The 57,671-nt window shown below is 73.3% G+C and carries 38 protein-coding genes, 2 rRNA genes and 1 pseudogene (2 of these 41 only partly in view); 18 read left to right on the top strand and 23 right to left on the bottom strand.

From position 1 onward, the window contains the following. A protein-coding gene (locus tag QBL21_RS09570) for a trypsin-like serine peptidase (protein WP_407561620.1) crosses the window boundary here: on the bottom strand, positions 1-125 show its beginning. 1,057 nt of this gene lie to the left of the window's left edge; the window shows 125 of its 1,182 coding nt (coding positions 1-125); its start codon is at positions 123-125; the stop codon falls past the left edge of the window. 378 nt (positions 126-503) lie between these two features. Here QBL21_RS09570 and QBL21_RS09565 point away from each other — a divergent pair, with 378 nt between their 5' ends. The 12 genes from QBL21_RS09565 (at position 504) to dapF (ending at position 18,287) form a co-directional block, all read left to right on the top strand. After that, the gene (locus QBL21_RS09565; RefSeq protein ID WP_407561619.1) at positions 504-2,456 is read left to right on the top strand and encodes an IucA/IucC family protein; all 1,953 of its coding nucleotides are present in this window, start codon (positions 504-506) and stop codon (positions 2,454-2,456) included. An 80-nt stretch (positions 2,457-2,536) separates the two neighbouring features. Beyond that, positions 2,537-3,274: a GNAT family N-acetyltransferase gene (locus QBL21_RS09560; RefSeq protein WP_407561618.1), complete on the top strand. Its 738-nt coding sequence runs from the start codon at positions 2,537-2,539 to the stop codon at positions 3,272-3,274. Between the two features lie 21 nt (positions 3,275-3,295). Further along, positions 3,296-5,143, top strand: coding sequence for an IucA/IucC family protein (locus tag QBL21_RS09555; RefSeq protein ID WP_407561617.1), 1,848 nt, complete (start codon positions 3,296-3,298; stop codon positions 5,141-5,143). Positions 5,144-5,183: 40 nt separating this feature from the next. Then, a complete protein-coding gene (locus QBL21_RS09550) occupies positions 5,184-7,247 on the top strand; it encodes an ATP-dependent DNA helicase (RefSeq protein ID WP_407561616.1) in 2,064 nt (687 codons plus the stop codon). 97 nt (positions 7,248-7,344) lie between these two features. Continuing rightward, positions 7,345-9,594 (top strand): RelA/SpoT family protein, encoded by a 2,250-nt coding sequence (locus QBL21_RS09545; protein ID WP_407561615.1) that lies wholly within the window; start codon positions 7,345-7,347, stop codon positions 9,592-9,594. A gap of 57 nt (positions 9,595-9,651) precedes the next feature. Further along, positions 9,652-11,136 (top strand): M1 family metallopeptidase, encoded by a 1,485-nt coding sequence (locus QBL21_RS09540; RefSeq protein ID WP_407561614.1) that lies wholly within the window; start codon positions 9,652-9,654, stop codon positions 11,134-11,136. A 198-nt stretch (positions 11,137-11,334) separates the two neighbouring features. Next, positions 11,335-12,831 carry a GTPase HflX gene (hflX, locus tag QBL21_RS09535; RefSeq protein ID WP_407561613.1) on the top strand — a complete coding sequence of 499 codons (1,497 nt, stop codon included), beginning with the start codon at positions 11,335-11,337 and terminating at the stop codon, positions 12,829-12,831. A gap of 86 nt (positions 12,832-12,917) precedes the next feature. Next, positions 12,918-14,429: a tRNA (N6-isopentenyl adenosine(37)-C2)-methylthiotransferase MiaB gene (gene miaB, locus QBL21_RS09530; RefSeq protein WP_407561612.1), complete on the top strand. Its 1,512-nt coding sequence runs from the start codon at positions 12,918-12,920 to the stop codon at positions 14,427-14,429. A 207-nt stretch (positions 14,430-14,636) separates the two neighbouring features. Further along, complete coding sequence (locus QBL21_RS09525; protein ID WP_407561610.1) at positions 14,637-15,359, top strand: hypothetical protein; 723 nt, start codon at positions 14,637-14,639, stop codon at positions 15,357-15,359. A 482-nt stretch (positions 15,360-15,841) separates the two neighbouring features. Continuing rightward, positions 15,842-16,780 (top strand): tRNA (adenosine(37)-N6)-dimethylallyltransferase MiaA, encoded by a 939-nt coding sequence (miaA, locus tag QBL21_RS09520; protein ID WP_407561609.1) that lies wholly within the window; start codon positions 15,842-15,844, stop codon positions 16,778-16,780. A 113-nt stretch (positions 16,781-16,893) separates the two neighbouring features. Then, on the top strand, positions 16,894-17,352 hold the full coding sequence (locus QBL21_RS09515) for a hypothetical protein (protein ID WP_407566361.1): 459 nt from the start codon (positions 16,894-16,896) through the stop codon (positions 17,350-17,352). 68 nt (positions 17,353-17,420) lie between these two features. Further along, positions 17,421-18,287 carry a diaminopimelate epimerase gene (gene dapF / locus QBL21_RS09510; protein WP_407561608.1) on the top strand — a complete coding sequence of 289 codons (867 nt, stop codon included), beginning with the start codon at positions 17,421-17,423 and terminating at the stop codon, positions 18,285-18,287. A 133-nt stretch (positions 18,288-18,420) separates the two neighbouring features. Here dapF and QBL21_RS09505 read toward each other — a convergent pair whose 3' ends face one another. From QBL21_RS09505 to QBL21_RS09485, 5 genes are all read right to left on the bottom strand, one after another. Then, the gene (locus QBL21_RS09505) at positions 18,421-20,007 is read right to left on the bottom strand and encodes an FAD-dependent monooxygenase (protein WP_407561607.1); all 1,587 of its coding nucleotides are present in this window, start codon (positions 20,005-20,007) and stop codon (positions 18,421-18,423) included. Between the two features lie 130 nt (positions 20,008-20,137). Continuing rightward, positions 20,138-21,124, bottom strand: coding sequence for an amino acid ABC transporter permease (locus tag QBL21_RS09500; protein ID WP_407561606.1), 987 nt, complete (start codon positions 21,122-21,124; stop codon positions 20,138-20,140). Next, positions 21,121-21,792 carry an amino acid ABC transporter permease gene (locus QBL21_RS09495; RefSeq protein ID WP_407561604.1) on the bottom strand — a complete coding sequence of 224 codons (672 nt, stop codon included), beginning with the start codon at positions 21,790-21,792 and terminating at the stop codon, positions 21,121-21,123. Before QBL21_RS09495 ends, QBL21_RS09500 begins: the two co-directional genes overlap by 4 nt. A gap of 122 nt (positions 21,793-21,914) precedes the next feature. Further along, on the bottom strand, positions 21,915-22,757 hold the full coding sequence (locus tag QBL21_RS09490) for a glutamate ABC transporter substrate-binding protein (protein ID WP_407561602.1): 843 nt from the start codon (positions 22,755-22,757) through the stop codon (positions 21,915-21,917). A 36-nt stretch (positions 22,758-22,793) separates the two neighbouring features. Beyond that, on the bottom strand, positions 22,794-23,573 hold the full coding sequence (locus tag QBL21_RS09485) for an amino acid ABC transporter ATP-binding protein (protein ID WP_407561601.1): 780 nt from the start codon (positions 23,571-23,573) through the stop codon (positions 22,794-22,796). A gap of 259 nt (positions 23,574-23,832) precedes the next feature. On the opposite strand from QBL21_RS09485, the gene QBL21_RS09480 reads away from it, so the two are divergent. After that, on the top strand, positions 23,833-24,585 hold the full coding sequence (locus tag QBL21_RS09480) for a response regulator transcription factor (RefSeq protein ID WP_407561600.1): 753 nt from the start codon (positions 23,833-23,835) through the stop codon (positions 24,583-24,585). A gap of 12 nt (positions 24,586-24,597) precedes the next feature. Further along, positions 24,598-26,022, top strand: a complete 1,425-nt coding sequence (locus QBL21_RS09475; protein ID WP_407561599.1) for a sensor histidine kinase — start codon at positions 24,598-24,600, stop codon at positions 26,020-26,022. Here the strand turns inward: QBL21_RS09475 and QBL21_RS09470 are convergent. Together QBL21_RS09470 and QBL21_RS09465 are read right to left on the bottom strand one after the other, a co-directional pair. Further along, complete coding sequence (locus QBL21_RS09470; RefSeq protein WP_407561598.1) at positions 26,019-27,341, bottom strand: AI-2E family transporter; 1,323 nt, start codon at positions 27,339-27,341, stop codon at positions 26,019-26,021. The genes QBL21_RS09475 and QBL21_RS09470 overlap by 4 nt on opposite strands. A 36-nt stretch (positions 27,342-27,377) precedes the next feature. Continuing rightward, on the bottom strand, positions 27,378-27,572 hold the full coding sequence (locus QBL21_RS09465; RefSeq protein ID WP_407561597.1) for a DUF3046 domain-containing protein: 195 nt from the start codon (positions 27,570-27,572) through the stop codon (positions 27,378-27,380). A 91-nt stretch (positions 27,573-27,663) separates the two neighbouring features. Here QBL21_RS09465 and QBL21_RS09460 point away from each other — a divergent pair, with 91 nt between their 5' ends. After that, a complete protein-coding gene (locus QBL21_RS09460) occupies positions 27,664-28,569 on the top strand; it encodes a hypothetical protein (protein ID WP_407561596.1) in 906 nt (301 codons plus the stop codon). A 167-nt stretch (positions 28,570-28,736) separates the two neighbouring features. On the opposite strand, the gene QBL21_RS09455 is transcribed toward QBL21_RS09460, so the two are convergent. From QBL21_RS09455 to QBL21_RS09445, 3 genes are all read right to left on the bottom strand, one after another. Continuing rightward, positions 28,737-29,045 (bottom strand): AzlD domain-containing protein, encoded by a 309-nt coding sequence (locus QBL21_RS09455; protein WP_407561594.1) that lies wholly within the window; start codon positions 29,043-29,045, stop codon positions 28,737-28,739. Further along, a complete protein-coding gene (locus tag QBL21_RS09450) occupies positions 29,042-29,881 on the bottom strand; it encodes an AzlC family ABC transporter permease (protein ID WP_407561592.1) in 840 nt (279 codons plus the stop codon). Before QBL21_RS09450 ends, QBL21_RS09455 begins: the two co-directional genes overlap by 4 nt. An 84-nt stretch (positions 29,882-29,965) precedes the next feature. Then, positions 29,966-30,817, bottom strand: coding sequence for an AraC family transcriptional regulator (locus QBL21_RS09445; RefSeq protein ID WP_407561590.1), 852 nt, complete (start codon positions 30,815-30,817; stop codon positions 29,966-29,968). A gap of 47 nt (positions 30,818-30,864) precedes the next feature. Between QBL21_RS09445 and QBL21_RS09440 the strand changes: the two genes are divergently transcribed. Continuing rightward, positions 30,865-35,655 carry an ATP-dependent helicase gene (locus QBL21_RS09440; RefSeq protein ID WP_407561589.1) on the top strand — a complete coding sequence of 1,597 codons (4,791 nt, stop codon included), beginning with the start codon at positions 30,865-30,867 and terminating at the stop codon, positions 35,653-35,655. A 215-nt stretch (positions 35,656-35,870) separates the two neighbouring features. On the opposite strand, the gene QBL21_RS09435 is transcribed toward QBL21_RS09440, so the two are convergent. Next, positions 35,871-36,524, bottom strand: a complete 654-nt coding sequence (locus tag QBL21_RS09435) for a response regulator (protein WP_407561587.1) — start codon at positions 36,522-36,524, stop codon at positions 35,871-35,873. Between the two features lie 50 nt (positions 36,525-36,574). Beyond that, the gene (locus QBL21_RS09430; protein WP_407561586.1) at positions 36,575-38,188 is read right to left on the bottom strand and encodes a histidine kinase; all 1,614 of its coding nucleotides are present in this window, start codon (positions 38,186-38,188) and stop codon (positions 36,575-36,577) included. A gap of 147 nt (positions 38,189-38,335) precedes the next feature. Between QBL21_RS09430 and QBL21_RS09425 the strand changes: the two genes are divergently transcribed. Continuing rightward, positions 38,336-39,124 (top strand): Fpg/Nei family DNA glycosylase, encoded by a 789-nt coding sequence (locus QBL21_RS09425; RefSeq protein WP_407561585.1) that lies wholly within the window; start codon positions 38,336-38,338, stop codon positions 39,122-39,124. 108 nt (positions 39,125-39,232) lie between these two features. Here the strand turns inward: QBL21_RS09425 and QBL21_RS09420 are convergent, their stop codons facing one another. From QBL21_RS09420 to QBL21_RS09385, 8 genes and pseudogenes are all read right to left on the bottom strand, one after another. Further along, entirely contained in the window at positions 39,233-39,601 is a 369-nt protein-coding gene (locus tag QBL21_RS09420) for a helix-turn-helix domain-containing protein (protein ID WP_018838068.1), read from the bottom strand. Positions 39,602-39,691: 90 nt separating this feature from the next. Further along, positions 39,692-40,258 (bottom strand): CinA family protein, encoded by a 567-nt coding sequence (locus QBL21_RS09415; RefSeq protein WP_407561583.1) that lies wholly within the window; start codon positions 40,256-40,258, stop codon positions 39,692-39,694. Further along, positions 40,255-40,848: pseudogene (gene pgsA / locus QBL21_RS09410) on the bottom strand (CDP-diacylglycerol--glycerol-3-phosphate 3-phosphatidyltransferase); the annotation flags it as partial. The gene QBL21_RS09415 and the pseudogene pgsA, both read right to left, overlap by 4 nt. Positions 40,849-40,853: 5 nt before the next feature. Then, positions 40,854-42,443, bottom strand: a complete 1,590-nt coding sequence (gene rimO, locus QBL21_RS09405; protein ID WP_407561581.1) for a 30S ribosomal protein S12 methylthiotransferase RimO — start codon at positions 42,441-42,443, stop codon at positions 40,854-40,856. Positions 42,444-42,588: 145 nt separating this feature from the next. Continuing rightward, the gene (locus QBL21_RS09400) at positions 42,589-43,401 is read right to left on the bottom strand and encodes a helix-turn-helix domain-containing protein (RefSeq protein WP_407561579.1); all 813 of its coding nucleotides are present in this window, start codon (positions 43,399-43,401) and stop codon (positions 42,589-42,591) included. A 184-nt stretch (positions 43,402-43,585) separates the two neighbouring features. After that, positions 43,586-46,330 carry a DNA translocase FtsK gene (locus QBL21_RS09395; RefSeq protein ID WP_407561577.1) on the bottom strand — a complete coding sequence of 915 codons (2,745 nt, stop codon included), beginning with the start codon at positions 46,328-46,330 and terminating at the stop codon, positions 43,586-43,588. Between the two features lie 92 nt (positions 46,331-46,422). After that, positions 46,423-47,085 carry a two-component system response regulator gene (locus tag QBL21_RS09390; RefSeq protein ID WP_407561576.1) on the bottom strand — a complete coding sequence of 221 codons (663 nt, stop codon included), beginning with the start codon at positions 47,083-47,085 and terminating at the stop codon, positions 46,423-46,425. Positions 47,086-47,328: 243 nt separating this feature from the next. Next, positions 47,329-52,716 carry a HAMP domain-containing protein gene (locus tag QBL21_RS09385; RefSeq protein WP_407561575.1) on the bottom strand — a complete coding sequence of 1,796 codons (5,388 nt, stop codon included), beginning with the start codon at positions 52,714-52,716 and terminating at the stop codon, positions 47,329-47,331. A 346-nt stretch (positions 52,717-53,062) separates the two neighbouring features. Between QBL21_RS09385 and QBL21_RS09380 the strand changes: the two genes are divergently transcribed. Further along, a complete protein-coding gene (locus tag QBL21_RS09380; RefSeq protein WP_407561573.1) occupies positions 53,063-55,705 on the top strand; it encodes a SpoIIE family protein phosphatase in 2,643 nt (880 codons plus the stop codon). Between the two features lie 75 nt (positions 55,706-55,780). Here the strand turns inward: QBL21_RS09380 and rrf are convergent. Continuing rightward, positions 55,781-55,897 (bottom strand): 5S ribosomal RNA (gene rrf / locus QBL21_RS09375). Between the two features lie 108 nt (positions 55,898-56,005). Continuing rightward, a 23S ribosomal RNA gene (locus tag QBL21_RS09370) occupies positions 56,006-57,671 on the bottom strand (it continues 1,465 nt past the right edge of the window).

Genomic DNA, 57,671 nt, shown 5'->3' with positions numbered 1-57,671 from the left:
TTGTCGTCGGCGCCCGTGTCGCCCTCGCCGTCCTCGCAGGCGCCGGCGGTCAGTGCCAGCGTGACCGCGAGGGCCGCCGCGGCCAGCGCCTTCCTCGGTATACGACGTTTCCCGTTGGCGGGCATGGATCGACTCCCCCAGTTTCTCGACGCAGATGCCCCGGCGGGACACGAGCCCCCACTATGCCGGTGCCGTTGTGGACGGCCGCACCGGGCCCCGTGGTTCCACCGCCCCCAAGGATCTTGCCGGCGGCCGTGTTCCGGCGGCCGGTGCGTCGTTGGTAGTGCGGGGGATGCAGACCCGTATCCGGTGCGAGGGGGTGGGGCTGTGCCCGCGGTTCGCGAAGCGGCCCCGCACGCGCGCGCCTGCCGGCCGTGCCGCGCGCCCGGCGCGCCCCCGTCGCCCGATCCGCCGCCGCCCGATCCGCCGTCCCCCGCTCCCGGCCCCTCCGTGCGGCCCGGGGGCCCTCGCCCCGTACGCGACCCATCCCGAGGTGCACGTCTGTGAACGCGAAGTCCGCCGGCGACGAACTCCCTGCCGGCAGCGGCCGGCCGCCGGTGCGCCGGCGGCTGGCCCGGCTCATCGAGCCCGCCGTGCCCCGCCAGTACCGGCGGGGCGCCGAGGGCGGCGGCGGGCAGTCGGATCCGGACCCGCTGGAGCACCCGGACGCCAGGGCCGCCGCCGACGCGGCCGCCGCCGAGAACCTGCTGCGCTGCTGGGTGCGCGAACAGGGCGTGGCGGAGCCGGAGAACGCCACGCTGCGGCTGCTGCTGCCGGCCAGCGGGGCGTGCCTGCGCGTCCCGGTGCGGTACTGGTCGCCCGCCGGCTGGCACCGCTTCGGGCGGCCCGTGCTGCACGGCGCCCCCAAGGACGCGCCGCCGGTGGACGCCGTGACGCTGGCGTCGCTGCTGGGCCGGGAGGCCGCGTACGCCGCCGCGCAGACCGCCGACGGCAGCCGCACCCGCCCCGCGCCCGGGCCGTCCGACGGCGCCGCCGACCTCGTCGGCCGCGTCGCCGACTCGGTACGCCACACCGCGGTGTTCCTCACCGCCCGCCGCGCCGGCTCCCCGCCCCCGACCGCGGACCCGTTCCTGGCCGGCGAGCAGTCCCTGCTCCTCGGCCACCCCCTGCACCCCACGCCCAACAGCCGCGAAGGGCTGTCGGAGGCCGAGGCCCGGCGCTACTCCCCGGAGCTGCGCGGCAGTTTCCCGCTGCACTGGCTGGCCGTCCACGACAGCGTGCTCGCCGGCGACTCGGCGTGGACCGAGCGCGGCAAGGGCGTGCCCGTGCGCGAGCTGGCCGCACGGCTGGCGGGCCCCGGGCTGGACGTGCCGCCCGGCTGCACGCCGCTGCCCGTGCACCCCTGGCAGGCGCGGGAGGTGCGCGAACGCCCCGGCGTCGCCGCGCTGTTCGACGCCGGTCTGGTGCGCGACCTGGGCCCGCACGGCGACCCCTGGCACCCGACGGCGTCCGTACGCACCCTGTACCGCCCGGGGGCGCCCGCGATGCTCAAGCTCTCCCTCGGCGTACGGATCACCAACTCCCGCCGCGAGAACCTCCGCAAGGAGCTGCACCGCGGCACGGAGGTGCACCGCCTGCTGCGCTCCGGCCTCGGCAAGGAGTGGCAGGCGTCCTTCCCCGGCAGCTTCCCGGGCGCGCCGGGCTTCGACGTCGTACGCGATCCGGCGTGGCTGGCCGTCGACACCCCGGCCGGCGAGCCCGTCGCGGGTCTGGACGCGGTGATCCGGCACCAGCCGTTCGCGGCGCAGGACGACGCGGTGTGCGTAGCTGCCCTGACGTCCCCGGTGCCGCGGTCGCCGCGGGGCACGATGCGCTCGCGGCTCCAGGACGTCGTCGGGCAGTTGGCCGACCGTACGGGGCAGGGGACGCCGGCGGTGGCGGCGGAGTGGTTCCTGCGCTACCTGGAGGTGGTCGTACGGCCCGTCATGTGGCTGGACTCCGAGGCGGGCGTGGCGCTTGAGGCGCACCAGCAGAACACCGTGCTGCTCCTCGACTCCGACGGCTGGCCGGCCGGCGGCCGGTACCGGGACAACCAGGGGTACTACTTCCGCGAGTCCCGCAGGAGCGAACTGGAGCGCCGGCTGCCGGGCCTGGGCGCCGCCAGCGACACGTTCGTCCCCGACGACGTCACCGACGAGCGCGTCGCGTACTACGTGGGTGTCAACAACGTCCTCGGCCTCGTCGGCGCCTTCGGCGCCGCGGGCCTGGTCGACGAGCGCGTGCTGCTCGCCGCCTTCCGCCGCTTCCTGGAGCGCTACGCCGCGGGCGGCGGCCCGGGCCGGGGGCGCAGCGCGCTGGCCGAGCAACTGCTGAGCGGCGGGACGCTGCGCTGCAAGGCCAACCTGCTGACCCGGGTGCACGGCCTGGACGAGCTGGTCGGCCCGGTGGACACGCAGTCCGTGTACGTCACCGTCCCCAACCCGCTGGCCCCCTGACCCCGCTCTCCCCCGTCTCCCCGCCTCCCTGCCCTCCGACCGCACCCTCGACTCCCTTCCGTACGACGAGAAGAGGCCCCGTGCCACCCGACCCCCCGCCCCCCACCAGGCCCCCGGAGCTGCTCCCCGACGACACCATCGACTTCGGCGTCGGCCTCGCCCGGCTCCTCGGGGGCACCGCCCGCTCCCCCGTCCCGTACGACGTCGCCGCCTGGCCGCCGGCCGGCACCCCCGCCGGGCCGTTCCGCCTGGAGCCCGTCGACCCGGCCGAGGCCGAGCGCGACCTCACCCTGCTGCACCGCTGGATGAACGACCCTTCCGTGGCCGCCTTCTGGAAGCTCGCGGGCCCCGTGGAGGTCACCGCGCGGCACGTGCGCGCGCAGTTCGAAGCGGGCCACAGCGTGCCGTGCTTCGGCGTGCTGGACGGCGTGCGGATGAGCTACTGGGAGATCTACCGCGCCGACCGCGACCCCCTCGCCCGGTACTACCGCGCGCACCCGTACGACACGGGCGTCCACCTGCTCCTCGGCGGTGGTGGCGACCGCGGCCGGGGGCTGGGCACCCTGCTGATCCGCGCGGTCGGCGACCTCGTTTTCGACAACTGCGCGCCGTGCGGGCGCGTGCTCGCGGAGCCGGACGTGCACAACGTGCCGTCGGTCGCCGCCTTTCTGCACGCCGGTTTCCACTTCCAGGAGGAACTGGCGCTTCCCGACAAGCGGGCGGCGCTGATGGTCCGTGACCGCGCGCCGCGCGACGGCGGCCCCGGGTCCGCGCCGCCGCCGGGCCCGCCCGGGCCGCCCCGGCCCGACCTGCCGTAGGACGGAGAGGAGCCAACGCCCTTGTCCGACGCCGCGAAACCCACCCACAGGGCCGACTGGGACCTCGCCGCCCGCCGGCTGCTGGCCAAGATGCTGGGCGAGTTCGCCTACGAGGGCATAGTCGCCCCGGAGCCCGACCCGGAACTGCACAAGGACACCGACACCGGCCTCGGAACCGGACCCGGACCCGGGCCCCGGACCGGTCCCGTCCCCGGCGGCACCGCCCCGTGCCCCTACCGCCTCGCCGTCGCCGACGACGTCACGTACCGCTTCACCGCCCGCCGCGGCCCGTACGGCCACTGGCGCGTCGACCCCGGCTCGCTGACCCCCGACGGCGACCCGCTGCGCTTCCTCGCCCGCGCCCACGACGGGCTCCTGCGGCTGGCCGGCGACACCACCGGCCACCTCATCCGCGAGCTGACCGCCACCCTCGCCGCCGACGTCCGCCTCGCCCGCGGCGCCCTGTCCGCCGCCCGGCTCGCCGACCTCGGCTACGCCGAGCTGGAGGGCCACCAGACGGGCCACCCGTGGCTGGTGGCCAACAAGGGACGCATCGGCTTCTCCGCCGCCGACGCCGCGGCGTACGCCCCGGAGGCCCGCGTGCCGCGGCGGCTGCCGTGGCTGGCGGTGCACCGCTCGCTCGCCGAGTACCGCGGCGTGCCCGCGCTCGCCCGCCCCGGGGACCTGTACGCGCAGGAGCTGGGCGCCACCGCGCGCGCGGTGTTCGCCGACGCGGTCGCCGCGGCGGGCCGGGACCCGGGCGCGTACCTGTGGCTGCCCGTGCACCCGTGGCAGTGGGACGAGACCATCGCCACGCTCTACGCGCCGCAGGTGGACGCCGGTCTGGTGATCCCGCTGCCGGCCGAGGACGGCCCGTCGGACATGTGGCTGCCGCAGCAGTCGGTGCGTACGTTCCTCAACCTCAGCCGCCCGCGGGCGCGTTCGGTCAAGCTGCCGCTGTCCGTGCTCAACACCCTGGTGTGGCGCGGTCTGCCCACGGAGCGCACCCTCGCGGCGCCCGCGGTCACGCGCTGGGTGCACGGCCTGCGCGACGGGGACCCGTTCCTCGCCGAGGAGACGCGGGTCGTGCTGCTCGGCGAGACGGCCAGCGTGACGGTGCGCCATCCGCTCTACGACTCGCTGCCGGCCGTCCCGTACCAGTACCGCGAGCTGCTGGGCTGCATCTGGCGGGAGCCCATCGGCCCGCTGCTGGACGCCGGGGAGCGGGCCAGGACGCTGGCGGCGCTGCTGTGGACGGACGCCTGCGGGCGTTCGCTGACGGCGGAGCTGGTACGCCGCTCGGGGCTGGCGCCCCGGGTGTGGCTGGAGCGGCTCTTCGCCGCCCTGCTGCCGCCCCTGCTGCACTTCCTGTACCGCTACGGCACCGTCTTCTCGCCGCACGGCGAGAACGCCGTGGTGGTCTTCGACGGTGCGGACGTGCCGGTGCGGCTGGCGATCAAGGACTTCGTCGACGACGTCAACGTCAGCTCCAAGCCGCTGCCCGAGCACTCCGGGATGCCGGACGACGTGCGCCGCACGCTGCTGGCCGAGTCGCCGGAGTTCCTGCCGCAGTTCATCCACTCGGGGCTGTTCATCGGCGTCTTCCGCTATCTGGCGCCGCTGTGCGCGGACGAACTGGGCGTGCCGGAGGCGGAGTTCTTCGGCCTCGTACGGGCCGAGATCCTGCGCTACCAGCGGCGGTTCCCGGAGCTGGCGGAGCGCTTCGCGCTCTTCGAGCTGCTGGCGCCGCGCATCGACCGGCTCTGCCTGAACCGCAACCGGCTCTACCTCGACGGCTACCGCGACCGGGCCCGGCGCCCGCACGCCGCCGTCGACGGCACCGTACCCAACCCCCTGCACCCGACGTGACGGCCGTCACTGTCGGTGCCGCCCCTTAGGGTTGCGTGCCATGGCAGACCAGAACGTCCTCGCGCCGGAAGACGGCGCCGAATCCCCCGAAAACGACGGCCACGGCGGTTCCGGTGACCGCAGCGAGCTGCGCGAACTGCTGAATGCGGCCGTGGCGGCCGTCGGCGGCGTCGAGCGGGAGGGCCAGGTGCGGATGGCCGAGGCGGTCGCGGAGGCGATCGCGGACGGCTCGCACCTGCTGGCGCAGGCCGGGACGGGGACGGGGAAGTCGCTGGGCTATCTGGTGCCGGCGCTGGCGCACGGCGAGCGGGTCGTGATCGCGACGGCGACGCTGGCGCTCCAGCGGCAGCTCGTCGAGCGCGATCTGCCGCGCACGGTGGAGGCGCTGCACCCGCGGCTGCGCCGCCGCCCCGAGTTCGCGACGCTGAAGGGCCGGTCGAACTACCTGTGCCTGCACCGGGTGCACGAGGGCGTGCCGCAGGACGACCCCGACCTGGGCACCGGGCTCTTCGACCCGTTCGAGAGCGCGTCGTCGCAGCCGTCGAGCAAGCTCGGCCAGGACCTGCTGCGGCTGCGTGACTGGGCGGACGAGACGGACACCGGCGACCGGGACTCGCTGACGCCCGGGGTCTCGGACCGGGCCTGGTCGCAGGTGTCGGTGTCGGCCCGGGAGTGCCTCGGCGCCGCGCGCTGCGCGTACGGTGCCGAGTGCTTCGCGGAGGCGGCGCGGGAGCGGGCGAAGCTGGCCGAGGTGGTCGTCACGAACCACGCGCTGCTGGCCATCGACGCCCTGGAGGGCGCCCCGGTGCTGCCGTCGCACGAGGTGCTGATCGTCGACGAGGCGCACGAGCTGGTCTCCCGGGTCACCGGCGTGGCCACCGGCGAGCTGACCCCGAACCGGGTCAACCGCGCGGTGCGGCTGTCGGCGAAGCTCGTCAACGAGAAGGCGGCGGACGCCCTCCAGACGGCCGCGGAGAGCTTCGAGCGGCTGATGGAGCTGGCGCTGCCGGGCCGGCTGGAGCCGGTGCCCGAGGACCTGGGGTACGCGCTGCTGGCGCTGCGGGACGCCGCGCGTACGGTCATCTCCGCGCTGGGCTCCACGCGGGACTCCTCCGTGCAGGACGAGGACGTGGTGCGCCGCCTCGCGCTGGCCTCCGTGGAGAACGTGCAGGAGGTCACCGAGCGGATCACGCAGGGCTCGGAGTTCGACGTGGTGTGGTTCGAGCGGCACGACCGGTTCGGGGCGTCGCTGCGGGTGGCGCCGCTGTCGGTGTCGGGGCTGGTGCGCGAGAAGGTGTTCAGCGACCGCTCGGTGACGCTCACGTCGGCGACACTCAAGCTGGGCGGCGACTTCGCGGGGATCGGCGCCTCGCTGGGGCTGCCCCGGGAGGGCGGCGGCGAGGAGGGCGCCCCGGTCTGGAAGGGCCTCGACGTCGGCTCCCCGTTCGAGTACCGCAAGCAGGGCATCCTGTACGTCGCCAAGCACCTGGAGCGGCCCGGCCGGGACGGCACGCGCAAGGACATGCTCGACGAGCTGGCGGAGCTGGTGGAGGCGGCGGGCGGGCGGACGCTGGGGCTGTTCTCGTCGAAGCGGGCGGCCGAGGCGGCGGCCACGGAGCTGCGCGGCCGGCTCGACGTACCGGTGCTGCTCCAGGGCGAGGAGACGCTCGGCGAGCTGATCAAGCGCTTCGCGGCGGACGAGCAGACGTGCCTGTTCGGCAGCCTGTCGCTGTGGCAGGGCGTCGATGTGCCGGGCGCCGGCTGCCAGTTGGTGGTGATGGACCGCATCCCGTTCCCCCGCCCGGACGACCCGCTGGCCACCGCGCGGCAGGAGGCGGTGGAGAAGGCCGGCGGCAACGGCTTCATGGCGGTGGCGGCGACGCACGCGGCGCTGCTCATGGCGCAGGGCGCCGGCCGGCTGGTACGCGCCACGGGCGACCGCGGCGTCGTCGCGGTGCTCGATCCGCGGCTGGCGACGGCCCGTTACGGGAGCTATCTCCGCGCCTCCATGCCGGACTTCTGGTATACGACCGACCGCAACCAGGTGCGTCGTTCGCTGGCCGCAATCGACGCGACGGCACGCTCCGATCGCTCGAATGGGTGATCTGGACCACGCTCGGCGAGAGCCGTACGGCACTGCGTGGTGGGCTCGATAGCATCAAGTACCGGCACGGGAGCCGGTGAGCTGCCGGAGGTGCCGATTGAGCGCAGAGGTCCACAGTCCGGGCAATCCGGCGGGCGGCGCCCGCCGACGCGGCAGGGCCCGCCTCGATCTCCGCAGGCTCGGCCGGGTGGCCCTGCTGGGCGGCGCGTCGTCGCGCGACGGCCTGCCGCACGCCCTGGAGCATGTGGCCAAGGCGCACCGGGGGTTCTATCCCGACGCCGACATCGCCACGCTGCGCACGGCGTACCTGCTCGCCGAGGACGCGCACCGGGGCCAGACGCGCAAGAGCGGCGACCCGTACATCACGCATCCGCTGGCCGTCACCCTGATCCTCGCCGAACTGGGCGCCGAGACCACGACGTTGACGGCCTCGCTGCTCCACGACACCGTCGAGGACACCGAGGTGACGCTCGATCAGGTGCGCTCGGGCTTCGGCGAGGAGGTGGCGTATCTCGTCGACGGCGTCACCAAGCTGGAGAAGGTCGACTACGGCGCCGCCGCCGAGCCCGAGACGTTCCGCAAGATGCTGGTGGCGACCGGCAGCGACGTACGGGTGATGTCGATCAAGCTCGCGGACCGGCTGCACAACATGCGCACGCTCGGCGTGATGCGCCGCGAGAAACAGGTGCGCATCGCACGGGTGACCCACGACGTGCTGATTCCCCTGGCGGAGCGGCTCGGCGTGCAGGCGATCAAGACCGAGCTGGAGGACCTGGTCTTCGCCGTCCTCCACCCCGAGGACTACGCGCACAGCCGTGAGCTGCTGCTCGCCAGCGCGGGGCGGCCGGACCCCCTGGAGCAGACCGCGGCCGAGCTGCGCGAGGTCCTCCAGGCCGCCGGCATCACCGCGGAAGTCGCCATCCGGCCGCGGCACATCGTCTCGGTGCACCGGGTGCTGAAGAAGCGCGGCGAGCTGCGCGGGACGGACTTCGGCCGGCTGCTGGTGCTGGTGCCGGAGGCGGCCGACTGCTACGCGGTTCTGGGCGAGTTGCACACGTGTTTCAAGCCCGTGCCCGCGGAGTTCAAGGACTTCATCGCCGTCCCGAAGTTCAACCTGTACCAGTCGCTCCACACGGCGGTCGCCGACCGGCGCGGGCACATCGTCGAGACGCTGGTGCGCAGCCGGCAGATGCACCGCGTCGCCGAGGCCGGGGTGGTGGCGCTGGCCAGCCCGCTGGCGCGGCCCGCGGCCGGTCAGGTGGGCGACTGGCTGAAGCGGCTGCTGGAGTGGCAGCGGTCCACGCCCGATCCGGACGCCTTCTGGTCCGCATTACGCGAAGACCTCGCCCCCGACCAGGAGATCACGGTTTTCTGCGACCCGGGCGGGCCGCTGGTGCTGCCCGCGGGGGCCAGTTGTGTGGACGCGGCGTACGCGCGCCACGGTGAGACGGCGCACACTCTGGTGGGCGCGCGCGTCAACGGGCGGCTCGCGGGCCTCGGGACGCGGCTGCGGGACGGCGACGCGCTGACGCTGCTGCTGGCGCCGGAGGCGTCGGGCCCCGCGCCGGAGTGGCTGGACCACGCGCAGACGCCGGCGGCGCGGATCGCGATCACGCGCTGGCTGACGGACCACCCGGCGGCGCAGCCCGCCGACGCGGCCCTCCCCGTCCCGGCGGACTACGCCCCGGCGGTCCGGGCCGCGCCCGGCCCCGTCGCCGCCGACGCGCCGGGTGACGCACCGGCCGACGCCGCGCCCGTCGAGGACGTACCGGACGACGTCCCGGCCGACCGAGTCCCGGCCGACGGAATCCCGGCCGACGAGGTCCCGGCCGACATCCCGCGCGCCGCCGAGCCCGCCGTCGCGGAACTGCCCGACGCCGCGCTCCGCCTCGCCCGCTGTTGTACGCCCGTACCCCCCGACGCCGTCACCGGCTTCGTCGTCCGCGGCGGCGCGGTGGCCGTGCACCGGGCGCAGTGCGCCACCGTCGCCCGGATGGCCGCCGCCGGCCGCCGCGAGCTGGGCGTCCACTGGCGTACGGGCGAGGGCGCCCCGCCCGCCGACCTGCGGGTGACGCTCAAGGCCGAGGCGTTCGTACGGGCCCATCTGCTCGCCGACCTCACCGAGGCCATCGCCGCCGAGGGCGTCGCCATCGTCGCCGCCGACGTCGAGCCGCCGCACCAGCAGCGCGTACGGCACACGTACACGCTCCAGCTCCCCGATCCGGCGGAGCTGCCGGGCCTGATGCGCGCGATGCGCCAGGTGCCCGGGGTGTACGACGTCTCCCGCGCCCAGCACCCCCCGGGCGCGGACGCACAGGCGCCCGGCCTGCGCGCCCGCACTCGTTAGAGTGCACCGCTGCCGCGTCGGCGGTGCGCGGCGCCCGCCCGCTGATAGCGGTAGCGCATGCTCCGCTCCGTCCGCCGGCGCCGCCCGCTGCGCCACGCCGTGCTCGCCACCGTCGTCCTGGCCACCCCCGCCACCCTCGCCGCGGCACCCGCCGCGCCCGCCGCGCAGGCACCGCCGCCCCGCCCCGCCGGCATCGGCGACCCGCTCTTCCCGCACCTCGGCAACCCCGGCTACGACGTCCTCGGCTACGACATCGCCCTGACCTACCGCGGCCGCAACGACACCCCCCTGGCCGCCCGCACCGAGATCACGGCCCGCGCCACCGACCGGCTGCCCCGCCTCAACCTCGACTTCACCCACGGCACCGTCCGCGACGTCACCGTCAACGGCCGCCCCGCCGCCCACGCCCGCGCCGGCGAGGACCTGGTCGTCACCCCCGCCCGCACCCTGTACCCCGGCGAGCCGGTGCGCATCGCCGTGCGGCACACCAGCGACCCCCGCGGCGGTGGCGGCGGCTGGATCCGTACCAGGGACGGCCTGGCGATGGCCAACCAGGCCGACGCCGCCCACCGCGTCTTCCCCGGCAACGACCACCCCGCCGACAAGGCCCGCTTCACCTTCCGCGTCACCGCGCCGAAGGACCTCACCGTCGTCGCCAACGGCGTGCGCCTGGCCCGCGAGCGCGCCGGCGCCCGCACCACGTGGACGTACCGCACCGCGCACCCCATGGCCACCGAGCTGGCCCAGGTCTCCATCGGCCGCTCCGCCGTGCTGCGCGGCAAGGGCCCGCACGGGCTGCCGCTGCGCCACGTCGTACCGGAGCGCGACCGGCGCTCCGCACGCCCCGTCGTCGACCGCACGCCGGCGCAGATCGCGTGGATGGAGCGGTACGTGGGCCGCTACCCGCTGGAGTCGTACGGCGTGCTGTCCGTGGACGCGCCGCTGAACTTCGCGCTGGAGACGCAGACCCTGTCGGTCTTCGGCCGCGACTTCCTGCGGGCCGCGGCGAAGTACCCGAAGCGCGCCGAGGGCGTCTTCGTGCACGAGCTGGCGCACCAGTGGTTCGGCAACAGCGTGACGCCGCGCAGGTGGTCGGATCTGTGGCTGAACGAGGGCCACGCGACCTGGTACGAGGCGCTGTTCACCGACGAGCGGCACGACCGCGGCAGCCTGGTGCGCCGGATGCGCTCCGCGTACGAGCAGTCCGACGGCTGGCGCAAGGACGGCGGCCCCCCGGCCGCGCCGCGGCGGCCCACGGCGGGCGGCCAACTGGAACTGTTCCGTCCGGTGGTCTACGACGGCAGCGCGCTGGTGCTGTACGCGCTGCGCCAGGAGATCGGCGCGACGGCCTTCGGGAAGCTGGAACGGACGTGGGTGACACGCCACCGGGACGGCACCGCCGGCACCGCGGACTTCGTCGCGCTCGCCTCCGAGGTCGCCGGCCGGGACCTGGAGGACTTCCTGCACGCCTGGCTGTACGACGAGCGCACCCCGCCGATGCCGGGCCATCCGGGCTGGAAGCCGGCGAAGCCGGCGCGGTGAGCCGTGCGGCCCGCCGGGACCCTCCGGCGGAGACCCCGGCGGAGCGTCCCGGCGGGCCGCACGGGCGGTAAAACGGGTGACGGCCGTGCGGCCGCGTGCGACCATCGTGGATGCCACGACGCCCGCCGTGCGGGGAATCCTCCCGGTCTGCGGGGCGTTGTCGAAGAGGCAGACACCGATCTCACAGACAAGGATCCGATGACTTCTCCCACCCACCTTCCCCAGGACGATCAGCGTCTCCCGGAAGGCCTGCGTGCCGACGCCCTCATGGAAGCCGAAGCCGCGTGGAGTCCCGGATCCGACGCCGATCGCGACGGCGATCAACTCGACCGCGAGGACCGCGCGGCCCTTCGCCGCGTCGGCGGTCTGTCGACCGAACTGGAGGACGTCTCCGAGGTCGAGTACCGGCAGCTCCGGCTGGAGCGTGTGGTGCTCGTCGGCGTGTGGACCTCCGGCACGGCGCGGGACGCCGAGAACTCGCTCGCGGAGCTGGCGGCGCTCGCCGAGACGGCCGGTGCGGTCGTGCTCGACGGCGTGGTGCAGCGCCGCGAGAAGCCCGACCCCGCGACGTACATCGGCTCCGGCAAGGCCCTGGAGCTGCGCGACATCGTGGTCGAGACCGCGGCCGACACGGTCGTCTGCGACGGCGAGCTGAGCCCCGGCCAGCTCATCCATCTCGAAGACGTCGTCAAGGTCAAGGTCGTGGACCGCACCGCGCTGATCCTCGACATCTTCGCCCAGCACGCCAAGTCCCGCGAGGGCAAGGCGCAGGTCGCGCTCGCGCAGATGCAGTACATGCTGCCGCGGCTGCGCGGCTGGGGGCAGTCGCTGTCCCGGCAGATGGGCGGCGGCGGCTCGGGTTCCGCGGGCGGCGGCATGGCCACCCGCGGCCCCGGCGAGACGAAGATCGAGACGGACCGGCGGCGCATCCGCGAGAAGATGGCGAAGCTCCGCCGCGAGATCGCGGACATGAAGACCGGCCGGGACGTCAAGCGGCAGGAGCGCAAGCGGCACAAGGTGCCGTCGGCGGCCATCGCCGGTTACACGAACGCGGGCAAGTCCTCGCTGCTCAACCGGCTGACGGGCGCGGGCGTGCTGGTGGAGAACGCGCTGTTCGCCACCCTCGACCCGACCGTGCGCCGGGCCGAGACGCCCAGCGGGCGGCTGTACACCCTGGCGGACACCGTCGGTTTCGTACGGCACCTGCCGCACCACCTCGTCGAGGCGTTCCGCTCCACGATGGAGGAGGTCGGCGACGCCGACCTGATCCTGCACGTGGTCGACGGCTCGCACCCGGCGCCCGAGGAGCAGCTCGTCAGCGTGCGCGAGGTGATCCGCGACGTGGGCGCGACGTCCGTGCCCGAGATCGTGGTGATCAACAAGGCGGACATCGCCGATCCGGACGTGCTGCGCCGGCTGCTGCGCATCGAGCCGCGGGCGATCGCGGTCTCGGCCGCGACCGGCGAGGGCATGACGGAGCTGAAGGCGCTCATCGACGTGGAGCTGCCGCGCCCGCAGGTCGAGATCGAGGCCGTCGTGCCGTACACGAAGGGCGCGCTGGTCTCCCGCGTGCACAACGAGGGCGAGGTGCTCTCCGAAGAGCACATCGCCGCGGGCACGCTGCTCAAGGCCCTGGTGCACGAGGAACTGGCCGCAGAGCTGAGGCGGTACGCCCCCGCGGGACAGGCCGACTGAGGCGCCCGCCGAAGTCGTAGACTGACGGACGGGCCGCCCCGGCGGCCCGTCCGTGAACCCCCGTCGCCGTTTGGATGATCGCTGGCATGCCCGAGGAAGTCGCACAGCCGCGCACGTACGAGGTCAGGACGTTCGGTTGCCAGATGAACGTCCATGACAGCGAACGGATGTCCGGACTGCTGGAGCAGGCGGGCTACGTCCGCGCGGAGCCGGGCTCCGGCACCACCGACACCACCCCCGATGTCGTCGTGTTCAACACCTGCGCGGTGCGCGAGAACGCGGACAACAGGCTGTACGGCAACCTCGGCCAGCTCGCGCCGAAGAAGGCCGCGAAGCCCGGCATGCAGATCGCGGTCGGCGGCTGTCTGGCGCAGAAGGACCGCGACACGATCGTGAGCCGCGCCCCCTACGTGGACGTCGTCTTCGGCACGCACAACGTCGGCAAGCTGCCGGTGCTGCTGGAGCGCGCACGGGTGGCGCGGGAGGCGCAGGTCGAGATCGCCGAGTCGCTGGAGGCGTTCCCCTCCACGCTGCCGACGCGGCGGGAGAGCCCGTACGCCGCGTGGGTCTCGGTCTCCGTGGGGTGCAACAACACCTGCACGTTCTGCATCGTCCCGGCGCTGCGCGGCAAGGAGAAGGACCGCCGCAGCGGCGACATCCTCGCCGAGGTCGAGGCGCTGGTCGCGGAGGGCGTCAGCGAGATCACGCTGCTGGGGCAGAACGTCAACGCGTACGGGTCCGACATCGGCGACCGACAGGCGTTCGGCAAGCTGCTGCGGGCCTGCGGGCGGATCGAGGGGCTGGAGCGGGTGCGCTTCACCTCGCCGCACCCGCGGGACTTCACCGACGACGTGATCGAGGCGATGGCCGAGACGCCGAACGTGATGCCGCAGTTGCACATGCCGCTCCAGTCCGGCTCGGACACGGTGCTGCGCGCGATGCGGCGCTCGTACCGGCAGGAGCGGTACCTGGGGATCATCGAGAAGGTACGGGACGCGATCCCGGACGCGGCGATCACCACGGACATCATCGTGGGCTTCCCCGGCGAGACCGAGGCGGACTTCGAGCAGACGCTGCACGTGGTGCGCGAGGCGCGCTTCACGCAGGCGTTCACCTTCCAGTACTCCAAGCGGCCGGGGACGCCGGCGGCACAGATGCCCGGGCAGGTGCCGAAGGCGGTCGTGCAGGAGCGGTACGAGCGGCTGGTGGCCCTCCAGGAGGACATCTCCTGGGCGGAGAACAAGAAGCAGGTCGGGCGGGTGCTGGAGGTCATGGTCGCGGAGGGCGAGGGCCGCAAGGACGGCGCCACGCGGCGGCTGTCCGGCCGAGCGCCCGACAACCGGCTGGTGCACTTCGCGCGTCCCGAGGAGACGGTGCGGCCGGGCGACATGGCGACGGTCGAGATCACGTACGCGGCGCCGCACCACCTGCTGGCCGAGGCCCCGCCGCGCGCCGTGCGGCGCACGCGCTCCGGCGACGCCTGGGCGGCGCGCCAGGAGGGCGGGCCGGGCGCGGGCGGCAAGGGCGTGCTGCTGGGGCTGCCGAAGGTGGGCGTGCCGGATCCGCTGCCGGCGGCGGAGGGCTGCGCGGCTCACTGAGCGGGCGCGGCCGCTCACCCCGTACGCGCCCTGCCCGGGGCCGCGTGCGACGGGCGCGCGCGTACGCACCGTGCACACCGCTGCCGGCCTCCGCCCGCCGCCTCGGCTCCCCCGCGGGCGGGGAGCCCATTTCGCGCAGGCGTACGGCCTGACGTGCGCGGGGGGACGTTCCGGGCTGCCGGAGCGCGGGCGGCTAGGCTGCGGCTCATGCTCGTCGCCGCCGCCTGCTGCCCCTGTCCGCCCCTGCTGGTGCCCGAGGTGGCCGCGGGTGCCGCCGGAGAGCTGGAGGGGCTCAGAGCGGCGTGTATGGACGCCGTGGGGGTGCTGGCGGCGGCGCGGCCGGACGTGCTGGTCGTCGTCGGGCCCGCGGAGCGGGCCGGGCAGGGCCCGCATCCGCAGGGGGCCGAGGGGTCGTTCCGGGGTTTCGGCGTGGATCTGGCGGTACGCCTCGGGCCGGCCGGCGGCGCGGAGCCGGACCCGGACGAGCGGGAGCTGCCGATGTCGCTGGCCGTGGGCGCGTGGCTGCTGGAGCGGGCGGAGTGGAACGGCGCGCCCGTGGAGGCGCTGGGCGTCGAGGAGACACTTGCGGGCGAGCGCTGCGCCGAGGCGGGCCGGGAGATCGCCGCGCGGGCGCCGCGGGTGGCGCTGCTGGTGATGGGCGACGGCAGCGCCCGGCGTACGCAGAAGGCCCCCGGCTACTACGACGAGCGCGCCGCCGGCTTCGACGCCGCGGCGGCCCGTGCCCTCGGCGCCGCGGACACCGCGGCCCTGGCGGCGCTGGACGCGGAGCTTGCCCTCGACCTCCAGGTCGCCGGCCGGGCGTGCTGGCAGGCCGCCGCGGGCGCCGCGGCGGACGCGGACCTGCGCGGAGCGCTGCTGTACAACGAGGCGCCGTACGGCGTGGGTTACTTCGTCGCCACCTGGTCCTGACGCCTGCCGCGACCGGTGACCCGGAGGCCGCGGGCCCCGGCCGGGGCCGCGCGCCTCCCCGTGGCCCTACTTACGCGCCTCGTCGCTCGCGTCGCTGTCGGCGGCGCCCTCGGCCGACTGCTGCTTCGGGATCCCCGCGGCGCCCGCGGCCTCCGCGCCCGTCTGTTCCTCGGTGGCCTCCGGCTGCGCCGCGGTCGCCGCGGCCTCCCGGCCTGCGGCTCGGCGGCGGGGGCCGGCTCCTTCGCGGCCTGCCCTTCCCCGCTCGGCCCGCCGCGACGAAGAAGCTTGGCAAAAACGCCCATCTCTACTCCATAACTGACTCGTGTGGGCGAAATTCCGCGCCGTCCGGAGCGTCTCATTGCGTCGCCCGGGGGCCCGGTCCGTAAACCGGCGTTCGGAACCTCGGAACGGCAAACGACGCCGAGGGCACTGCGTCACGTCACTCGTTCGAGGGGCGCCGCGATCTTTGCGAGACTTGCCGCGTGACAGAGACCACGCCCCGCCCCCAGGTCGTCGCGGTCGTCGGGGCCACGGCCGCCGGCAAGTCCGAGTTGGGGATCGCGCTCGCCCGGCGGCTCGGCGGCGAGATCGTCAACGCCGACTCGATGCAGCTCTACCGGGGGATGAACATCGGCACGGCCAAGCTGACGCCCGCGGAGCGGCAGGGCGTGCCGCACCACCTGCTCGACGTGTGGGACGTCACCGAGACCGCCAGCGTCGCCGCGTACCAGGGCCTGGCCCGCGCCGAGATCGACCGGCTCGGGGCGCTCAGCCGCACCGCGGTGCTCGTCGGCGGCTCCGGGCTGTACGTGCGCGGGGCCGTCGACGCCATGGAATTCCCCGGCACCGACCCCGCAGTCCGCGCCCGGCTGGAGGCGGAGCTGGCGGCCGGCGGCCCGGGGCCGCTGCACGCCCGGCTCGCCGCCGCCGACCCCGCCGCGGCGCGGGCGATCCTGCCGGGCAACGGCCGCCGGATCGTACGGGCGCTGGAGGTGATCGAGCTGACCGGCCGCCCCTTCACGGCCAACCTCCCCGCGCACGAGTCGGTCTACGACACCGTCCAGATCGGCATCGCGGTGCCGCGCCCGGAACTCGCCGGCCGGATCGAGCGGCGGGTGCACCGGATGTGGCGTGCCGGTCTGGTGGACGAGGTGCGGCGGCTGGAAGCGGAAGGGCTGCGTGAGGGCCGTACGGCTTCCAGAGCCCTGGGGTACCAGCAGGTGCTGTCGTTCCTCGCCGGCCAGTGCACCGAAGCGGAGGCCCGGGACGAGACCGTGCGCGCCACCCGGAGGTTTGCCCGGCGGCAGGAGACGTGGTTCCGGCGCGACGCGCGCGTGCACTGGATCAGCGGCTCGGAGGACGACGGTGACCGCCTTCCGGACACCGCATGGGACCTACTCGAACGGTCGGTCACAGGCTGATCACGTCATGGCATCGGGACGCCTCGCTGGCACTGCGGGTGTTCCCGGCCGTGCCATCATCGAGGCGAGCTGGGAAGCCTGGAAGTCGCCGGAGGTTGGGAGGGCACGTGGCTATGGAGGCCGGCCCTCGAGACAGTCGACGGGAGCCGCAGGACGACCGGATCGCGGGGCCCGTGGCAGAGCCCGCGGACGACCTCGCGGGAGACCTCGCGGAGGCACCGGAGCCTGTCGGCCAGGAGTCCTTCCGCGAGCTGCGGCCGCCGCGGCTGCTGCGCTTCTGGCAGCTCGCCCCCATCGTCGCGCTGGCCTCGCTGGGCTCGCTGATGTTCGCGTTCCCGCTGGCCTTCGAGTTCGGTGGCGGCGGACCGGTCGTGGCGATGCTCGGGTTGCTCATCAGTTGCTGCGCGGCCGGGTGGGCGATGATGGCCGCGCGCCGGGTGGGGCTGGCGCTGCCGGGGCTGCCGCGGCGCGGCTCGGGGCGGCGGGCGGACTGGCGGATCGTGCTGCTGTACGCGGCGGCGGTGGCGGCGGTCGTCGCGCTGGCCGTGTGGCGGGTGGCCCGGCTGGGCTGACCGGCCCCGGAGTCCCGGTCGCTCTTCGCCGTTGGGGCCTTGTCGGCGCGGGCGGTTACGATCACAGAGTGAGCACCGCGCAACTTCACTTCCTCAAGGGACACGGCACCGAGAACGACTTCGTGATCGTCCCGGACCCGGCCGGCCTCATCAGCCTGTCCGCGGCCCAGGTGGCCCGGCTGTGCGACCGCCGGGCGGGCATCGGCGCCGACGGCCTGCTGCGGGTCGTACGGTCCGAGGCGCACCCGGAGGGGCGGCGGATGGCCGCCGACGCGGAGTGGTTCATGGACTACCGCAACGCGGACGGCAGCGTCGCCGAGATGTGCGGCAACGGTGTGCGGGTCTTCGCCCGCTACCTCCAGCACGCCGGGCTCGCGGAGACCGGCGATCTCGCGGTCGGCACGCGCGCGGGGGTGCGGCGGGTGCACCTGGCGAAGGACGGTGACGTGACGGTCGGCATGGGCCCGGCGGCGCTCGCGTACGGCCCGGACGCCGAGGTGACGGTCACGGTGGGCGAGCGGAGCTGGCCCGCGCGCAACGTCGGCATGGGCAACCCGCACGCGGTGGCGTTCGTGGCCGACCTCGCGGACGCGGGGCGGCTGTACGAGGCGCCAGGGGTCGCGCCGGCGTCGGCGTATCCCGGCGGTGTGAACGTGGAGTTCGTCGTGGACCGCGGCCCGCGGCACGTGGCGATGCGCGTCCACGAGCGCGGCTCCGGCGAGACCCGCTCGTGCGGTACGGGCGCGTGCGCGGTGGCGGTCGCCACCGCCCGCCGCGACGGCGTCGACCCGGCGGCGACGGGCCGCCCGGAGACGTACACGGTGGACGTGCCGGGAGGCCGGCTCGTGGTGACGGAGCACCCCGACGGCGAGGTGGAGATGACGGGCCCGGCGGCCATCGTCGCCGAAGGCGACACGGTCCCCGGCCTGCTCTAGCCGGAGGGCGCCCGGGACCCGGCGGCCCCACGGCCCGTACGGGCGGCAGCGCGACCGTGCCGCCCCGGGACCGCACCCCGACCCGCCGGCCCCCGGATCCTGCCCGGACCGCCGGCTCCCGTACGCGCCCGCCCTACTCCTCCGCGTCGTCCGGCCGCCCCAGCATCCGGTTCGCGCACAGCCGCAGCGACTCCTCGTGCACCCCCGCCACCGCCGCCATCAGATGGCCGTCCGGGCGGATGTACAGCACCGTGTGCGCCGCCGCGCCCGGGTACGCCTCCGTGACCAGCAGCCGGGCGCGGGCGGGGAGTTCGCTCACCAGCCGCACCAGCTTCGGCATCAGCCCCGCCTGGAGCCAGCGGCCGCGGTCCCAGACGCGGGTGCCCGGGGCGACCAGGACCAGCAGCGGGTCGCCCCCCAGCCGCTGGGAGAGCGGGCCCGTCCAACCGTCCGGGGCGATCACCTGGACGTCGTCGACCCGGGCGCCGGGGGCCGTGCCCACCTCCACCGCCCCGGCCAGGCCCGTCGGCGCCGTGTCGTACACCGGTGGGCCGCCTACCCGGCCGCGGCCCAGGTGTCCGTCGGTGAGCAGCTCCGCCGCCGACTTGCCGCGCACCGCCGCCGACAGGCCGCCCGCGCGGCGCAGCAGCGGGCGTACCTGGTCGGCGGCGCGCAGCCGGGCGCCGATCGCGGCGCGGCGCTCGGTGACGTAGGTGTCGACGAGATCGTCGCCGGAGTCGTCGCGGCCCGCCTGGTGCCAGGCGCGGCCGAGCTTCCAGGCGAGGTTCTCGGCGTCGGCGAGACCTTCTTCGAGCTGCTGGGTGCCGAGGGAGCCGAGGAGGTGGGCGGCGTCGCCGGCGAGCAGGGCGCGGCCGCGGCGCCAGCGGCGGGCGAGCCGGTGGTGGACGTTGTACACGCCGGTGTCGAGGAGTTCGTACGACGGGTGGCGGGTGCCCGTCCAGGTGCGCAGGGTGGCCTCCAGCCGGGCGACCAGCGCCTCCGGGGTGACGACGGCGCCGCCGGGCGGCAGCAGCCAGTCCAGCCGCCACCGGTCGTCGCCCAGCGGCCGGGCGACGCACTCGGGGCCGGGCCCGCTGCGCGGGGTGCCGCGGTACAGGACGCCCTCGCCGGGCCACGGCAGGTCGGCCCGTACGGCGGCGACGGCGTGCCGCTCCACGGTCGAGCGGCCGGCGTACGGCACCTCCAGCAGCTTGCGCACGGTCGACCGGGCGCCGTCGCAGCCGACGAGCCAGCTTCCGCGCCACCAGGTCCCGGCGCGGGTGCGGACCCTGATGCCGTACGGCTCCTGCGCCAGCTCGGTGACCCGGCTGCCGCGGAAGACCTCCACGTGGTGGGAGTTGTCGGCCAGCGCCGCCAGGGTGGTGGTCAGGGCGAACTGCGACAGGTGCAGGGGCGCGGGGCCGCCGGCGTCGCCGAATTCCACCCGCACCTGCGTCCGGCCGCCGCGCAGCACGCGCCAGCCGGTGAGGAGGGCGCCGCGCTCCCGGGCTTCGGCGGCGCCGAGCCGGTCGAGGAACGCGGTGGTGTGCGGGCGCAGCACGGCGGTACGGGCCGGCCGGGTGCCGGCGGGGCTGCCGTCCCCCTCGGCGTCGCCGGCGGGCCGGTCGTCGAGGAGGACGGTGGGGACCGCGTGCCGTGCCAGAGCCAACGACAGGGCGAGCCCGACCGGGCCCGCCCCGACGATGATCACCGGATCCACGGCGATGCGCCTCCGGCGCTTTGGAGCCTACGTACTAAGGGGGTTGGAGCCCGGTGCGCGATCACACGAGGTATGCAACCCACTGCCGGACACCGCAGTCAAGCCGAGGGCCGACGGCCGCCCCTTCGAGCTACGTCTTGGGGCCTCCGCCGCCGCCTCCGCCGCCTCTTCCGCCACCGGGGTCACCGCCGCCGGTCGCGCCCGGCGGAGGAATCGCGGTGCTCGCCATGCCCGAGGCGCCGCCCGCGGCGCCGGTGCTCAGGTCGTCGACCGCGGCGACGCCGACCACCGCGCCGGTGGTCCGCTTGCCGCGCCGGACCACGCGCTCCAGCCAGCTCGCGAGGGAGGTCAGGATGAAGTTCACGACGACGTAGATCACCGCGACGACGATGAAGCTGGCGAAGACGTTGGAGTAGTTGGACGCCAGCGTGCGCCGCTCGACGAGCAGTTCGCTGAAGCCGATCATCACGCCGCCGAGCGCGGTGTCCTTCACGATGACGACGAGCTGGCTGACGATCGCCGGCAGCATCGCGGTGACGGCCTGCGGCAGCAGCACGGAGCCCATCATCTGGCCCTTGCGCAGGCCGATGGCCTTGGCGGCCTCGGTCTGTCCGCGCGGCAGGGAGAGGATGCCGGCGCGGACGATCTCGGCGAGCACGGCGGCGTTGTAGAGCACGAGCCCGGTGACGACCGCGTACAGCGGACGCTGCTCACTGCTTATGCCGGTGTACTCGGAGTAGAACTGGTTCGCGAACAGCATCAGGATCAGCACCGGGATGGCGCGGAAGAACTCCACGACCGCCCCCGCCGACACCCGTACCCACGCGTGGTCCGACAGCCGCGCGATACCGAAGACCGCGCCCAGCGGCAACGCGATGATCAGCGAGAGACCGGCCGCCTTGAGGGTCTCGCCGAGGCCGGGCAGCAGGTACGTGGTCCACGCCTGGGAGTCCGTGAAGAACGGCTTCCACAGCACCCATTCGAGCTGGTTCTTCTCGTTCAGCTTGTCGAGGACCCACCACACCCCGAGCGCCAGCACGGCGAGGAAGATCACGGTGTAGACGATGTTGCGCAGCTTGGCCTTCGGGCCGGGGGCGTCGTAGAGAACGGAACTCATCGCTTGACCGCCACCTTCTTGCCGACCCAGCCGAGGAGGAGCCCGGTCGGCAGGGTCAGCACGACGAAGCCGAGAGCGAAGATCGCCGAGATGAGGAGGAGCTGCGCCTCGTTCTCGATCATCTCCTTCATGAGCAGGGCCGCCTCGGCGACCCCGATGGCCGCGGCCACCGTGGTGTTCTTGGTGAGGGCGATGAGGACGTTGGTGAGCGGGCCGACGACCGAGCGGAACGCCTGGGGCAGCACGATGAGGGTGAGTACCTGGTTGAAGCTCAGCCCGATGGCACGGGCGGCTTCGGCCTGACCCACGGGCACCGTGTTGATGCCCGAGCGCAGCGCCTCGCAGACGAACGCGGCGGTGTACGCGGAGAGTCCGAGCACCGCGAGCCGGAAGTACTGGGCGTCGAAGTTGCCCTGCGCGCCCATCGTGACGCCGAAGACGTCGGCGAGTCCGAGGGAGCAGAAGACGATGATGACCGTCAGGGGGACGTTCCGGATGACGTTCACGTAGACGGCGCCGAATCCCCGCATGAGGGGGACGGGGCTGACGCGCATGGCCGCCAGCATCGTTCCCCAGATCAGCGAGAACAGGCCGGACAGCAGCGTGAGTTTCACCGTGACCCAGAACGCGTCCAGGATCTGGGTGTCGTACTCGGAAATAATGTCCAACGTCAGTCCAGCGCTCTCGCCTTAAGTGGGCGCGGTGGTGTGCCACCCCGTGCGGGCGGCGCACCACCGCTCTGACAGTGCGGTCGCACCGCCGCCGCGGTGGCGGCGGTGCACTGGGGTCGCTACTTGATGTCGCCGATCTTCGGCGCGGGCTCGAAGTCGTAGTTCGCGGGGCCGAGGTTGGCGTCCATGAACTTCTCCCACGAGCCGTCGGAGACCATCTTCTCCAGGGCGGCGTCGATGTCGGTCTTCATCTTCTCGTCGCCCTTCTTGACCCCGACGCCGTAGTTCTCGTTGCTCAGGTTCAGCCCGGCGAGCTTGAACTTGCCCTTGTTCGCCTCCTGGGCGGCGTAGCCGGCGAGGATGGAGTCGTCGGTGGTCAGGGCGTCGATCGAGCCGTTGGCGACCGCGTCGAGACACTCGGAGTAGCCGGGGCGCTCGGCGAGCTGGGCCTTGGGCGCGATGGTGTCCTTGACGTTCTGCGCCGAGGTGGAGCCGGTGACCGAGCAGAGCGTCTTGCCGTTGAGGTCCTCGCCCTTGGTGATGTCGTCGTCGGCGCGGATCAGCAGGTCCTGGTGGGCCAGCAGGTACGGGCCCGCGAAGTCGACCTTCTGCTCCCGCTCGTCCGTGATCGAGTAGGTGGCCGCGATCATGTCGACGTCGCCGCGCTCCAGCATGGTCTCGCGGTCGGCGCTGATCGCCTCCTTCCACTCGATCTGGTCCTCGGAGAAGCCGAGTTCCTTGGCCACGTACGTGGCCACGTCCACGTCGAAGCCCGAGTACGAGCCGTCGGGCTCCTTCAGGCCGAGACCGGGCTGGTCGAACTTGATGCCGATGGTGATGGAGTCCTTGCCGCCACCGCCGTCACCGCTGTCGCCGCTGTCGTCGTCGGAGCCGCACGCGGCCGCGGTGACGGAGAGGGCGAGTGCGCAGGCAGCCGCCGCGCTGACCTTGCGGAGATTCATGGTGAGCATCCTTCTGTCTGGTGTGTTGCCGGCAGCTCAGTGGTGCAGGATCTTCGACAGGAAGTCCTTCGCCCGGTCGCTGCGAGGGTTGGTGAAGAACTGGTCGGGCGTCGTCTCTTCCACGATCTGGCCGTCGGACATGAAGACCACCCGGTTCGCCGCGGAGCGGGCGAAGCCCATCTCGTGTGTGACGACGACCATAGTCATACCGTCCCGGGCGAGTTGCTGCATAACCTCCAGCACCTCGTTGATCATCTCGGGGTCGAGCGCCGAGGTGGGCTCGTCGAAGAGCATCACCTTGGGCTCCATCGCCAGCGCGCGGGCGATCGCCACCCGCTGCTGCTGGCCGCCGGAGAGCTGTGCGGGGTACTTGTCCGCCTGGTTGCCGACGCCCACCCGGTCGAGCAGGGCCCTGGCGGAGGTCTCCGCGGCCGCCTTGTCCTTCCTGCGGACCTTGACCTGCCCCAGGGTCACGTTCTGGAGCACGGTCTTGTGGGCGAAGAGGTTGAAGGACTGGAAGACCATGCCCACGTCGGCACGGAGCTTGGCCAGCTCACGGCCCTCGGCGGGCAGGGGCTTGCCGTCCAGGGTGATACGCCCGGAGTCGATGGGCTCCAGCCGGTTGATCGCGCGGCACAGCGTGGACTTCCCGGACCCGGAAGGCCCGATGACGACGACGACCTCGCCGCGCGCGATCGTCAGGTCGATGTCCTGGAGCACGTGCAGCGCACCGAAATGCTTGTTGACGTTGTCCAGCACGACCAGCGGTTCGCCCGTCGCCGGAACGGCGTCCTTGGCCGTCGAAACCTCGGTCATCCGCGTCTTGCTCCGTCCTCTTCGGTTGCCTGGACCTTAGTGAGCAGCCTCGACCAGCGTCATCACATCTGAGGGGAAATTGAGCATAACGATCCGGCTGCAATCGGACACAATAGGTGGAATCGGGACGCCGCTCTCCGTGCCGGTCACATAACGGAAACCGCTGGGTGACCTGCCAGGACTTGACGAGGCGGGGCGCTGTCCGCCTGTATTCGTGTGCGGGCTGAGACGATACGCGAGAGAGGGAACGGGAGGGTCGATGAGGCTGCTGCTCGTCGAGGACGACGACCACGTGGCCACCGCGCTCTCCGCGGTGCTGGCCCGGCACGGCTTCGAGGTGGGCATGGCCCACAGCGGCCAGGAGGCACTTCAGGAGCTGCTGCACAGCGAGCTGGCCCCGTTCGACGTGGTGCTGCTGGACCTGGGGCTGCCCGACCAGGACGGCTTCGAGGTGTGCGGACGTATCCGCAAGCTCACCGGCACGCCCGTGATCATGGTGACGGCGCGCGCGGACGTGCGGTCCCGCATCCACGGCCTCAACCTGGGCGCCGACGACTACGTCGTCAAGCCGTACGACACGGGCGAGCTGCTCGCGCGCGTGCACGCCGTCGCCCGGCGCACCGCCGCGGCGGAGCCGGAGCCGCCTGGCGGGGCGGGCGGTGCGGGCGCGGGCGGGGCCTCCGGGGCCGCCGAGCGGGCCGACGATCCCGCGACGCCGCTGGTCGTGGGCCCCGTGACGCTGGAACCGCAGGCGCGCCGGGTCAGCGTCGGGGGCGCCGAGGTGCAGCTCACCCGCAAGGAGTTCGACCTGCTCGCGCTGCTCGCGGCGCGCCCCGGTGTGGTGTTCCGGCGGGAGCAGATCATCAGCGAGGTGTGGCGCAGCAGTTGGGAGGGTACGGGCCGGACCCTGGAGGTCCACATCGCCTCCCTGCGCAGCAAGCTCGGCCTGCCCGCGCTCATCGAGACGGTGCGCGGCGTCGGCTATCGCCTCGTGCCCCCGCCGGCCGGCTGAGGCCCTCCCCGTATGCGTACCCGGCTGCTCCCCCTGCTCATCGTGCTCATGGCGGGCATGCTGCTCGCGCTCGGCTTCCCGCTCGCCGACCGGATCGCCGGGCAGGAGCAGCAGCGCGTGATCGTGGACCGTATCGACGACACCGCCCGCTTCGCCTCGCTCGCGCAGTACGTCTCCTCCCGCAGCGAGGCCCGCCCGCCGGCCGAGGACGAGCGGCTGCACGCGCTCCAGGAGGAGCTGCGCCGCTACCACGACCTCTACGGCATCCGCGCCGGCGTCTACTACCGCGACCGCTCCGCGATGGCCGCCGCCCCCGCCGGCTGGCGGGCCATGGCGGCGCGCGAGGGCGAGCGGGCCTTCTCCGAGTCCCTGGCCGGCCGCCGCAGCCACGACCCGCCGCAGGTCTGGCCCTGGCAGGACGGCCGGCTGACGGTCGCCTCCCCGGTCGTACGGGACGGGGACGTGGTCGCCGTCGTGGTCACCGACTCGCCCACCGGGGCCATGCGCTCGCGGACCCTCACCGGCTGGCTGTGGCTCGGCGCGGGCATCGCCGCCGCCATGACGGTCGCGGTGGCGGCCGCGTACCGGCTGACCGGCTGGGTGCTCCGGCCCGTGCGCGTGCTCGACAAGGCCACCCACGACATCGCCACCGGCCGGCTGAAGTCCCGCGTCGCCGCCGCCGGCGGGCCGCCGGAGCTGCGCCGGCTCGCGGGTTCCTTCAACGAGATGGCCGACAACGTCGAGGACGTGCTGGAGCAGCAGCGCACCTTCGTCGCCGACGCCTCCCACCAACTGCGCAACCCGCTGTCCGCGCTGCTGCTGCGCATCGAGCTGCTGCGGCTGGAGGCGCCGCGGGCGGCGGCGGAGATCGAGTCGGTGCAGGCGGAGGGCACCCGGCTGGCCCGGGTGCTGGACGACCTGCTGGACCTGGCGCTGGCCGAGCACTCCCCCGCCGACCTGCGGGTGACCGACGTGGCCCGGCTGGCCGCGGAGCGGGTCGCGAGCTGGCGTCCGCTGGCCGAGGGACAGGACGTACGGCTGTTCCTCTCCGGCGCCCCGGCCGTGACCGGCTGGGCGGACCCCGTGGCGCTGTCCAGCGCGCTGGACGCGGTGGTCGACAACGCCGTGAAGTTCTCGCCGGAGGGCGGCGAGGTGGAGGTGCGGGTGGACGCGGACGGGGACACGGTGACCGTCGCGGTCGCCGACGGCGGGCCGGGGCTCACCGACGAGGAGCTGGGCCGCATCGGCGACCGCTTCTGGCGCAGCGGACGGCATCAGAACGTCTCCGGGTCGGGTCTGGGGCTGTCCATCGCCCGGGCGCTGCTGGCGGCGGGCGGGGGACGTATCTCGTACGAACGCAACGAGCCGAAGGGCCTCCGGGTGACGATCGCGGTGTCGCGGACGGCGCCGGCGCGGGGCGCGCAGGGCGCCGGCTAGGGCTCGCGCGGGTCGTCGCCGGGAACGCTGCCGGAGGTGTTGCCGGGAGCGCTGGCGGAGTCCTCGCCGGGGGGTTCCTGGGCCGGTCGTGCGGAGTGGCGCCGGAGCGCGGTGCGTATCCGGGCCAGCCGGGCCGGGCCGCGGCGGCGCTTCGGGCCGTCGTCGTGGACGCGGGCGTCGACCTCGTAGCGGCGTACGTAGGCGGAGAGGAACGCCTGGAGCGTCGCCGTGGCCGGGATGGCGATCAGCGCGCCCACCGCGCCCAGCAGCGCCGCCCCGGCGACGACGGAGCCGAAGGCCACCGCGGGGTGGATGTCCACGGTCCTGGCGGTGATGCGCGGCTGGAGCAGGTAGTTCTCGAACTGCTGGTACAGGATCACGAAGCCGAGCAGCCACAGCGCCGTCCACGGCCCGACGGTGAACGCCAGCAGGACCGGCAGCGACCCTGCGATGTACGTGCCCACGGTCGGCACGAACTGCGAGACGACCCCCACCCACACCGCGAGCGCCGGCGCGTACGGCACGTCGAGCAGCATCATGGCGATGTAGTGGGCGATGCCGGAGACGATCGCCATCAGGCCGCGCGAGTAGAGGTAGCCGCCGGTCTTGGCGACCGCGATCTCCCAGGCGCGCAGCACCTCGGCCTGCCGCGCGGGCGGCAGTACGGAGCAGATCGCGCGGCGCAGCCGCGGGCCCTCGGCGGTGAAGTAGAAGGCGAACAGCACCACGGTCAGCGTGGTGAACAGGCCGCCGAGGACGGTGGTGGAGATGCCCCAGACGTTGTCGGCGCTGCGCTGGAGGTAGTCGCGTACGACGTCGGACTTGAGGAAGTCCTGCTGGAGGTCGTCCACGCGCAGCTCGGTGCCGAAGCGGTCGTTGATCCACTCGACGAGGGACGCGACGTAGTCGGGGAAGTTCTCGACGATCAGCCGGATCTGGTCGGCGACCAGCGAGCCGAGGGCGGCGACGAACGCCGCGGCGGCCAGCAGCACGCCGAGGAAGACCACGCCGGTGGCGACGCCGCGGCGCATGCCGCGGGCGGCGAGGCGGTCGACTGCGGGCTCGCAGGCCAGCCCGATGAAGAAGGCCACCACGATGTTGAGCAGCAGCCCGTACAGCTCGTGGAAGGCCCACTCCGCGACGTGGAAGCAGGCGAACAGGGCCAGCGCGAGCACGATGGCGCGCGGCAGCCAGGCGGGCATCCGCTCGCGGCCGTCCGCGGGCGGGGCGCCGCCGCCGGGGGGCGTGCCCGGCGCAGACGGGGCGGCGGGCGTCTCTCGTGCGCGAGCGGTGTCGTCGGAAGCAGCCGATGGAGCCATGGAGCACCAGTGTGGCCGACCGCGCCGGCGGCCCCGTCAGCGCATCTCCGCCGGGATGTCCATCGCGGCGCACACCCCGCGCCAGACGTCGCGCGCGGCCCAGCCGGCGTCCAGCGCCTCGCGGACCGTACGACCGCCCAGCTCGGACATCACGTGGTCGCTGGCGAAGGAGTCGACGTAGGGCTCGCCGAAGTAGTCGCGCATCCGCTGCCAGAAGACCGTCAACCGCATGCGTCCATTATCCCGCCCGTAACGTGCACCTGAGAGTGCTCCCGGCCCGTTGACCTCCCGGCCGGTGCCACGGTGATCGTAACGTCGCCCCATGGCTGACTCCCCACAGGCCCGCGCCGCAGAGTTCATCTGGCTGACCGCACGCGTGCTGGAGCAGCGCCGGTTCGCCCACCACTTCGTGCCCGGCGGCGCCGACGCCGACGGGGTGGAGACGGCGCTGGAGGCGTACCGGAACGCCGACGGCGGCTACGGGCACGCCCTGGACCCCGATCTGCGCGGCCCGGTCAGCCAGCCGCTGCACACCGTGCACGCGCTGCGGATCCTCGACTCCCTCGGCCGCTGCACCGGCCGCCGCGCCGAGGACGTCTGCCGGTACCTGACCGCCGTCTCCAACGCCGACGGCGCCCTGCCCGCCGTGCACCCCTCGCTGCGCGGCTATCCGGCCGCGCCGTGGCTGCCGGTACCCGCGGCCCCGCCGAGCGCGCTGCTGACCACCGCGCCGGTCGTGGGGCTGCTGCACCGCAACGACATCTGGCACGCCTGGCTCTTCCGCGCCACCGACTTCTGCTGGCACGCCGTCGAGACGCTGCGCGGCAGCCGCCCGTACGAGGCGGAGGCCGCGGTCTCCTTCCTCGACCACGTGCCCGACCGGCGGCGCGCGGAGGCCGCCGCGGACCGGCTGGGCCGGCTGGTGCGCGCCGAGCGGCTGGTGCTGCTGGAGCCGGGCGCGGCGGGCGCCGAGCCGGCCGCGGAGGGCCACGCGCCGGGCGAGCACCACCACCCGCACGACTTCGCGCGGCGGCCGGGGTCGCTGGCGCGGCGGTGGTTCAGCGACGCGGAGATGGCGCGGTCGCTGGACTTCCTGGCGGCGAACCAGCGGGCGGACGGTGGGTGGCCGGTGGCATGGCGGCGCTGGTCGCCGGGGGCGGAGCTGGAGGCGCGGCCGAGGGCGACGCTGGAGGCGCTGCTGACGCTGCGGGCGTACGGACGCATCTGAGGGCGCGCGGGGCGGGACGGGGGCGTGCGGTGGGGCTGCGGGCGTACGGACGCGAGGGCCGGGCGTACGGGGCGGGCTCGGAGCGTACGGGACGGGCCGGGGCGTGCGGTGAATCGGGGCGGGCGCGGGCACCGGCCCTTGTCGGCCCGCGCACGCCCCGGGGTCCGTCAGCCGGCCACGGCCCGTACCGCCGCGGTGACGATCACCGCGGCGGCCACGACGACCAGGAACGGCGCCCGCAGCAGCAGCGCGGCCCCGGCCGCCGCGAGCCCCGCGGCCCGGGCGTCGAAGACCAGCGTCGTGCCGTCGGCGAAGGTCTGTTGCGCGGTGAGCGCCGCCAGCAGCGCGACGGGCAGCAGGGCGGCCAGGCGCCGCACGAGGGGGCGCTCCAGGGCGCCCGAGGGGACGGAGACGCCGAGCAGCTTGACCGCGTAGCAGCCGGCGAAGGTCAGCCCGATCGCGAGCCAGGTGTTCACGCGGCACCCCCGGTCTTCCGCACGTCCTCAGCGTCCGCCGCGACCGCACTGTCCGCACTGTCCGCCCTGTCTGCACTGTCCGCCCTGTCCGCACCCTCCGCACCGTCCGCCGCCTCGCCACGCGCGCGCCCGCGCGGGCGTCCGCCGTGCAGCGCCAGCACCAGCGGCGCCGCCAGCGCGGCCACCAGCACCGGCGTCCCCGCGGGCAGCGCCGGCAGCGTGCCGAGCACGAGCGCGACGGCGACGAGCGCGGTGGCCCGCTCCACGGTCCCGGTCAGCATCGGCCCCACCAGCGCCAGGAACACCGCCGGACCCGCGGCGTCCAGGCCCCAGGCGCCGGTGTCGCCGATGGCCTCGGCGCCGAGCACGCCGACCAGGGTGGTGACGTTCCAGCAGACGTACAGGGTCAGCCCGGTGACGACGAAGCCGATGCGCTGGGCGCGGCGGGTGGGCTGGGCGATGGTGACGACGGCCGTCTCGTCGATGACCCACTGGGCGGCGAGCGGACGCACGGCGCGGGGCAGCCGGAGCATGGGCGCCAGGCGCAGCCCGTAGAACGCGTTCCGTACGCCGAGGAAGAACGCCCCGGCCGCGGCGGCGAACGGGCCGCCGCCCGCGGCCACCGCACCGGCGAGGGCGAACTGCGAGGCGCCGGTGAAGATCAGCAGGCTCATCGCGCACGCCTGCGCGGCGCTGAGCCCGGCCCCGGCCGCGGTGACGCCGAACGCGAACCCGGAGAGCCCGACGGCGACCCCGACCCCCAGCCCGTCGCGCAGGGCGGCGCGGTCCTCGGGCGCGGGATCGGCGGTGGGCGGCGGCTGTGCTTCTGTGGCCATGCGCCGGACGTTATGCGGCCGGGGCGCGGCCGGTCTTGTACGTTCTTGCGCGCCCCGGGACGCGTGTCCCGGCCGGGGCCGCGCTCAGCCGGCCCGCTCCCGCCGGTACGCGCCCGGGGGTACGCCCACGATGCGGGTGAAGTGCCGGTTCAGATGCGGCTGGTCGGTGAACCCCACGGTCACCGCCGCCTCCGACGGCCGCAGCCCCTCGTCCAGCAGCCGCCGCGCGCGCCGTACCCGGGCGTCGGTCAGCCAGCGGTGCGGCGGCGTGCCGTACGCCTCCTTGAACGCCCGCAGCAGCGCGAACGGCGACGTGCCCAGCTCGGCCGCCAGCGCCTCCAGCGTCGGCGGCGCCGCCATCCGCTCGTACAGCACCGCCCGCGCCCGCGCCGCGGTCCGCGCGCCCGCGGACGCCACCACGCGCCCCGGGAGCCGTGCGCCGTGGCGGCGCAGCAGGCGGGCCAGCACGACGCGCAGCACGCTGTCGGCGGCCAGGGGGTCGTCCTCCTCCGCGGCGCGGTGCACCTCGACGATGAGGCGGGCCCCGCCGGGGTCGTCGACCATGGGCTCGCCGAAGCCCGCGGTGCCGCGGATCGCGGTGACCTCCGCCGCGACCTCGGCGATCAGGCCGGCGGACGGGTAGAGCGTCGAGTACGACCAGCCCTCGGCGGCGCCGGCGCGGGCCGTGTGCGGCACCTCGGGGTTGATCATGACGACCGTGCCCGGACCGGCGAGGAGCACGCCGTCCGGCATGCCGACGGCCTCCACGCCGGCGGTGACGGCGCCGAAGACGTAGCCGTCGTGCGAGTGGGCGGGGAAGGTGTGCCCGACGTAGCGGGCACGCAGCAGGTCGAGGCCGGGCAGGCTGGTATAGCGCCAGTGCCGGGCCCACTCGCCGTCGGCGTCGCCCGACGCCCGCGCCGTACGCGACCCCATGGGGACAAGTGTGCTGGGTGTCAGTGGTCGGGTGCACGATGGTTCACATGGCGAGATCCGTGCTGGAGACGTTCGACCCGGCGACGCGGGCGTGGTTCGAGGGCGCCTTCGCCGCGCCCACGGCGGCCCAGGAAGGCGCCTGGCGGGCGCTGGGCGAGGGCTCGGACGTGCTGGTCGTGGCGCCCACGGGCTCGGGCAAGACGCTGGCGGCGTTCCTCTCCGCGCTCGACGGGCTGACGTCCGTCCCGCCGCCCGCCGAGGCGCGCAAGCGCTGCCGCGTGCTGTACGTGTCGCCGCTGAAGGCGCTCGCCGTGGATGTGGAGCGGAATCTGCGCAGCCCGCTCACGGGCATCCGCCAGGAGGCCGTCCGCCTCGGCCGGCCGGAGCCGGAGGTGCGGGTCGCGATCCGCTCCGGGGACACTCCTGCGGCCGAGCGCCGCTCGATCGCCAACCGCCCGCCGGACATCCTCATCACCACGCCCGAGTCGCTGTTCCTGATGCTGACCTCCGCCTCGCGGGACGCGCTGTCCGGGGTGGAGACCGTGATCCTGGACGAGGTGCACGCCGTGGCGGGCACGAAGCGCGGCGCCCACCTGGCGCTCTCCCTGGAGCGGCTGGACGGGCTGCTGCCGCGGCCCGCGCGCCGCATCGGCCTGTCGGCGACGGTCCGGCCGGTGGAGGAGGTGGCGCGGTTCCTGTCGCCGGGGCGGCGGGTGGAGGTCGTGCAGCCGCCGTCGGAGAAGCGGTTCGACCTGTCGGTGGTGGTGCCCGTCGAGGACATGGGGGAGCTGGGCGGCTCGCCCGTGCAGGACGACGGTGCGGGCGCCGACCGGCCGTCCATCTGGCCGCATGTGGAGGAGCGCATCGTCGACCTGGTGGAGGAGCACCGCTCGACGATCGTCTTCGCGAACTCGCGCCGGCTCGCGGAGCGGCTGTGCAACAGGCTGAACGAGATCGCGTACGAGCGCGCGACCGGCGAGCCGCTGGCGGAGGACGCGCCGCCGCCCGCCGAGATCATGGCCCAGTCCGGCGCGGCACAGGGCGCGCCGCCGGTGATCGCCCGCGCGCACCACGGCTCGGTCTCCAAGGAGCAGCGGGCGCAGGTGGAGGAGGACCTGAAGGCGGGCCGGCTGCCGGCGGTGGTCGCCACGTCCAGCCTGGAGCTGGGCATCGACATGGGCGCAGTGGACCTGGTCGTGCAGGTCGAGTCGCCGCCGTCGGTGGCGTCCGGGCTCCAGCGCGTGGGCCGCGCGGGGCACCAGGTGGGCGCGGTGTCGCGCGGCGTGGTCTTCCCCAAGTACCGCGGTGACCTGGTGCAGTCGGCGGTGGTCACGGAGCGGATGCGCGAGGGTGCCATCGAGGCGCTGCGGATCCCGGCCAACCCGCTGGACGTGCTGGCGCAGCAGATCGTCGCCATGACCTCCATGGACGTGTGGGACGTGGAGGAGCTGCTGGCGCTGGTGCGGCGGGCGGCGCCGTTCGCGGCGCTGCCGGAGTCGGCGTTCACGGCCGTGCTCGACATGCTCGCCGGCCGCTATCCCTCCGACGCCTTCGCCGAGCTGCGCCCGCGCGTGGTGTGGGACCGGGTGGCGCAGACGGTCAAGGGCCGCCCGGGCGCGCAGCGGCTCGCCGTCACCTCCGGCGGCACGATCCCGGACCGCGGCCTCTTCGGCGTCTTCCTCGCCGGGGCCGATCCGAAGAAGGGCGGCGGCCGGGTCGGCGAGCTGGACGAGGAGATGGTCTACGAGTCACGGATCGGCGACGTGTTCACGCTGGGCACGACGTCGTGGCGGATCGAGGACATCACCCGCGACCGGGTGCTGGTCTCCCCCGCCCCGGGGGTGCCGGGCAGGCTGCCGTTCTGGAAGGGCGACCAACTGGGCCGGCCGCTGGAGCTGGGGCGGGCGCTGGGCGCGTTCCTGCGCGAGCTGGGCGGCATGGACCGGCAGGCGGCGCAGCAGCGGCTTCGGGCGGCGGGGCTGGACGCCTGGGCCGCGGGGAACGTGCTCACGTATCTGGAGGAGCAGCGCGCCGCCTGCGGACACGTACCGGACGACCGGACGATCGTCGTGGAGCGCTTCCGGGACGAGCTGGGCGACTGGCGGGTGGTGGTGCACTCGCCGTTCGGCGCGCAGGTGCACGCCCCGTGGGCGCTGGCGCTCGGCGCCCGGCTCACCGAGCGGTACGGGATGGACGCCCAGGTGATGCACGCCGACGACGGCATCGTGCTGCGGCTGCCCGACACCGATCTGATGGGGCTCGATCTGCTGGACGTCGACCCGGCGCCCGGCGGCGCGGCTGCGGACGCCGCGGGGGACGACGGGCAGTCGCCGGTCGGCGCGGCCGACGTCCTCTTCGACAAGGGCGAGGTCGACCAGGTCGTCACCGACCAGGTGGGCGGCTCCGCGCTGTTCGCCTCCCGGTTCCGCGAGTGCGCGGCCCGCGCGCTGCTGCTGCCGCGCCGCGACCCGCGCAAGCGCACGCCGCTGTGGCAGCAGCGGCAGCGCGCCTCGCAACTGCTCCAGGTGGCCAGCGAGTTCGGCTCGTTCCCGATCGTGCTGGAGGCGGTACGCGAGTGCCTCCAGGACGTCTTCGACGTCCCGGGGCTCACGGAGCTGATGGGCGACGTCGAGAACCGCCGGGTGCGGCTGGTGGAGGTGACGACGCAGGAGCCCTCGCCGTTCGCCCGCTCGCTGCTCTTCGGCTATGTCGCGCAGTTCCTCTACGAGGGCGACTCGCCGCTGGCCGAGCGCCGGGCCGCGGCGCTGTCGCTGGACTCCCGGCTGCTCGCCGAGCTGCTGGGGCAGGCGGAGCTGCGCGAGCTGCTGGACGCCGAGGTGCTGGCGGAGCTGGAGCGCGAGCTTCAGTGGCGTACGGACGACCGGCGGGTCAAGGACGCCGAGGGCGTCGCGGACGCGCTGCGCGTCCTCGGGCCGCTGACGGACGAGGAGTTGGCGGAGCGCGGGGCGGAGCCGGCGTGGGTGCGGGAGCTGGAGGGCGCCCGCCGGGCGATCCGGGTGCGGCTTGCGGGGACGGCCCACTGGGCGGCCGTCGAGGACGCGGGCCGGCTGCGGGACGCGCTGGGCACGGCGCTGCCGGTGGGCGTGCCGGAGGCGTTCACGGAGCCGGTGGCCGACCCGCTCGGCGACCTGCTGGCGCGCTTCGCCCGTACGCACGGCCCGTTCACCTCCGGTCAGGCCGCCGCCCGCTTCGGCCTGGGTGCGGCGGTCACCGACGGCGCGCTCCAGCGCCTCGCGGCGGCGGGGCGGACCGTCCAGGGCGAGTTCCATCCGGCGGGCATCGGCCAGGAGTGGTGCGACGCCGGGGTGCTGCGGCGGCTGCGGCGCCGGTCGCTGGCCGCGCTGCGCGAGGAGCTGGAGCCCGTCGCCCCGGCCGCGCTCGCGGCGTTCCTGCCGCAGTGGCAGCACCTGGGCACGCACAGCCTGCGCGGCATCGACGGCCTCGTCCGGGCGGTGGAGCAGCTCCAGGGTGCGCCCGTGCCGGCGTCGGCGCTGGAGAAGCTGGTGCTGCCGTCGCGGGTCGCGGGGTACGGACCGACGATGCTCGACGAGCTGACGAACTCGGGCGAGGTGGTGTGGGCCGGCGCCGGTGCGCTGCCCGGCAAGGACGGCTGGATCTCCCTGTATCCGGCGGACTCCGCGCCGCTGCTGCTGCACGAGCCGCATCCGCTGGAGGTCACGCCGCTGCACCAGGCGGTGCTGGCCGCGCTGACCGGCGGGTACGGGCTCTTCTTCCGGCAGATCGCCGAGCAGGTGCGTGCCACCCACCCCGACGCCACCGACGCGCAGCTCGCCGACGCCGTGTGGGACCTGGCCTGGTCCGGGCGGCTGACGAACGACACCCTCGGCCCGCTGCGCGCCCTCCTCGGCTCCGGCCGCACCGCGGGCGCGACCGCGCACCGCGCGAAGCGGCCCACGCCGCGCGGGCGTTACGGCAGCCTGGCGGTCGCGGGCGCCGCGCGCACGGCGTCGCGGAACGGGCCGCCGACGGTCTCCGGCCGCTGGTCCCTGCTGCCCGAGCGCGAGCCGGACACCACGCACCGCGCGCATGCGCTGGCCCGCACGCTGCTCGACCGGCACGGGATCGTCACCCGCGGCGCGGTGTCGGCCGAGGGCGTCGAGGGCGGCTTCTCGGCGGCGTACCGGGTGCTGGCGGCGTTCGAGGAGACCGGCCAGGCCCGCCGCGGGTACGTCGTGGAGGGGCTGGGCGCGGCGCAGTTCGCGATGGACGGCGCGGTGGACCGGCTGCGGGCGGTGGCCACGAGCCGGGAGCGCGGGGGCGGCGCGGACGCCGCGGCGGCGGCGCCGGAGGGCGACGGGTTCGTGGACGAGGAGGGGCCGGCGGGCCCGTACGGCGGGCACACGCTGAGCGACGGTCGCGGCGGCCGTCCGCGGGGCGGCGGCCCACGGCCGTACGGCGCGGGTGGTCCGGCCCGCGGCGGGCAGCGGGCGCTGGTGCTGGCGGCGGCGGACCCGGCGAACGCGTACGGGGCCGCCCTGCCCTGGCCGGAGCCCCCGCCCGGCACGACGCACAAGCCCGGCCGGAAGGCCGGCGCGCTGGTGGTGCTGGCGGACGGCGACCTCGCGCTGTACGTGGAGCGCGGTGGCCGCACGCTGCTGGCCTGGCCCCCGGCGGACGACCCGCGCCTCACCGCGGCGGCCGAAGCGCTGGCGGCGGCGGCCAGGGGCGGGGCCCTGGGCCGTACGGCGACGGTGGAGCGCATCAACGCCACCTCGGCCCTGGACTCCCCGCTGGGCACGCTCCTGGAGCAGTCGGGCTTCCTGGCGACCCCCCGGGGCCTGCGCATCAGGTCCTGACGCCCCGAGCGGGGTACGCTCCCCTGCCGGCGGCGGAACCGGGCCCGCCATCCGGTGCCGAAGGCGTGCCGGTGCCGCGTGTCCACCACACCCGGCCCCGCACCGTGGCGATACCCGGCCCACGGCCCGTGCGGAAGCAACCGCCGCACGGGCCCCGTGCCCGCGGCACCCACCCGACCGGCCCGGGCCGCCGCGCCCGTCGCAGCGCCCCGCGGCTACTCCACCCGGCCGTTCAGATACGTCAGCACCGCCCGTACCCGGCGGTTGTCGTCGTCCGACGGGGCCAGGTCCAGCTTCGCGAAGATGCTCGTCGTGTACTTGCTCACCGCGCCCTCCGAGAGGAAGAGCAAGCGCGCGATCGCCGCGTTCGAGCGGCCCTCCGCCATCCCCGCCAGTACCTCCCGCTCGCGCGGCGTCAGCCGCCCCAGCGGCTCGTCCCGCGCGTTGCTCGCCAGCAGCTTCGCGATGACCTCCGGGTCCATCGCCGTGCCGCCCTCGGCCACCCGCCGCACCGAGTCCACGAACTGCCGCGCCGCGAACACCCGGTCCTTCAGCAGATACCCCACCGCCCCGCGGCCGTCCGCCAGCAACTCCCGCGCGTACAACTGCTCCACGTGCTGCGAAAGGATCAGCACCGGCAGGTCGGGCCGCTCCCGCCGGGCCGCCAGCGCCGCCTGGAGGCCCTCGTCCGTGAACGTCGGCGGCAGCCGGATGTCGACCACCGCCACGTCCGGCCGCTCGGCGCGCAGCGCCGCCAGCAGCTCGTCCCCGGACTCGACCGCCGCGCAGATCTCCATGCCGTGCGCCTGCAACAGCCGGGTCAGCCCGTCCCGCAGCAGGTACTGGTCCTCCGCCAGGACGACTCGCACTGTCCCGCTCCTTTCCGCCCCGCCCGCCGGGACGGCCGCACGTTCCCCCGTCAGCACTGCTGCGCCGCACCGCTCTTCCGCAGCCGCCGCAGCAGCGGCGGCACCCCGGTCAGGCCCAGCGCCACCATCGCCAGCACCGTCGGCCAGCGCAGCGGCTCCGGCATGTACAGCGCCAGGAACCACGACCTGCTGTCCGTACCGAAGACCAGCAGCAGCCCCGCGACCAGCCCCTGCGGGAACAGCGCGACGGAACACAGTACCGGTGCCAGCGCCGTCAGCCACAGCTCCCCGCGCCCCGCCGCACGCCCCCGGGCGCCCCCCGGCCCGCAGGCGGCGGCCTGCTCCGGATCGCAGCGGTCCTCCCCCGTCGGGCACGGGATCTCCACCGCCACCGTCGTCGGCCCGCCCTCGGGGCTGGAGACGGCCAGCACCCCGTCGAACGGCCTGATCCGCCGCTCCACGCCGCGCAGCCCGCCGCCCGCGGTCGGCGCCGCACCCCCGCGCCCGTCGTCGGTGACCGTCACGCACAGCACCCCGTCGCGGTGCCACAGGTCGATGTCCACCCGGTCCGCCCCGGCGTGCTTCCCCGCGTTGGCCAGGATCTCCGCCACCGCGAAGTACGCCGCGGACTGCACCGGGTCCGGCAGTTGCCCGCGCAGGTCGACCTCGACCCGTACCTCCAGCGCGCTGTCCAGCGCCAGCGCCCGTACGGCGTCGCCGAGACCCCGCTCGGCCAGCACCGGCGGATGGATGCCCCGCACCAGCCCGCGCAGCTCCTGGAGCACCGCGGACGACGACTCCTGCGCCTGCCGCAGCAGCACCTTCGCCGCCGCCGGGTCGTCGTCGACCAGCTCCTCCGCCGCCGAGACCGTCATGCCGAGGGCGACGAGCCGGGCCTGCGGCCCGTCGTGCAGGTCCCGCTCGATGCGCCGCACCTCCGACGCCTGCCAGTCGGTGGCCGCCGTGCGCTTCTGGTCCAGCTCGGCGACCTGGAGCGCCAGCTCCGACGCCCGCGTCGGCGCCAGCAGCGACCGCGTCCAGCGCCCGTGCAGCGCCATCGCCCGCGGCCCGGCCCACAGCCCGGCGACGACGAGCGCGGCCCCCACGGGCACCAGCGCGAGTGCGGTGCCCTGCGAGGCGACCTCGACGCCCGCGTAGTCGGTGAGCGTGTCCCCGGGGTACGACGGGTCCCACAGCAGCGGCAGCGCCATGCCGAACAGCCCGTAGCCGACGGCGATCAGCGGCAGCGCGGCCATCGCCAGGCCCACGACCGGGTCGGCGACCAGCCACAGCGTGTCCCGCCAGGTCGCGCGGTCGGACAGCAGCCGGTGTACGCGCTCGAAGAACTCCGGCAGCGTGGGGCTGCGGTAGCCGATGCCCAGGTGCCGGTAGCGGCCGTCGGGCCCGGGCCGCAGGCGCGGCGGCTCGGGCAGGTACGGCTGGGCTATCGGCCGCCCCGTCCAGCGGCCGGTCAGCGCGCGGGCGGCGGCCGCGGTGGCGCGGGCGACCGCCACCCCGAAGGGGAAGAGGAAGAGCAGCCCGAGCCCGAAGGCGAGCACCAGCGAGGCGAGCATGACGGCCTGCGCCACGGCCTCCACCGCCGCCAGCGCCACCAGTACGATGGCGCGTCCCTGCGCGGTCACGTACGGCCGCAACCTGCTCATGGTGCCTCCCCTTCGGTCCTCATCATGCCGCCCATCGTGTCCCGTGGGGCACCCCCGCCACCGCCCCCGCAGGCCCCGGACCAGGGTGGGTCTGTCCCCACCCCCTCACGCCGGGCCCGTACGCCCCCGCCCTGGCACGATGGGTGCGTGCCCGAAGGAGACACCGTCTGGCGCACCGCCCGCCTGCTGCACGAGGCGCTGGCGGGCCGCCGGCTGACCCGCTGCGACCTGCGCGTGCCCAAGCTGGCCACGGCCGACCTCACCGGCCGCGAGGTCACCGAGGTGGTGCCGCGCGGCAAGCACCTGCTGACCCGCGTCGAGGGCGGCCTCACGCTGCACTCGCATCTGCGGATGGAGGGCGCCTGGAGGCTGTACGCGGACGGGGAGCGCTGGCGCGGCGGCCCCGGGCACCAGATCCGCGCGGTCCTCGGCAACGCCGACCGCACCGCCGTCGGCTACCGCCTGCCCGTGCTGGAGCTGCTGCGCACCGCGGCGGAGGACCGGGTCGTCGGCCACCTCGGCCCCGACCTGCTCGGCCCCGACTGGGACCCGGCGGAGGCGGAGCGGCGGCTGCTCGCCGACCCCGCCCGCCCGCTCGGCGAGGCCCTGCTCGACCAGCGCAATCTCGCGGGGATCGGCAACGTCTACAAGTCGGAGCTGTGCTTCCTGGCCGGCGTCAGCCCGTACGCCCCGGTCTCCGCGCTCCCCGAGCCCGCCCGGCTCGTCGCCGCCGCCCGGCGGCTGCTGGAGGCGAACCGGGACCGCGTGGCCCGTACGACGACGCCCAGCCGGCGCCCCGACCGCCGGCTGTGGGTCTACGGCCGCGGCGGCAGGCCGTGCCTGCGCTGCGGCACGGCGGTGCGCAGGCGTGCGCAGGGGGAGACGTCGGACGAGCGCGTGACGTACTGGTGCCCGCACTGCCAGCCGGGCGGATGACCGCCGCGGCGGGGCGCGCGGAAAGACGGAAGGGCCACCCGCGGCGGACAGGCCGCGAGCCCGGCTCCGCCGACGGCGAACCGGGCTCTGGTGGCAGGCTCTCGACCCTCAGGCCGCGACGGGATCGGGCTCCTTGGGGGCCTTGATGGTGACCCGCTCGTCGGGCATGCCCGTCACCGACGTCACGGTGAACGACCGTACGGGGGCGGGGATGGGCTCGGTGGCCGCGGCCGACTGGGCCAGCTCCGCGAGCGCCAGCTCGCCGCTCACCTCGCGCATCAGCTCGGACATCCGGACGTCCAGGGCCTCGCAGATGGAGTTGAGCAGCTCGGAGGAGGCTTCCTTCTGACCTCGCTCGACCTCCGACAGGTAGCCGAGGGAAACACGCGCTGACGAGGAAACCTCGCGCAGCGTCCGGCCCTGGCGCTGTCGCTGCCGGCGCAGCACGTCACCCAGCAGGCGACGGAGCAGAATCATGCGTGGCTCCCTCCTAGGACCTCGGATCCGGATCCTCTCTGCTCCACCGTACCGCCTCGGACCGTGACAGTGCGGCGACGGAAGTCATCTTCACCGTTCGCCAAGCGAGGAATAAGGAGCCTCCTGATCAGGATTTTCCGGGTATTTCCGCCCGTCTTGCCCCTTCGGTGCCGCGTCCAGGTGGCGCCGCAGGAGGGCCAGCGCCTCCCCCACGGCGGCCGTGCGGATCTCCGTACGAGACCCCGCCAGGTTCAGCGACCGCGTCTCGCTGCGCCCTTCGGGACCGGCCACGGCGACGAAGACGGTACCCGGCGGCTGCCCGTCCTGCGGATCCGGCCCGGCGACTCCCGTCGTCGCCACCGCCCAGTCGGCGCCGAGCCGCCAGCGCACCCCGGAGGCCATCTGCCGGGCGACCTCGCCGTCGACGGCACCGCGCTGGGCGAGCAGCGAACTGTCGACGCCGAGCACGTCCCGCTTGAGGTCGGTGGCGTACGTGGTGACGGCGCCCCGGAACGACCGGGAGGCGCCCGGCACCGCGGTGATCTCGGCGGCGACGAGCCCGCCGGTGAGGGATTCGGCGACGGCGAGGGTGACGCCGCGCTCCTCGCACAGGGCGAGGAGGTCGGCAGCGGTCCCGTCGGTGTTCTGTGTGGTCACTGGACTCTCTGCTCCCGTTCGGCGGCCAGCCCCCTGCGGCGGAGCACGATCGCCTGCTTGACGTAGTCCAGGCCGGTCACCACGGTCAGGACCACGGCGGCGGCCATGATCCAGAAGCGCAGCGTGGCGAGCGGTCCGGTGAGGGTGAGGATGTACATGCCCACGGCCACCCCCTGGGCCAGGGTCTTCAGCTTCCCGCCCCGGCTGGCAGGGATGACACCGTGCCTGATCACCCAGAACCGCATGAGGGTGATGCCGATCTCCCGCGCCAGGATCACGATCGTCACCCACCAGGGCAGGTCGCCCAGCGCCGACAGGCAGATCAGCGCGGCGCCCATGATCGCCTTGTCGGCGATGGGGTCGGCGATCTTGCCGAAGTCGGTGACGAGGTCGTAGCGGCGGGCCAGTTCCCCGTCGAAGAGGTCGGTGATCATGGCGACCGTGAAGGCGGCCCATGCGAACGAGCGCCAGGCCGGATCATGGCCGCCGTGGGCGGCCATGAGCAGCACGAACGCCGGTACGAGCAGCAGCCGCACCATGGTGAGGACGTTGGCGATGTTCCACAGACCGGCCTGACCGACGGCCGGGGCGGGGCTCATCTCGCGGCCTCCTCGGCCGGCTCCCGGGGCCGCCGCCGATCGGGCTCGCCTATCGGTTCCGCCACCAGGTCCACGCCTTCGCTCGCCACCACCTTGGCGGTGACCAGCGCCCCGGGCGCCGCCTGCCGGGCGGTCCCGCCGGCGAGCAGCGTCACGCCGTCCGTCTCGGGCGCCTGGTGCGCCGCCCGGCCGACGACCTCCCCGGCGGAGCCGGCGTCGGCCCCGAGGCCGGCGTCGGCCTCGGCGTCCTCCACCGCGTCCACCAGGACCCGTACCGTCTCGCCCACCCGCTCCTCGGCCCGCTGCGCCGTCAGCTCCTCCGCCAGCCGCGTCATGTGCGCCAGCCGCTCCGCGACCGCCTCCGGCGCGATCTTCGAGGCGTACCCCGCGGCCTCCGTGCCCTCCTCGTCGGAGTAGCCGAAGATCCCCACGGCGTCCAGCCGCGCGGCGGTGAGGAAGCGCTCCAGCTCCTCGACGTCCCGCTCGGTCTCGCCGGGGAAGCCGACGATGAAGTTCGACCGCGCGCCCGCCTCCGGCGCCCGCGAGCGGATCTCCCCCAGCAACTGGAGGAACCGCTCGGTGTCCCCGAAGCGGCGCATCGCGCGCAGCACCTCGGGGGCCGCGTGCTGGAAGGACAGGTCGAAGTACGGCGCCACCTTCTCCGTCGACGTCAGCACGTCGATCAGCCCGGGGCGCATCTCGGCGGGCTGGAGATAGCTGACCCGGATCCGCTCGATGCCGTCCACGGCGGCCAGTTCCGGCAGCAGCGTCTCCAGCAGCCGCACGTCGCCGAGGTCCTTGCCGTACGAGGTGTTGTTCTCCGAGACGAGCATGATCTCCCGGACGCCCTGCCCGGCCAGCCAGCGCGTTTCGCCGAGGACGTCGGAGGGGCGGCGGGAGACGAAGGAGCCGCGGAAGGAGGGGATGGCGCAGAACGTACATCGGCGGTCGCAGCCGGAGGCCAGCTTGACCGAGGCGACCGGCCCCGAGCCCAGCCGGCGGCGCAGCGGCGGCCGCGGCCCGGAGGCGGGGGCGACCCCGGCGGGCAGGTCGGCGGGAGCGGACGGGGCCGCGCCGGCGGGGGCCGCGGAGGCTGCGGGAGCCGCGTCGCCGTGTCCCGGCAGCGCCGCCGCGCCCCGGGCGGCGGCGTCCTGCCGCTCCGCGGGGCTGATCGGCAGCAGCTTGCGGCGGTCCCGCGGGGTGTGCGCGGCGTGGCCGCCGCCGGAGAGGATGGTCTGGAGCCGCTCGGAGATGTCGGTGTAGTCGTCGAAGCCGAGGACGCCGTCCGCCTCCGGGAGCGCGTCGGCCAGCTCCTTGCCGTACCGCTCGGCCATGCAGCCGACGGCCACAACCGCCTGCGTACGGCCGGTGTCCTTGAGGTCGTTGGCCTCCAGCAGGGCGTCGACGGAGTCCTTCTTGGCGGCTTCGACGAACCCGCAGGTGTTCACGACGGCGACGTCCGCGGCGGCGGCGTCCGTGACGAGGTCCCAGCCGTCCGCCGCCAGGCGGCCCGCGAGCTCCTCCGAGTCCACCTCGTTCCGGGCGCAGCCAAGCGTGACGAGGGCGACGGTACGGCGTTCAGGCATGGGGCTCAGCCTACTTCGTCCCGCGCCCGCAAACCGCCGCCGACCAGCCGCATTCCGCACGCCCGTCCGAAGCACGGAAGAGCGAGGGTACGGGCGTACGAGCCTTGCCGCAGGCCGGGCCCGCGCAGCCGCCCGACCGGGCCGGTCAGCCGGCTTCCGGATCGCCCTTGGTGTACGTCAGCCGCTCGACCTCGCCGGGCTGGAAGTCCTCGGCGATCTGCTTGCCGTTGACGAACAGGTCGACGCCGCCGGCGTTGCCGAGGACGAGGTAGATCTTCTCGCTGTCGGTGACGGTGACGGAGTCGCCCTGCGCGAGGACGCCCTCCTCCAGCTCGCGCCCGTCGGCGCCCTGCGCGGAGATCCAGCTCTGCCCGTCCGCGGCGACGATCCGCAGCGTCACCTTGTCCGGCGGCGCACCGGCCACCGCGCTGTCCGAGGGGTCCGGGCTCTGCTTGTCCTCGCCCGCGTCCTTGCCGGAGTCGGGGTCCTCGGACTTGTCGGACCCCTGCGACTCCCCGGCGACCGAGGAGCCGTCCGGCTCGTCCTCGTCGCCGCCGCTGAAGACGGTGAACCCCACGAAGCCGACGACGGCCACGATCGCGGCGACCATGGCGGCGGTCCAGTTGGGGCGGCGCGGCTCGGGGCGGATGCGCTCGGCCTCGAACATCGGCGCGGCGGGCGTCGGCACCGGCCGGCCGCCGTGCTCCGCGTCGTACTGCCCGACCAGGTCCTCCGCCTCCAGGCCGACCGCCCGCGCCAGGGTTCGCACATGCCCGCGGGCGTAGACGTCACCGCCGCAGCGGGAGAAGTCGTCCTGTTCGATGGCATGGATGATCGGAATGCGCACACGCGTGGACAAGCTGACCTGTTCGACGGACAGCTTGGCATCAAGGCGGGCCTGCTGAAGTGCGCGACCGACGGAAGGACGGTCGCCTGTGGGGGAGTTGCCGAGGGACACGTGGGCGCCTTTCGGGGTGAGCCACCTGCCGGGTGTTCAGTCTAGGGGGGTTGTAAAAGGATCGGCCAACCGGTCGAGCACACTTAATGGGCCATCGGGATAGACGTACTGCCCGACCGCGGGATCACCCGCGCGGCCCATTGATGTGACGCATCAGACGCCGAACCGGTTGCCCTCATCGCCGTTACGGATGATCCTGCCCCCGCAGTTGGGCGAGCACTCCGTCCATTTCATCCGGTTTGATGAGTACGTCCCGGGCCTTCGAACCCTCACTCGGACCGACGATCCCACGTGACTCCATCAGGTCCATCAGCCGCCCCGCCTTGGCGAACCCGACCCGCAGCTTGCGCTGGAGCATCGAGGTGGAGCCGAACTGCGTGGAGACCACCAGCTCGGCCGCCTGGCACAGCAGATCGAGGTCGTCGCCGATCTCCTCGTCGATCTCCTTCTTCTTCGCCCCGCCGACCACGACGTCCTCGCGGAAGACCGGCGCCATCTGGTCCTTGCAGTGCTGCACGACCGAGGCGACCTCCTCCTCCTCGACGTACGCGCCCTGGAGCCGGACCGGCTTGTTCGCGCCCATCGGCAGGAACAGCCCGTCGCCCTTGCCGATCAGCTTCTCGGCGCCGGCCTGGTCGAGGATGACGCGGCTGTCGGCGAGGGAGGAGGTCGCGAAGGCCAGCCGGGAGGGCACGTTCGCCTTGATGAGGCCGGTGACGACGTCGACGCTGGGGCGCTGGGTGGCGAGCACCAGGTGGATGCCGGCGGCGCGGGCGAGCTGCGTGATCCGTACGATCGCGTCCTCGACGTCCCGCGGCGCGACCATCATCAGGTCGGCCAGCTCGTCGACGATCACCAGCAGGTACGGGTACGGCGCCAGGTCCCGTTCGCTGCCGGGCGGGGCGGTGGCCTTGCCGGAGCGGACGGCGGCGTTGAAGTCGTCGATGTGGCGGTAGCCGTACGCGGCGAGGTCGTCGTAGCGCAGGTCCATCTCGCGGACGACCCACTGGAGCGCCTCGGCGGCCCGCTTGGGGTTGGTGATGATCGGCGTGATCAGGTGCGGGATGCCCTCGTACGCGGTCAGCTCCACCCGCTTGGGGTCGACCAGCACCATCCGCACGTCCTCCGGCGTGGCCCGCGCCATGACGGAGGTGATCAGGCAGTTGATGCAGGACGACTTGCCGGAGCCGGTGGCGCCGGCGATGAGGATGTGCGGCATCTTGGCGAGGTTGGCCGAGACGTAGCCGCCCTCGACGTCCTTGCCGAGGCCGACGAGCATCGGATGCTCCTCGCCGGCCGCCTCCGCGGAGCGCAGCACGTCGCCGAGCTTGACCATCTCGCGGTCGCTGTTGGGGATTTCGATGCCGACGGCGGACTTGCCGGGGATGGGGCTGATGATGCGCACGTCGGGGCTGGCGACGGCGTAGGCGATGTTCTTCGTCAGCGCCGTGATGCGCTCGACCTTCACGGCGGGGCCCAGCTCCACCTCGTACCGCGTGACGGTCGGCCCGCGGGTGAAGCCGGTGACGGCGGCATCGACCTTGAACTCGGTGAAGACCTGGGTGAGGGAGGCGACGACGACGTCGTTGGCAGCGCTGCGCGTACGGCCGGGGCCGCCGCGGCCCAGGACGTCGAGGGACGGCAGCGCGTAGGTGATGTCGCCGGAGAGCTGGAGCTGCTCGGCGCGCGGCGGCAGGACGGTGGGGTCGGGCTCGGCGGCCTGCTTGGTGAGGTCGGGGACCGACTGTTCCCGGTTTGCGGAGCGTACGGCCTCCGCTTCCTCCGCGCCCGGCTCGTCCGCGCCCGGCTCCTCGCGCGCGGCCGGTACGCCCCCGGTGCGCTCGGCGACGCCGTGGGTGAGGTGGGCGAGCAGCGGGGAGGGCTGGACGCCGTGCAGCACGGCGCCGTCGAGGTCGGTGGCCGCGGCGGCGGCGGCGTCGATGGGGTCCATGCCGCCGTAGTCGCGGTCGGGCGCGGCACGGCGCTTGGCGGCGGCCGGGGCGGCGGGGCCGGTCCTGCGGGTCCGGCGGCGGCGCGGCGGCGGGGGCCCGTCGTCTTCCTCGTCGTCCTCGTCCGTACGGACCAGGCCGTCGCGCCAGTCGTCGTCGAAGTCCTCCGCCTTGGCCGCCACCGCCGGATCGGGCCGCGGCTGTACGAGGCCGAGCCGCACGCCGGCGGAGTGGATCCGGTCCGGGATCGCCGCGACCGGCGTGGCCGTGACGACGAGCAGCCCGAAGATGGTGAGCAGCACCAGCAGCGGCAGCGCGAGCACGTCGCCGAGGGTGGTGACCAGCGGCCGGGACACGGCCCAGCCGACGAAGCCGCCGGAGTCCCTGATGGTCTGCGTGCCCTCGCCGCGCCCGGGGGTGCCGCAGGCCAGGTGCACGAGCCCGAGCACGCCGATGACCAGGGCGGACAGGCCGATGACGATACGCCCGTTGGCCTCGGTCTTCTCGGGGTGGCGGATGAGTCGTACGGCGATGGTGGCCAGCAGGATCGGCACCAGCAGGTCGAGGCGGCCGAAGGCGCCGGTGACCAGGATCTCGACCAGCTCGCCCACCGGGCCCTGGAGGTTCGACCAGGTGCCGGCGGCGACGATCAGGGCGATGCCGAGCAGCAGCAGCGCCAGGCCGTCCTTGCGGTGGGCGGGGTCGAGGCCCTTGGCGCCGCGTCCTATGCCGCGGAAGAGGACGCCGACGAGGCCGGCGAGGCCGAGCCAGATCGCGCGCAGCAGCCGCAGCACACCGGAGGTCGGGGAGGGGGCGGGCTTCTTGGCCGGCGCCTTCTTGGCCGCGCCCGCGGCCTTCTTCGGCGGCGGCTTCCCGGCGGGTGCCTTCTTCACGGGCGCCTTCTTCGCCGCGGGCTTTTTGGCCGTGCTACCTCCGGACCGCTGCCGGGAGTTGCCGCTGCCAGAGGTACGTGAGGCCATAGGTGCGAGATTACCGGCAGCGCACGCGGGGGACACGTAGGACGTGCAGGTACGCATCCCCCGCGCAGCCGGGTCCGGCCGGCCCGGCCGGGCTACTCCGTGTCGGCGCGGGAGCCGGGCTCCAGGGCGTCGATCGCCTTGCGCAGCCCGGTGAGTTTCCGCTCCAGGTGGGCCGCGGTCGCGACCACGGCCGACTCCGCGTTGGCCCCGCTGAGCTGCTTCGACAGCGCCTCGGCCTGCTCCTCCGCGGCGGCGAGCCGCGCGGACAGCTCGGCCAGCAGCCCGGTCTGCGCGGCGCCGTCGCCGTTGCCCTTCTGGGCGCCTTCGAGCTGGAGCCGCAGCAGGCCGGCCTGCTCGCGAAGCTGGAGGTTCTTCATGTACAGCTCGACGAAGACCGAGACCTTGGCCCGCAGCACCCAGGGGTCGAAGGGCTTGGAGATGTAGTCGACGGCTCCGGCGGCGTAGCCGCGGAACGTGTGGTGCGGGCCGTGGTTGATGGCCGTGAGGAAGATGATCGGGATGTCGCGGGTGCGCTCACGGCGCTTGATGTGCGCCGCGGTCTCGAACCCGTCCATGCCCGGCATCTGCACGTCGAGCAGGATCACCGCGAAATCCTCGGTCAGCAGCGCTTTGAGCGCTTCCTCCCCGGACGACGCCCGGACCAGGTGCTGATCCAGCGCGGAAAGGATGGCCTCCAGCGCCAGCAGATTCTCCGGCCGGTCATCGACCAGGAGAATCTTGGCCTTCTGCACCATGGCCTGCCCTCCTCGCCCCGGCGGTGTGCCGGTCCTCGTCGCCAAAGACGCGCCCACCATGCCGCCCGCCCTCGTGCCGGTCATCGTATCCACACCCCGAGACTCGCCACACCCTGTCACCGAGTTGTCACTGCGAACACTGCGACAACGCGCCTGCGATCAGTTTGGTTCCCGGAATCCCGCGTTCTCACACGCATTTGGACACACTGAGTCATCAAAGAGCAGGAACTCACGAGGATTTGACTACTCTCCGCTCATCCAGTCGGTCATAACGTTGAGCAATCTATCGGTATCCACCGGTTTGGTTACATAGTCCGATGCGCCCGCTTCGATGCTCTTCTCCTTGTCGCCCTTCATCGCCTTCGCGGTCAGCGCGATGATGGGCAGCCCGGCGAACTGCGGCATCCGGCGGATCGCCTCCGTCGTGGCGTAGCCGTCCATCTCCGGCATCATGATGTCCATCAGCACCACGGCCACGTCCTCGTGCTGCTCCAGCACCTCGATGCCCTCGCGGCCGTTCTCGGCGTACAGCACCGCGAGCCCGTGCTGCTCCAGCACGCTGGTCAGCGCGAAGACGTTGCGGATGTCGTCGTCCACGATGAGGACCTTCTCGCCGCGGAACGTGCCCTGGAAGCGCGGCGACGGCGACCGCTGCGACAGCTCCCCCTCCAGCCCCCCGCCGTCCACGGGTACGGCGTCCGAAGCGGCTCCAGGCGCCCCTGAGGCGTCCAGGGCCCCCGCGTCGCCCGTGGACCCGTCCGGCTGCCCCGCGGGCCCTGAGAGCCCGTCAGAGGAGTTCCTCGTACGTCCCGGAGGCAGCGCCTCGACCTCGGCGGCACCGGCGACGGCGCTCGCCGCCTCGGCCTGCTCCAGGCCCGCCGCGAGCGCACCCGTGACGGCGGCGCCCGCGCCCGGCAGCCCGGGGGCCGGCAGCTCGGTCGGGTGCAGCGGCAGGTACAGCGTGAACGTCGAACCGCGGCCCGGCTCGCTGTCGACGTGGATCTCGCCGCCGAGCAGCCGGGCGATCTCGCGGCTGATCGACAGCCCCAGCCCCGTGCCGCCGTACTTGCGGCTCGTCGTGCCGTCGGCCTGCTTGAACGCCTCGAAGATCACGCCCATCTTGTTCGCCGGGATGCCGATCCCCGTGTCGGTCACGGAGAACGCGATCAGCTCCGCGCCCGGGTCGCGCAGCGCGCCCTGCTCCAGCAGTTGTTCCTTGATGTCCCGCGGCACGTCGTCCTTCGCCGTGCGGATCAGCAGTTCCACCGTGCCGCTGTCGGTGAACTTCACCGCGTTCGACAGCAGGTTGCGCAGCACCTGGAGCAGCCGCTGCTGGTCGGTGCTGAGCGTCGCCGGCGGATCGGGCGAGACCCGTACGGAGAAGTCGAGGCCCTTCTCGGCCGTCAGCGGCCGGAACGTCGCCTCCACGTAGTCGACGAGCTGCACCAGCGCGATCCGGGTGGGGCTCACGTCCATCTTGCCCGCCTCGACCTTCGACAGGTCGAGGATGTCGTTGATGAGCTGGAGCAGGTCCGAGCCCGCGCCGTGGATCGTCTCGGCGAACTCCACCTGCTTCGGCGTCAGGTTCCCGTCGCCGTTGTCGGCGAGCAGCTTCGCCAGGATCAGCAGGGAGTTCAGCGGCGTGCGCAGCTCGTGCGACATGTTCGCCAGGAACTCGGACTTGTACCGCATCGAGACCGCGAGCTGCTCGGCCCGCTCCTCCAGGCCCTGCTTGGCCTCCTCGATCTCGACGTTCTTGATCTCGATGTCGCGGTTCTGCCGGGCCAGCAGCTCGGCCTTCTCCTCCAGCTCCGCGTTCGACTCCTGGAGCGCCTTCTGCCGCACCTCCAGCTCGCCCTGCCGGTCGCGCAACTGCGCCGCCAGCTCCTGGGACTGGCTGAGCAGCACCTCGGTCTTGGAGTTGACGCTGATGGTGTTGACGCTGGTGGCGATGACCTCGGCGATCTGGCCCAGGAAGTCCTTCTGGATCTGGGTGAACGGCTGGAACGACGCCAGCTCCACCACGCCCAGCACCCGGCCCTCGAAGATCAGCGGGAGCACGATGACATGCGCCGGCGGCGCCTCGCCGAGCCCCGAGGCGATCTTCAGATAGCCCTTGGGCACGTTCTCCACGACGATCGGGCGCCGCTCCTGCGCGGCGGTGCCCACGAGCGTCTCGCCGGGCCGCAGGATGTGCGGCAGCTCGTTCCCGGAGTGCCCGTACGAACCGATCATCCGCAGCTCGTACGCGTCGTCCCCGCTGGCCGCGCCGATCTCCACGACGGCCTCGGCGCCGGAGCGCTGCACCAGGAAGAACGCGCCGTGCTGCGCGGCGACCACCGGCGTCAGCTCGCTCATGATCAGCCGCGCGACGTCGGCGAGGTCGCGGCGGCCCTGGAGCAGGCCGGAGATGCGGGCGAGGTTGCCCTTGAGCCAGTCCTGCTCCTTGTTGGCGATGGTCGTCTCACGGAGCTTCACGATCATCGTGTTGATGTGGTCCTGGAGCTCCATCATCTCGCCGTAGGCGTCCACGTCGATCTTGAGGTTCAGATCGCCGCGGGTCACCGCGGTGGCCACCTGGGCGATCTGCCGCACCTGACTGGTCAGGTTGTTCGCCATCAGGTTCACGGACTCCGTGAGGTCCTTCCAGATCCCGGAGACCCCCCGCACCCGCGCCTGCCCGCCGAGCCGGCCCTCGGTGCCCACCTCGCGGGAGACCCGGGTGACCTCGTCGCCGAAGGACGAGAGCTGGTCGACCATCGTGTTGATCGTGGTCTTCAGCTCCAGGATCTCGCCCTGCGCGGCCACGTCGATCTTCTTCGACAGGTCGCCGCTGGCCACGGCGGTGGTCACCATGGCGATGTTGCGCACCTGGTTGGTGAGGTTGGACGCCATCGAGTTCACGGACTCGGTGAGGTCCTTCCACGTACCCGAGACGCCGGGCACGCGGGCCTGGCCGCCGAGCCGGCCGTCCGTGCCGACCTCGCGGGCGACGCGGGTGACCTCGGCGGCGAACGACGACAGCGTCTTGACCATGGTGTTGACGGTGGCGGCGAGCTGCTGGACCTCGCCGCGGGCCTCGACGGTGACCGTACGGGTCAGGTCGCCGTTGGCGACGGCGGTGGCGACCTGGGAGATGTTGCGCACCTGGCTGGTCAGGTTGACCGCCATCTGGTTCACGTTGTCGGTGAGGTCCTTCCAGATGCCGGAGACCCCGCGCACCCGCGCCTGGCCGCCGAGCTGGCCCTCCGTGCCCACCTCGCGGGCCACCCGCGTGACCTGCTCGGCGAACGACGACAGTTGGTCGACCATCGTGTTCACCGTCGTCACGAGTTCGAGGATCTCGCCCCGCGCGTCGACGGTGATCTTCTTGGACAGGTCGCCGCGCGCCACCGCTGTGGTGACCTCGGCGATGCTGCGCACCTGCGAGGTCAGGTTGTTCGCCATGGAGTTGACGGACTGGGTGAGGTCCTTCCACGTACCGGAGACGCCCTGGACCTCCGCCTGGCCGCCCAGCTCGCCCTCGGTGCCGACCTCGCGGGCCACCCGCGTCACCTGCTCGGCGAACGAGGAGAGCTGGTCGACCATCGTGTTCAGGGTGTTCTTCAGCTCCAGGATCTCGCCGCGGGCGTCCACGTCGATCTTCTGCGAGAGGTCGCCGCGCGCGACCGCCGTCGCGACCTGGGCGATGTTGCGGACCTGCCCGGTCAGGTTGCCGGCCATGAAGTTGACCGAGTCCGTCAGGTCGCGCCAGACGCCGGCGACGCCCTGCACCCGGGCCTGCCCGCCGAGCCGGCCTTCCGTGCCGACCTCGCGCGCCACCCGCGTGACCTGCTCCGCGAACGACGAGAGCTGGTCGACCATCGTGTTGATGGTGTTCTTCAGCTCCAGGATCTCCCCGCGGGCGTCGACCTCGATCTTCTGCGACAGGTCGCCGCGCGCCACGGCCGTCGTCACCTGCGCGATGTTGCGGACCTGAAGCGTCAGGTTGCTCGCCATGAAGTTGACGGAGTCGGTCAGGTCCTTCCACGTACCCGAGACCCCTTCGACGCGCGCCTGGCCGCCGAGCCGGCCCTCCGTGCCCACGTCCCGCGCCATCCGCGTGACCTGGTCGGCGAAGGAGGAGAGCTGGTCCACCATCGTGTTCACGGTGTTCTTGAGCTGGAGCATCTCGCCGGAGACGTCCACGGTGACCTTCTGCGACAGGTCGCCGTTCGCGACCGCCGTCGTCACCTGCGCGATGTTGCGGACCTGCCCGGTCAGGTTGCGGAAGGCCGTGTTGACCGAGTCGACCAGGTCCTTCCACGTGCCCGCGGCCCCCGGCACCTGCGCCTGGCCGCCCAGCTCGCCCTCCACGCCGACCTCGCGGGCCACCCGCGTCACCTCGGCGCCGAAGGACGACAACTGGTCGACCATGGTGTTGACGGTGTTCTTCAGCTCCAGCATCTCGCCGGAGACGTCCACGGTGACCTTCTGCGACAGGTCGCCGTTGGCCACCGCCGTCGTCACCTGCGCGAACTCGCGCACCTGCCGGGTGAGGTTGGAGAAGGCGGTGTTCACCGAGTCGGTGAGGTCCTTCCAGATCCCGGCCGCGCCCGGCACCTGCGCCTGCCCGCCGAGCCGCCCCTCGGCGCCGACCTCGCTGGCCATGCGCGTGACCTCGCCGGCGAAGGTGCGCAGGGTCTCGGTCATGGTGTTGATCGTGTCCGCGAGCTGGGCGACCTCGCCGCGTGCGCTGACGGTCACCTTCTGCGACAGGTCGCCGTTGGCGACCGCGGTGGTGACCTGCGCGATGCCGCGGACCTGGGCGGTCAGGTTGCCCGCCATCAGGTTCACGCTGTCCGTGAGGTCCTTCCACACCCCGCCGACGCCCTCGACCTGCGCCTGCCCGCCCAGCTCGCCCTCGGTGCCCACCTCGCGGGCCACCCGGGTCACCTCGGAGGAGAACGCGGAGAGCTGGTCCACCATCGTGTTGACGGTGTTCTTCAGTTCGAGCATCTCGCCGTCGACGTGCACGGTGACCTTGCGCGACAGGTCGCCCTTGGCGACCGCCGTGGTGACCAGGGCGATGTCGCGGACCTGGGCCGTCAGCCGGTACGCCATGGTGTTCACGGAGTCCGTGAGGTCCTTCCAGGACCCGGACATCCCGCGCACCTTCGCCTGGCCGCCGAGCTTGCCCTCGGTGCCGACCTCGCTGGCGACGCGGGTCACCTCGTCGGTGAAGACGGAGAGCTGGTCCACCAGCCCGTTGACCGTACGGCCCATCTTCAGCACTTCGCCCCGCAGCGGGTGCGGGGCGCCGTCCTGTCCCTGCGGCCGCAGGTCCATGCGCTGCTGGAGATCGCCGTCCGCGACGGCGGTCAGCACCCTGCCGACGTCGGCCAGGGGGCGTACGAGATCATCGACCAGCGCATTCGACGCGTCGACCGCCGCCGCCCACGACCCCTCGCAGGGCCCGGCCGCCAGCCGCTCGGCGAGCTTGCCCTCCCGGCCGACCATCCGCCGCACCCGCGACAGCTCTCCGGTGACGTGGAGGTTACGCTCCGCGACCTCGTTGAAGACCTCGGCGATCTCGGACATCACGCCGTCGCCGCCGACCCTCAGGCGCTTGCGGAAGTTGCCGTCACGCATGGACTCCAGGGCCCCGAGCAGGCGATACAGCGAGGCCGTATCGACCTGTGTAGTCCCGGAGGGCGTCCGGGAGCGCCCGCCCTTGGTGCGCGGACTCGCGCCTGGCGCGCTCGCGTCAGACTCCACTGTGTCCCTCCCGCAGGGTCGACGTTCGCCTCGGGCTCCCTCCGAAGCCTTCCCAGTGTTTCACCCCGGCCCTGGCAGGCCATAACAGTTCGGCGGCTAAGGCGCACTTTCCGAGTGTTAAGAGAAGGATCCGGCATCTGTCCGCAGGGTGAAGGTAAGTACCCTGGCATCCGCCGTCCATCCCTTCAGCCGGGAGAGTGGCACATCGAGAGGAGAGCTGGTGACCACCGCGCGGGCTGCGGCCACCTTCGAGCCGGTCGGGCGCTCCGTCGCCGCGGCCAGGACCTTCGTCCGCGACACCCTCCAGGGCTGGGGCTACCCCGAGGCTACCGACGACGCCGTCGTACTGACCAGTGAACTTGTGACAAATGCCATAATCCATGCGGGTACGGCGGTAGACGTCCTCTGTGTCCGGTTGGCCGACGCGGTACGGGTCGAGGTAGCCGACCGGCACGCCGAGCGCGAGTTGCCGCTGCACAGCCCCTCGCTCCAGCCCACCCCCCTCGACCGCGAGGGAGGCCGCGGCCTGATGCTGTGCGCCGCCCTCGCCAACCGCTGGGGCGTCGACTACACCGCGGAGCACAAGCGCGTCTGGTTCCAGCTCACCGTCGCCGAGCCGCCCGCCGGCACCCGCGCCGCCGGCCCCGAGCTGCCCGTCGACGAGCTGCCGCTGGCCGAGGAGCGCATCCGCGTCGCCGTCGTCCGCATCGACCGCGGCGGCCTCGTCAGCGAGTGGAACGACGACGCCCGCGACCTCTTCGGCTACGAACCGGAGAAGGTCGTCGGCAAGCCCCTCGGCGACCTCGCCGCCTGGCCCCACACCCCCGGCACCGGCACCGGCCTCGTCGAGGCGCTGCAACTGTCCCGCTGGGAGGGCTCGTACGGCATCCGCTGCAACGACGGGCGCGTCACCCCCGTCTACGCCTCGCACATGCGGCTGCGCAACTCCGCCGGCGACCCGTCCACGATCTGCCTCATGGTCCGCGACAGCGAACGCGCCGTCCTCCAGAGCCCGCTGCGCGCCCCCGCCGGCGACAGCTCCGGCAGCGAGGGCCGCACCGGCGCCTTCCCCGGCGGCGACTCCTTCGAGGCGTTCATCGGCACCCCCTCCCCCGACGACCTCGACGGCCTGCTCCAGCGCACCGTCGAGCGCGCCCGCGACATGCTCGCCGGCGATGCCGCGTACCTGCTGCTCGCCACCGACGACGAGACGGAACTCGAAGTGCGGGCCTCCACCGGACTGCCCTCCGCGCGCCAGCGGTTCGCGCGCGTACCCGTCGAGACCGGCACCGGCAGCCGCTACGGCTCCGCCCGCCTCCCGGCCGTCCACGAAGACCTCATGGCCGACCCCGACGCCGTACCCCTGCTGGCCGCCACCGGCATGCGCTCGGTCGTCTCCGTGCCGCTGAAGGTCGAGGGCCGTCTCACCGGCTCCCTCGGCGTCGCCGCGGAGATCCCCGGCCGCTACACCAACGAGGAAGCGCTGCGACTCCAGTTCGCCGCCGACCGCATCGCGCTCGCCGTCGAGTCCGCCCGCCTCGGCGAGCTGGAGCGGCTGCGCCGCGGCTCCCTGTCCTTCCTCGTCGAAGCCTCCGACCTGCTCGCCGGCACCCTGGACCGGGACCAGACGCTGGCCCTCATGGCCCAGATGATCGTCCCCACGCTGGCCAGTTGGTGCGCCGTCTACACCCTTCCCGAGCAGGCCGAGCCCGAACTCAGCTACGTCCTGCACGAGGACGAGGAGCGCATCGACGACCTGCGCGTCCTGCTCTCCCGCATCGACCCGCCGGACGCCGTTCTCGTCCCCGGCGCCCGCCTGTGGCGCGGCCCGGGCGACGCGGCGCACACGCTGGCGATGCGCAGCTCGTTCCTCAGCCTCAGCATCGCGGGCAACACGACCCTCGCCGAAGACGCCGAAACATCCCTGGCCACGGCCTCCACCGTCGGTGGCGAAACCGTTGTGCTACCGCTCGTCGCCCGCAACCGCGTGATCGGCATGCTCGTCCTGGGCAAGCCCACGGACGAGCACTTCCGCCAGGAGATCCTCGAACTCGCCGAGGACCTCTCCCGCCGCGCGGCCCTCGCCCTCGACAACGCGCGCCTCTACTCCGAGCGCACCACCATCAGCCAGTCCCTCCAGCGCAGCCTCCTGCCCCCGGGCCTGCCGGACGTCCCCGGCGTCGAGGTCGAGGTCATCTACCGCCCCGCGGGAGAGGGCAACGAGGTCGGCGGCGACTTCTACGACCTCTTCGAGATCCGCGACGGCGCCTACGGCTTCGCCATCGGCGACGTCTGCGGTACGGGCCCGGAAGCCGCCGCCGTCACGGGCCTGGCCCGCACGGCCCTGCGCCTGCTGGCCCGCGAGGGCTTCGGCGGCCCGGCGGTACTGGAGCGCCTCAACGCCGCGATCCTCGACGAGGGCGCACGGGGCCGCTTCCTCACCCTCCTCTACGGCGAACTCTGGCCCCAGCCGGACGGCAGCGCGGTCCTCAAAACCGTCTGCGCCGGCCACCCGCCCCCGCTCCGCCTGCGCCCCGACGGCACGGTGGAACAGGCCACGGAGTCGCAGCCGCTGCTGGGCGTCATGGAGGACCTGGAGCTGCACAGCGAGGAACTCGTCCTCGACCCGGGCGACGTACTCCTCTGCGTCACGGACGGCGTCACGGAACGCCGCGAAGGCAGCCGCATGCTCGGCGACGAGGGCCTCATCGACGTCCTCACGACGTGCACGGGCCTCACGGCAGGCGCGGTGGCGGCACGGGTGCTGCGCACGGTGGAGCGCTTCGCGGCGGAGCCGGCCTCGGACGACCTGGCCATCCTGACGATGCGGGTGCCGGGCCAGATGAACGGAAACGGGGAGTAGGACGGCGGGGCCCCGCACGGGGTGTGGAAATGACTCAACCCCCGGACGATGTCCGGGGGTTGAGTACTAAAAATCGTTCGGCGGTGACCTACTCTCCCACACGGTCCCCCATGCAGTACCATCGGCGCGGTCGGGCTTAGCTTCCGGGTTCGGAATGAGACCGGGCGTTTCCCCAACGCTATGACCACCGAAACACTATGAAACACACCCCCACACCACCCCACACCACACATGCAGTGGTGGCGGATGGAATGTGGGCGGGTTGTTGTTTCAGAACCCACACAGTGGACGCAAGCAGCTATGGACAAGCCCTCGGCCTATTAGTACCGGTCACCTCCACCCCTCACAGGGCTTCCAGATCCGGCCTATCAACCCCGTCGTCTACAGGGGGCCTTAACCCCTCAAAGGGGGTGGGAGTCCTCATCTCGAAGCAGGCTTCCCGCTTAGATGCTTTCAGCGGTTATCCCTCCCGAACGTAGCCAACCAGCCATGCCCTTGGCAGAACAACTGGCACACCAGAGGTCCGTCCGTCCCGGTCCTCTCGTACTAGGGACAGCCCTTCTCAAGACTCCTACGCGCGCAGCGGATAGGGACCGAACTGTCTCACGACGTTCTAAACCCAGCTCGCGTGCCGCTTTAATGGGCGAACAGCCCAACCCTTGGGACCGACTCCAGCCCCAGGATGCGACGAGCCGACATCGAGGTGCCAAACCATCCCGTCGATATGGACTCTTGGGGAAGATCAGCCTGTTATCCCCGGGGTACCTTTTATCCGTTGAGCGACGGCGCTCCCACAAGCCACCGCCGGATCACTAGTCCCTGCTTTCGCACCTGCTCGACCCGTCAGTCTCGCAGTCAAGCTCCCTTGTGCACTTACACTCACCACCTGATGACCAACCAGGCTGAGGGAACCTTTGGGCGCCTCCGTTACATTTTAGGAGGCAACCGCCCCAGTTAAACTACCCACCAGACACTGTCCCCGATCCGGATCACGGACCCAGGTTAGACATCCAACACGACCAGAGTGGTATTTCAACGACGACTCCACAACCACTGGCGTGGCCGCTTCACAGTCTCCCACCTATCCTACACAAGCCGAACCGAACACCAATATCAAGCTATAGTAAAGGTCCCGGGGTCTTTCCGTCCTGCTGCGCGAAACGAGCATCTTTACTCGTAATGCAATTTCACCGGGCCTATGGTTGAGACAGTCGAGAAGTCGTTACGCCATTCGTGCAGGTCGGAACTTACCCGACAAGGAATTTCGCTACCTTAGGATGGTTATAGTTACCACCGCCGTTTACTGGCGCTTAAGTTCTCAGCTTCGCCACCCCGAAGAGTGACTAACCGGTCCCCTTAACGTTCCAGCACCGGGCAGGCGTCAGTCCGTATACATCGCCTTACAGCTTCGCACGGACCTGTGTTTTTAGTAAACAGTCGCTTCTCGCTGGTCTCTGCGGCCACCCCCAGCTCCCCGTGTAAAACGGATCACCGGAAGCGGCCCCCCTTCTCCCGAAGTTACGGGGGCATTTTGCCGAGTTCCTTAACCATAGTTCACCCGAACGCCTCGGTATACTCTACCTGACCACCTGAGTCGGTTTAGGGTACGGGCCGCCATGAAACATCGCTAGAGGCTTTTCTCGACAGCATAGGATCATCCACTTCACCACAATCGGCTCGGCATCAGGTCTCACCCATAATGTTGCGCGGATTTACCTGCACAACGGGCCACACCCTTACCCCGGGACAACCACCGCCCGGGCTGGACTACCTTCCTGCGTCACCCCATCACTCACCTACTACAAGCTCGGATCACCGGCTCCACCACACCCCGCATCACCCGAAGGATCAACAAGGGGGCTTCACGGGCTTAGCATCACCTGATTCGATGTTTGGCGCTTCACAGCGGGTACCGGAATATCAACCGGTTATCCATCGACTACGCCTGTCGGCCTCGCCTTAGGCC

It is taken from the genome of Streptomyces sp. 184, from assembly GCF_045781775.1.
Classification (GTDB): domain Bacteria; phylum Actinomycetota; class Actinomycetes; order Streptomycetales; family Streptomycetaceae; genus Streptomyces.
Note: the sequence above shows the minus strand (reverse complement) of the source record. Positions and strands in the feature narration are given on the sequence as shown.

What these genes read in the sequence shown, in the direction of transcription:
- miaB (WP_407561612.1), top strand. Translation starts at nt 12,918, where the DNA reads ATGCCCGAGGAAGTCGCACAGCCGCGCACGTACGAGGTCAGGACGTTC.
- QBL21_RS09490 (WP_407561602.1), bottom strand. Translation starts at nt 22,757, where the DNA reads ATGAATCTCCGCAAGGTCAGCGCGGCGGCTGCCTGCGCACTCGCCCTC.
- QBL21_RS09480 (WP_407561600.1), top strand. Translation starts at nt 23,833, where the DNA reads ATGAGGCTGCTGCTCGTCGAGGACGACGACCACGTGGCCACCGCGCTC.
- QBL21_RS09485 (WP_407561601.1), bottom strand. Translation starts at nt 23,573, where the DNA reads ATGACCGAGGTTTCGACGGCCAAGGACGCCGTTCCGGCGACGGGCGAA.
- QBL21_RS09395 (WP_407561577.1), bottom strand. Translation starts at nt 46,330, where the DNA reads ATGGCCTCACGTACCTCTGGCAGCGGCAACTCCCGGCAGCGGTCCGGA.
- QBL21_RS09500 (WP_407561606.1), bottom strand. Translation starts at nt 21,124, where the DNA reads ATGAGTTCCGTTCTCTACGACGCCCCCGGCCCGAAGGCCAAGCTGCGC.
- hflX (WP_407561613.1), top strand. Translation starts at nt 11,335, where the DNA reads ATGACTTCTCCCACCCACCTTCCCCAGGACGATCAGCGTCTCCCGGAA.
- QBL21_RS09385 (WP_407561575.1), bottom strand. Translation starts at nt 52,716, where the DNA reads ATGCGTGACGGCAACTTCCGCAAGCGCCTGAGGGTCGGCGGCGACGGC.
- QBL21_RS09445 (WP_407561590.1), bottom strand. Translation starts at nt 30,817, where the DNA reads ATGGGGTCGCGTACGGCGCGGGCGTCGGGCGACGCCGACGGCGAGTGG.
- QBL21_RS09430 (WP_407561586.1), bottom strand. Translation starts at nt 38,188, where the DNA reads ATGAGCAGGTTGCGGCCGTACGTGACCGCGCAGGGACGCGCCATCGTA.
- QBL21_RS09460 (WP_407561596.1), top strand. Translation starts at nt 27,664, where the DNA reads ATGGCTGACTCCCCACAGGCCCGCGCCGCAGAGTTCATCTGGCTGACC.
- QBL21_RS09390 (WP_407561576.1), bottom strand. Translation starts at nt 47,085, where the DNA reads ATGGTGCAGAAGGCCAAGATTCTCCTGGTCGATGACCGGCCGGAGAAT.
- rimO (WP_407561581.1), bottom strand. Translation starts at nt 42,443, where the DNA reads ATGCCTGAACGCCGTACCGTCGCCCTCGTCACGCTTGGCTGCGCCCGG.
- QBL21_RS09475 (WP_407561599.1), top strand. Translation starts at nt 24,598, where the DNA reads ATGCGTACCCGGCTGCTCCCCCTGCTCATCGTGCTCATGGCGGGCATG.
- QBL21_RS09525 (WP_407561610.1), top strand. Translation starts at nt 14,637, where the DNA reads ATGCTCGTCGCCGCCGCCTGCTGCCCCTGTCCGCCCCTGCTGGTGCCC.
- QBL21_RS09420 (WP_018838068.1), bottom strand. Translation starts at nt 39,601, where the DNA reads ATGATTCTGCTCCGTCGCCTGCTGGGTGACGTGCTGCGCCGGCAGCGA.
- QBL21_RS09550 (WP_407561616.1), top strand. Translation starts at nt 5,184, where the DNA reads ATGGCAGACCAGAACGTCCTCGCGCCGGAAGACGGCGCCGAATCCCCC.
- QBL21_RS09540 (WP_407561614.1), top strand. Translation starts at nt 9,652, where the DNA reads ATGCTCCGCTCCGTCCGCCGGCGCCGCCCGCTGCGCCACGCCGTGCTC.
- QBL21_RS09470 (WP_407561598.1), bottom strand. Translation starts at nt 27,341, where the DNA reads ATGGCTCCATCGGCTGCTTCCGACGACACCGCTCGCGCACGAGAGACG.
- QBL21_RS09465 (WP_407561597.1), bottom strand. Translation starts at nt 27,572, where the DNA reads ATGCGGTTGACGGTCTTCTGGCAGCGGATGCGCGACTACTTCGGCGAG.
- QBL21_RS09515 (WP_407566361.1), top strand. Translation starts at nt 16,894, where the DNA reads ATGGAGGCCGGCCCTCGAGACAGTCGACGGGAGCCGCAGGACGACCGG.
- QBL21_RS09450 (WP_407561592.1), bottom strand. Translation starts at nt 29,881, where the DNA reads ATGGCCACAGAAGCACAGCCGCCGCCCACCGCCGATCCCGCGCCCGAG.
- QBL21_RS09440 (WP_407561589.1), top strand. Translation starts at nt 30,865, where the DNA reads ATGGCGAGATCCGTGCTGGAGACGTTCGACCCGGCGACGCGGGCGTGG.